Annotated in this window: 54 protein-coding genes and 1 tRNA gene (2 of these 55 cut by a window edge); 24 read left to right on the forward strand and 31 right to left on the reverse strand. The window is 51.1% G+C overall.

Going from position 1 to position 57671, the window contains the following annotated elements; all coding sequences use genetic code 11:
• The 11 genes from ACT53D_RS05980 to ACT53D_RS06030 form a co-directional block, all read left to right on the forward strand.
• On the forward strand, positions 1–925 hold the 3' portion of the coding sequence (locus ACT53D_RS05980) for an SfnB family sulfur acquisition oxidoreductase (RefSeq protein WP_476155039.1). Its footprint begins 305 nt before the window's first position; only the last 925 of its 1230 coding nucleotides appear in the window; its start codon lies beyond the left edge, outside the window; it ends in the stop codon at positions 923–925.
• 94 nt (positions 926–1019) lie between these two features.
• Entirely contained in the window at positions 1020–2291 is a 1272-nt protein-coding gene (locus ACT53D_RS05985; RefSeq protein WP_476155041.1) for a bifunctional O-acetylhomoserine aminocarboxypropyltransferase/cysteine synthase, read from the forward strand.
• A 409-nt stretch (positions 2292–2700) separates the two neighbouring features.
• A complete protein-coding gene (locus tag ACT53D_RS05990; protein ID WP_476155043.1) occupies positions 2701–3150 on the forward strand; it encodes a hypothetical protein in 450 nt (149 codons plus the stop codon).
• A gap of 7 nt (positions 3151–3157) precedes the next feature.
• Positions 3158–3625: a hypothetical protein gene (locus ACT53D_RS05995; RefSeq protein WP_476155045.1), complete on the forward strand. Its 468-nt coding sequence runs from the start codon at positions 3158–3160 to the stop codon at positions 3623–3625.
• Positions 3626–3714: 89 nt separating this feature from the next.
• On the forward strand, positions 3715–4572 hold the full coding sequence (locus ACT53D_RS06000; RefSeq protein ID WP_476155047.1) for a hypothetical protein: 858 nt from the start codon (positions 3715–3717) through the stop codon (positions 4570–4572).
• A gap of 105 nt (positions 4573–4677) precedes the next feature.
• Positions 4678–4986: a hypothetical protein gene (locus tag ACT53D_RS06005; protein ID WP_476155049.1), complete on the forward strand. Its 309-nt coding sequence runs from the start codon at positions 4678–4680 to the stop codon at positions 4984–4986.
• Positions 4987–5452: 466 nt separating this feature from the next.
• Positions 5453–5719: a hypothetical protein gene (locus ACT53D_RS06010; protein ID WP_476155051.1), complete on the forward strand. Its 267-nt coding sequence runs from the start codon at positions 5453–5455 to the stop codon at positions 5717–5719.
• Positions 5720–5789: 70 nt separating this feature from the next.
• Complete coding sequence (locus ACT53D_RS06015; protein WP_476146112.1) at positions 5790–6086, forward strand: hypothetical protein; 297 nt, start codon at positions 5790–5792, stop codon at positions 6084–6086.
• 335 nt (positions 6087–6421) lie between these two features.
• Positions 6422–6790, forward strand: a complete 369-nt coding sequence (locus ACT53D_RS06020) for a phenolic acid decarboxylase (protein ID WP_194747039.1) — start codon at positions 6422–6424, stop codon at positions 6788–6790.
• Positions 6791–7143: 353 nt separating this feature from the next.
• The gene (locus ACT53D_RS06025) at positions 7144–7383 is read left to right on the forward strand and encodes a FitA-like ribbon-helix-helix domain-containing protein (RefSeq protein ID WP_194747040.1); all 240 of its coding nucleotides are present in this window, start codon (positions 7144–7146) and stop codon (positions 7381–7383) included.
• On the forward strand, positions 7380–7799 hold the full coding sequence (locus ACT53D_RS06030) for a type II toxin-antitoxin system VapC family toxin (protein ID WP_194747041.1): 420 nt from the start codon (positions 7380–7382) through the stop codon (positions 7797–7799). Before ACT53D_RS06025 ends, ACT53D_RS06030 begins: the two co-directional genes overlap by 4 nt.
• A gap of 95 nt (positions 7800–7894) precedes the next feature.
• Here the strand turns inward: ACT53D_RS06030 and ACT53D_RS06035 are convergent, their stop codons facing one another.
• The 6 genes from ACT53D_RS06035 to cysK all read right to left on the reverse strand — a co-directional run bounded on the left by ACT53D_RS06035 (position 7895) and on the right by cysK (position 13826).
• Positions 7895–8872 (reverse strand): sulfate/molybdate ABC transporter ATP-binding protein, encoded by a 978-nt coding sequence (locus ACT53D_RS06035; protein WP_476155054.1) that lies wholly within the window; start codon positions 8870–8872, stop codon positions 7895–7897.
• Position 8873: 1 nt separating this feature from the next.
• Positions 8874–9764, reverse strand: coding sequence for a sulfate ABC transporter permease subunit CysW (cysW, locus tag ACT53D_RS06040; RefSeq protein ID WP_476155056.1), 891 nt, complete (start codon positions 9762–9764; stop codon positions 8874–8876).
• A gap of 57 nt (positions 9765–9821) precedes the next feature.
• Positions 9822–10655 (reverse strand): sulfate ABC transporter permease subunit CysT, encoded by an 834-nt coding sequence (gene cysT / locus ACT53D_RS06045; RefSeq protein WP_194747044.1) that lies wholly within the window; start codon positions 10653–10655, stop codon positions 9822–9824.
• 109 nt (positions 10656–10764) lie between these two features.
• On the reverse strand, positions 10765–11634 hold the full coding sequence (locus tag ACT53D_RS06050) for an EAL domain-containing protein (RefSeq protein WP_275357218.1): 870 nt from the start codon (positions 11632–11634) through the stop codon (positions 10765–10767).
• Positions 11635–11685: 51 nt separating this feature from the next.
• Positions 11686–12666 (reverse strand): sulfate ABC transporter substrate-binding protein, encoded by a 981-nt coding sequence (locus tag ACT53D_RS06055; RefSeq protein WP_476155058.1) that lies wholly within the window; start codon positions 12664–12666, stop codon positions 11686–11688.
• Positions 12667–12839: 173 nt separating this feature from the next.
• A complete protein-coding gene (gene cysK, locus ACT53D_RS06060; protein WP_476155060.1) occupies positions 12840–13826 on the reverse strand; it encodes a cysteine synthase A in 987 nt (328 codons plus the stop codon).
• A gap of 321 nt (positions 13827–14147) precedes the next feature.
• On the opposite strand from cysK, the gene epsC reads away from it, so the two are divergent.
• The 4 genes from epsC to ACT53D_RS06080 all read left to right on the forward strand — a co-directional run bounded on the left by epsC (position 14148) and on the right by ACT53D_RS06080 (position 19404).
• Positions 14148–15050: a serine O-acetyltransferase EpsC gene (epsC, locus tag ACT53D_RS06065; RefSeq protein ID WP_476155062.1), complete on the forward strand. Its 903-nt coding sequence runs from the start codon at positions 14148–14150 to the stop codon at positions 15048–15050.
• Between the two features lie 47 nt (positions 15051–15097).
• Complete coding sequence (locus ACT53D_RS06070) at positions 15098–16012, forward strand: family 2A encapsulin nanocompartment shell protein (protein WP_194747048.1); 915 nt, start codon at positions 15098–15100, stop codon at positions 16010–16012.
• Positions 15999–17912, forward strand: a complete 1914-nt coding sequence (locus ACT53D_RS06075) for a family 2A encapsulin nanocompartment cargo protein cysteine desulfurase (RefSeq protein WP_476155065.1) — start codon at positions 15999–16001, stop codon at positions 17910–17912. The genes ACT53D_RS06070 and ACT53D_RS06075 overlap by 14 nt, the downstream gene beginning before the upstream one ends.
• 172 nt (positions 17913–18084) lie before the next feature.
• Positions 18085–19404 carry a TAXI family TRAP transporter solute-binding subunit gene (locus tag ACT53D_RS06080; RefSeq protein ID WP_476155067.1) on the forward strand — a complete coding sequence of 440 codons (1320 nt, stop codon included), beginning with the start codon at positions 18085–18087 and terminating at the stop codon, positions 19402–19404.
• A 24-nt stretch (positions 19405–19428) separates the two neighbouring features.
• Here the strand turns inward: ACT53D_RS06080 and ACT53D_RS06085 are convergent, their stop codons facing one another.
• The 12 genes from ACT53D_RS06085 to ACT53D_RS06140 form a co-directional block, all read right to left on the reverse strand.
• The gene (locus ACT53D_RS06085) at positions 19429–21060 is read right to left on the reverse strand and encodes an EAL domain-containing protein (protein WP_476155069.1); all 1632 of its coding nucleotides are present in this window, start codon (positions 21058–21060) and stop codon (positions 19429–19431) included.
• A gap of 246 nt (positions 21061–21306) precedes the next feature.
• Positions 21307–22959 carry a putative bifunctional diguanylate cyclase/phosphodiesterase gene (locus tag ACT53D_RS06090; RefSeq protein WP_476155071.1) on the reverse strand — a complete coding sequence of 551 codons (1653 nt, stop codon included), beginning with the start codon at positions 22957–22959 and terminating at the stop codon, positions 21307–21309.
• Positions 22960–23130: 171 nt separating this feature from the next.
• Positions 23131–23409 carry a DUF2325 domain-containing protein gene (locus ACT53D_RS06095; RefSeq protein WP_476155073.1) on the reverse strand — a complete coding sequence of 93 codons (279 nt, stop codon included), beginning with the start codon at positions 23407–23409 and terminating at the stop codon, positions 23131–23133.
• An 80-nt stretch (positions 23410–23489) separates the two neighbouring features.
• Positions 23490–24497, reverse strand: a complete 1008-nt coding sequence (locus ACT53D_RS06100) for a sulfate ABC transporter substrate-binding protein (RefSeq protein WP_379077774.1) — start codon at positions 24495–24497, stop codon at positions 23490–23492.
• A gap of 14 nt (positions 24498–24511) precedes the next feature.
• Positions 24512–26242, reverse strand: coding sequence for an alginate export family protein (locus ACT53D_RS06105; protein ID WP_379077771.1), 1731 nt, complete (start codon positions 26240–26242; stop codon positions 24512–24514).
• A 60-nt stretch (positions 26243–26302) separates the two neighbouring features.
• The gene (locus tag ACT53D_RS06110; protein ID WP_476155075.1) at positions 26303–26497 is read right to left on the reverse strand and encodes a YezD family protein; all 195 of its coding nucleotides are present in this window, start codon (positions 26495–26497) and stop codon (positions 26303–26305) included.
• A 157-nt stretch (positions 26498–26654) separates the two neighbouring features.
• The gene (locus ACT53D_RS06115; RefSeq protein ID WP_476155076.1) at positions 26655–28115 is read right to left on the reverse strand and encodes a porin; all 1461 of its coding nucleotides are present in this window, start codon (positions 28113–28115) and stop codon (positions 26655–26657) included.
• A 151-nt stretch (positions 28116–28266) separates the two neighbouring features.
• Positions 28267–29805 (reverse strand): lysine--tRNA ligase, encoded by a 1539-nt coding sequence (gene lysS, locus ACT53D_RS06120; protein WP_476155077.1) that lies wholly within the window; start codon positions 29803–29805, stop codon positions 28267–28269.
• A gap of 76 nt (positions 29806–29881) precedes the next feature.
• Positions 29882–31012 (reverse strand): HAMP domain-containing sensor histidine kinase, encoded by a 1131-nt coding sequence (locus tag ACT53D_RS06125; RefSeq protein WP_379077761.1) that lies wholly within the window; start codon positions 31010–31012, stop codon positions 29882–29884.
• An 18-nt stretch (positions 31013–31030) separates the two neighbouring features.
• Complete coding sequence (locus tag ACT53D_RS06130; protein WP_194747059.1) at positions 31031–31711, reverse strand: response regulator transcription factor; 681 nt, start codon at positions 31709–31711, stop codon at positions 31031–31033.
• A gap of 171 nt (positions 31712–31882) precedes the next feature.
• The gene (locus ACT53D_RS06135; RefSeq protein ID WP_194747060.1) at positions 31883–32455 is read right to left on the reverse strand and encodes a hypothetical protein; all 573 of its coding nucleotides are present in this window, start codon (positions 32453–32455) and stop codon (positions 31883–31885) included.
• A 47-nt stretch (positions 32456–32502) separates the two neighbouring features.
• Positions 32503–34404 carry an ATP-binding cassette domain-containing protein gene (locus ACT53D_RS06140; RefSeq protein WP_476155078.1) on the reverse strand — a complete coding sequence of 634 codons (1902 nt, stop codon included), beginning with the start codon at positions 34402–34404 and terminating at the stop codon, positions 32503–32505.
• A gap of 217 nt (positions 34405–34621) precedes the next feature.
• On the opposite strand from ACT53D_RS06140, the gene ACT53D_RS06145 reads away from it, so the two are divergent.
• From ACT53D_RS06145 to ACT53D_RS06170, 6 genes are all read left to right on the forward strand, one after another.
• On the forward strand, positions 34622–38473 hold the full coding sequence (locus ACT53D_RS06145) for a YhdP family protein (protein WP_476155079.1): 3852 nt from the start codon (positions 34622–34624) through the stop codon (positions 38471–38473).
• Positions 38474–38507: 34 nt separating this feature from the next.
• On the forward strand, positions 38508–39362 hold the full coding sequence (locus ACT53D_RS06150; protein ID WP_313984073.1) for a carbon-nitrogen hydrolase family protein: 855 nt from the start codon (positions 38508–38510) through the stop codon (positions 39360–39362).
• A 96-nt stretch (positions 39363–39458) separates the two neighbouring features.
• Entirely contained in the window at positions 39459–40898 is a 1440-nt protein-coding gene (gene tldD, locus ACT53D_RS06155) for a metalloprotease TldD (protein ID WP_476155080.1), read from the forward strand.
• Positions 40899–41739: 841 nt separating this feature from the next.
• A complete protein-coding gene (locus tag ACT53D_RS06160; RefSeq protein ID WP_476155081.1) occupies positions 41740–42306 on the forward strand; it encodes a hypothetical protein in 567 nt (188 codons plus the stop codon).
• A gap of 119 nt (positions 42307–42425) precedes the next feature.
• Positions 42426–42493 (forward strand) — tRNA-OTHER (locus tag ACT53D_RS06165).
• A 63-nt stretch (positions 42494–42556) separates the two neighbouring features.
• Positions 42557–42793 carry a hypothetical protein gene (locus ACT53D_RS06170; RefSeq protein WP_476155083.1) on the forward strand — a complete coding sequence of 79 codons (237 nt, stop codon included), beginning with the start codon at positions 42557–42559 and terminating at the stop codon, positions 42791–42793.
• 174 nt (positions 42794–42967) lie between these two features.
• Here ACT53D_RS06170 and ACT53D_RS06175 read toward each other — a convergent pair whose 3' ends face one another.
• Positions 42968–44131, reverse strand: coding sequence for a sugar MFS transporter (locus ACT53D_RS06175; RefSeq protein ID WP_476155085.1), 1164 nt, complete (start codon positions 44129–44131; stop codon positions 42968–42970).
• A gap of 255 nt (positions 44132–44386) precedes the next feature.
• On the opposite strand from ACT53D_RS06175, the gene ACT53D_RS06180 reads away from it, so the two are divergent.
• Complete coding sequence (locus tag ACT53D_RS06180) at positions 44387–44647, forward strand: DUF2934 domain-containing protein (RefSeq protein ID WP_476155087.1); 261 nt, start codon at positions 44387–44389, stop codon at positions 44645–44647.
• Positions 44648–44650: 3 nt separating this feature from the next.
• On the opposite strand, the gene ACT53D_RS06185 is transcribed toward ACT53D_RS06180, so the two are convergent.
• The 8 genes from ACT53D_RS06185 to ACT53D_RS06220 all read right to left on the reverse strand — a co-directional run bounded on the left by ACT53D_RS06185 (position 44651) and on the right by ACT53D_RS06220 (position 50503).
• Positions 44651–45688: a trypsin-like serine peptidase gene (locus tag ACT53D_RS06185; protein WP_476155089.1), complete on the reverse strand. Its 1038-nt coding sequence runs from the start codon at positions 45686–45688 to the stop codon at positions 44651–44653.
• A 14-nt stretch (positions 45689–45702) separates the two neighbouring features.
• Positions 45703–46191 carry a hypothetical protein gene (locus ACT53D_RS06190; protein ID WP_476155091.1) on the reverse strand — a complete coding sequence of 163 codons (489 nt, stop codon included), beginning with the start codon at positions 46189–46191 and terminating at the stop codon, positions 45703–45705.
• Positions 46192–46394: 203 nt separating this feature from the next.
• On the reverse strand, positions 46395–46955 hold the full coding sequence (gene efp, locus ACT53D_RS06195) for an elongation factor P (RefSeq protein ID WP_018986563.1): 561 nt from the start codon (positions 46953–46955) through the stop codon (positions 46395–46397).
• 198 nt (positions 46956–47153) lie between these two features.
• The gene (earP, locus tag ACT53D_RS06200; RefSeq protein WP_476155093.1) at positions 47154–48290 is read right to left on the reverse strand and encodes an elongation factor P maturation arginine rhamnosyltransferase EarP; all 1137 of its coding nucleotides are present in this window, start codon (positions 48288–48290) and stop codon (positions 47154–47156) included.
• 85 nt (positions 48291–48375) lie between these two features.
• On the reverse strand, positions 48376–48879 hold the full coding sequence (locus ACT53D_RS06205; protein WP_313984050.1) for a 3'-5' exoribonuclease: 504 nt from the start codon (positions 48877–48879) through the stop codon (positions 48376–48378).
• Between the two features lie 195 nt (positions 48880–49074).
• Complete coding sequence (locus ACT53D_RS06210; RefSeq protein ID WP_275357220.1) at positions 49075–49467, reverse strand: hypothetical protein; 393 nt, start codon at positions 49465–49467, stop codon at positions 49075–49077.
• Positions 49467–49811 carry a heavy-metal-associated domain-containing protein gene (locus ACT53D_RS06215; protein ID WP_313984047.1) on the reverse strand — a complete coding sequence of 115 codons (345 nt, stop codon included), beginning with the start codon at positions 49809–49811 and terminating at the stop codon, positions 49467–49469. Before ACT53D_RS06215 ends, ACT53D_RS06210 begins: the two co-directional genes overlap by 1 nt.
• A 35-nt stretch (positions 49812–49846) precedes the next feature.
• Positions 49847–50503: a hypothetical protein gene (locus ACT53D_RS06220; RefSeq protein WP_476155095.1), complete on the reverse strand. Its 657-nt coding sequence runs from the start codon at positions 50501–50503 to the stop codon at positions 49847–49849.
• Between the two features lie 150 nt (positions 50504–50653).
• Here ACT53D_RS06220 and ACT53D_RS06225 point away from each other — a divergent pair, with 150 nt between their 5' ends.
• The gene (locus ACT53D_RS06225) at positions 50654–50917 is read left to right on the forward strand and encodes a hypothetical protein (protein ID WP_476155097.1); all 264 of its coding nucleotides are present in this window, start codon (positions 50654–50656) and stop codon (positions 50915–50917) included.
• A 162-nt stretch (positions 50918–51079) separates the two neighbouring features.
• Here ACT53D_RS06225 and greB read toward each other — a convergent pair whose 3' ends face one another.
• On the reverse strand, positions 51080–51562 hold the full coding sequence (gene greB / locus ACT53D_RS06230) for a transcription elongation factor GreB (RefSeq protein WP_194747074.1): 483 nt from the start codon (positions 51560–51562) through the stop codon (positions 51080–51082).
• Positions 51563–51830: 268 nt separating this feature from the next.
• Here greB and ACT53D_RS06235 point away from each other — a divergent pair, with 268 nt between their 5' ends.
• Positions 51831–54368 (forward strand): methyl-accepting chemotaxis protein, encoded by a 2538-nt coding sequence (locus ACT53D_RS06235; protein WP_476155099.1) that lies wholly within the window; start codon positions 51831–51833, stop codon positions 54366–54368.
• Between the two features lie 64 nt (positions 54369–54432).
• Here ACT53D_RS06235 and ACT53D_RS06240 read toward each other — a convergent pair whose 3' ends face one another.
• The 3 genes from ACT53D_RS06240 to ACT53D_RS06250 form a co-directional block, all read right to left on the reverse strand.
• On the reverse strand, positions 54433–54801 hold the full coding sequence (locus tag ACT53D_RS06240) for a hypothetical protein (RefSeq protein WP_194747076.1): 369 nt from the start codon (positions 54799–54801) through the stop codon (positions 54433–54435).
• Positions 54802–54925: 124 nt separating this feature from the next.
• The gene (gene pbpC / locus ACT53D_RS06245) at positions 54926–57121 is read right to left on the reverse strand and encodes a penicillin-binding protein 1C (protein WP_476155101.1); all 2196 of its coding nucleotides are present in this window, start codon (positions 57119–57121) and stop codon (positions 54926–54928) included.
• A 5-nt stretch (positions 57122–57126) separates the two neighbouring features.
• Positions 57127–57671, reverse strand: the final stretch of a protein-coding gene (locus ACT53D_RS06250; RefSeq protein WP_476155103.1) for an alpha-2-macroglobulin family protein. The gene runs 5446 nt beyond the window's last position; only the last 545 of its 5991 coding nucleotides appear in the window; the start codon falls outside the window, past its right edge — the gene reads right to left on this strand; it ends in the stop codon at positions 57127–57129.

Consider the following 57671-nt stretch of genomic DNA (forward strand, 5'->3'; position numbering starts at 1 on the left):
AAACCATTTTGTCATTATCGAGCATCTGATCCTGGATGCCAGCGAGAGCCAGAAGCAGTTCTTTTTTGAGCTTGTGCTCAAAGGCGTCCGCTTTGGCAATGCCTTCTCAGAAAAAGGCAGCCGCACGGTGGTCGAGTTTGCCACCCGCATCACCCCGCATGGAGAAGGTTTTGTCGTCAATGGCACCAAGTTTTTTGCCACTGGCGCCTTGCTGGCGCACTGGATTCCGATAGTCGCCGCCACAGAAGAAGGCCTGCCGTACTTGGCGCTAGCCAAACAAGGTACCCCTGGGCTGACAGTGATCAATGACTGGTCCAGCTTTGGTCAACGCACCACCGCCAGCGGAACCGTGGTGATTGAAGCCGTACAAGTGCCTGCAGAACATGTGGTGCCGATTTACCAAGCCTTTGCCCGCCCGACCATCGCCGGACCCAGCTCGCAGTTTATTCAGGCAGCGGTCGATGCAGGCATTGCCGCAGGCACCATAGCCGCGACGCTGGACTACGTAAAACAGTCCGCGCGGCCATGGATAGATGCCAAGGATATCCAGCATGCCAGCGATGACCCCTACACCATCCAGCAAATTGGCGACCTGGAATTGCGCTTGCACGCAGCAGAAGCCTTGCTGGACCGCGCCGCCGATGCCTTGACCCAGGCAGCGAAAGAAGCCAACGAAACCACGGTGGCAGCGGCCTCCATTGCAGTGGCAGAAGCCAAAGTATTGACCACCGAAATCGCGCTATTAGCCGGCAACAAACTGTTTGAGCTCAGCGGTACGCGTTCTACGCTCGAAGAACTCAATCTCGACCGTCACTGGCGCAATGCACGCACGCATACCCTGCATGATCCGGTCCGCTGGAAGTTTCACGCCATTGGCAACTACTACCTCAACAAAGTGAATCCGCCGCGTCACCCGTGGTTATAAGCATGTAAGCAAATGATATAACCCCGGCCGCGCACCGGGGTTATACTTTAATACCAATATAATAAATTCAAATAATTAATAAAGGAGTTGAGCGATGAAACAAGAAACCCTTTCCATTCACGGCGGCTATCAACCGGACCCCACTACCAAGGCGGTTGCGGTGCCCATTTACCAAACCACCTCTTACGCCTTTGACAATACCCAACATGGTGCGGACCTGTTTGACCTCAAGGTACAAGGCAATATTTATACGCGTATCATGAACCCGACTACCGCCGTGCTAGAAGAGCGCCTGGCACAACTGGAAGGCGGCATAGGCGCGCTGGCACTGGCTTCTGGCATGGCCGCAATTACCTACGCGATTCAAACCATTGCCGAAGCAGGCGATAATATTGTGTCCGTCTCGACGCTGTATGGCGGCACCTATAACTTCTTTGCGCACACCTTGCCCAAACAAGGTATAGAAGTCCGGTTTTTTGATTACCGCGATCCGGCGTCACTGGAAAAACTCATCGACAGCCGCACCAAACTGGTATTTGCCGAAACCATAGGCAACCCGTTAGGCAATGTGGTGGACCTCGCGGCCATTAGCGCGGCAGCCCATAAACACGGCGTGCCGGTGATCGTCGATAACACCGTCGCCACGCCCATTCTGTCGCGACCATTTGAGCATGGCGTAGATATTGTGGTGCACTCGCTAACCAAATACATCGGCGGCCACGGCAACTCGATTGGTGGCGTCATTGTCGATAGCGGCAAGTTTCCGTGGGCAGAACATGCCGCCCGCTTCCCCAGCCTCAACACCCCCGACCCCAGCTACCATGGCGTCAACTACGTCGAAGCCTTAGGCGCCGCTGCCTACATCGCCCGCGCCCGCGTCGTGCCCTTGCGCAACACCGGCGCCGCCATCAGCCCATTTAATAGCTTTTTGATTCTGCAAGGCCTGGAAACACTGGCGCTGAGAATCGAGCGCCACAGCAACAACGCCCTCGCGCTCGCTCAATACCTCAAACAACACCCCAAAGTAAAATGGGTCAGATACGCCGGGCTTGCAGACCACCCAGACCATGCACTGGTGAAAAAATACCTCAACGGCCACGCCTCAGGCATTTTGTCTTTTGGCGTGCAAGACGGCCGCGAAGGCGGCACCCGCTTTATTGACGCACTGCAACTATTCACGCGCCTGGTCAACATTGGCGATGCCAAAAGCCTCGCCTGCCACCCTGCCACCACCACGCATAGGCAACTCAATGCCGAAGAGCTGGCCCGTGCAGGCGTGAGTGAAGATATGGTCAGGTTATCAGTAGGCATTGAGCATATCGATGATTTGATTGCGGATTTGGAGCAGGCATTGGCAAAGGTTTAAAGCTGATCAAAAACTGGCCATGTCGGTTTTTGATATTGCGAAAAATAATGAAAGTGCAGCAGCGATGCTGCGCTTTTTTCTTAAATTAACAGTACATGGTTGCTTTCCAACACTCAGTTAGCTTGATCAGAAATGAACAGCAACCCCTTGAGGGTTAATAGTCGCGACTGCTTTTACCAGCATATATTTAATATTGCATTTTTGTAAAAGCTTGAAGATAATGAGTTTGACTTTAGTAATCATAAAAAGCTTTAAATGGTGCAACCAGCAGGTGTGTTCCATGCATAATATATAAATTAAAATAATCAATAAAAACAAAAAGATATGCTAGATTCTCATAGAAACAATCGAATATAGAGAATAAGTTACATCCTGATTTCTGTGTATAACTTACGTTGGGCATCAAATCATGAGCATTGATGACGTATTCAAACTATTCGGCGAAGCTTCTTGCTGGGCAAGCATATTGGAGGAACAACTCTGCAACATATGCATGTTGAACGAGAGAGTCATCAATCAACATAAGTACACCCCAGAAAACGCTAAACAGATATTGAAGAAATTTTCTAAGCTAACAACAGGTCAGCTACTTGCAGAAATTAAGAAGACGCTTGGAAAAGATTTTGAATCCCAAGTTGATGAAATATTCAAACCCGCTCTAGAAAAGAGAAATCTGTTGATACATGATTTCTTCATAGAATATCGTGACATTCTTACAAATGCCGAACGAATCCCATTAGCAATAAGTGAGCTAAATGAAATCAATGCCGCAATCTTTCCTGCTGCCGAATTCGCCACAAAAACCTGCAACACTCTGTATAAACTGTTCCAATCGGGTCCCCCTGAGCTCAAACATTAGGCCTCTTATGCGCATATTCTTCGCTTGGTTTTTTGGAGTCGCCGTATTCCTAGTTGTCGCAGTTGGTGTTGGAATTATTGGCGATCTTGTTGGCGTGCCCGCTTACATCTATCACGCCACGCCTTTAGGTTATTGGGTTGATGGTGAATATACCGAAACAGATAGTACGACCACGGCATTTGGTATGGGCATCATGCTACTGGCCATAGTGCTTGGCGTTTGGTCTGGCCGGGCCACATTCTTTCTCTCAGTTAGAGCAGGCTTCTCGGCAAAGGGAAAATTCACCTTCTTTGCTTGGCTCATGGCAGCCATAGTTCTCTGCGTGGCAGGTGCCTTAGTGGATCTCGCCTTCCGTTCTGTGCGTTCGTCTCTTGCGGGTTATCTTCTCTGGTTCGTTGCGGTTACAATTGCGGCTGGTGTTGGTTGGTCCTGCCATCAATGGTGGAAAAATCGTGTTGCGCATATCGGCGAGTAGCAAGAGGGCTAACCCTGCGGTGCATGGGACTTGGCAGATAAAGCAGCGCCAGGCCCCTGAACCTGAACGTTCGGCGTCAAGGAGGAATCGTGCAGCACGCAGGTAGAACTTGGGCGTACTCATACCGAAAGCTCTTTGACCTGTGCTCAGAGAAAAAACTGGCGAAGGTCGCTGGCAGCATTTCATTGCAATACGCAAAATTGACGAAGGATTGGACAACCGAAAGGAACTCCGAATGGTCGTGCCGCACGTACTTCACGACCAAGATGATCCTCAATGCAACCGTTCTTCTCAATAGCCTCGAATTTGCGCGTACCTCCGGGCTTCGCGCGGCCAATCCATACTTTGAGTACTACGCCGCACTGTCCCTATTACGTGGCCTCGTCTATACGATTCCTACAGAGGACTGGAATTCTGGCAAGTTGATGGCAATCTCGCACACTCGTGCCATCAATGTGGCATTTGATTGGGTGGCAAAGTTCAATAAGTCGCTAGCGGTCGAGATGAAGAAAACTGCTTTGCAGCTCAAAGCACAGCGCGAGCTGATCGCATATAAGGCACCCGCCAGCGGTGACAAGAACCTTGGGGCGAATTACGATCTGACTGACTTTTTGACCATCCTTGCAGAAGTCGCCGAATTCAACTCGGAACTACTGGAGAGTTCAATAACCAAGAACGCTGACCCAGTGTCCTTCGAAGTGCTTGACGAATACATTCATCAGATCGCAACGGTTGAGGTTGAAAGATTTACCTTCTCAGATGACGAAGACTACAGGCGCCTCGGTTATGTGCAACGTAAGACACGAAGGCCATATCACTTAGGGTTGTTCATGCACCCCGGCCAGTCTGAGGACTTCATTGGCGCCTGGGACGGAGACGAAGATGCTGGCGAAGCGTTCTCTAATGGCTCCCCATCCAACTGGCAAGCAATCTTTGATGTGCCATGAGGTCGAACACATCATTCCACCTGCCTTGCGCACAAAGCCGCGCAAGGCAGGTGAATTCAAACGTTGTCTATTACTTTTCCGCAATACATTTAGGGAGTTTAGAAAATGGCTATTCCGCAGCACGAGCTAAAAGAAATGAACCGTCTACTCGAAGGCGGTATGAACATCTCCGACATCTGGGCTAGGTATTCCCAATATCCATACTGGGAAATCTATTGGAGTGTTAGCGATTACAGCTTGCTTGGGAAAAAGCGAAAGATTACAAACCGAATCAATTCGGCCCGACGCGCCACCTCACAAGCTGAGAGAAATAGGTTGTTGGCCGAAGTTAACTCGCTCGTTACCGAGATGTACGAACTGACCAAAAAAAACGGAAAGAAGTTGGTAGATATTGGCAGAGTAATCAATCGCTGAGACTTGTCCTTGTTTACAAAACCTCACCCCTGCGTGGGCCGCATCGCCCAACCCGCCAGCCCTGTAGCGTGGGCAACTTGTTGCCCACGCGTTCAATCCCAGGCAAATTGATTAAATATCGTATCACCGCCGTGCCACCCCTCCTAAAGCAAGCTACCTTTTACGGTAGTCATTTCCGTAAGTAATGGTTTTTATGTGATGAAGCTGTGCGCTTTGCGCTGGGGGTAGCTACCTACTGCTACACCATTAATCCGATCATCTAATCCGCATTGCGTCTAGAAAATAGCTGTTATCAGCCCTGATTTTCTTATCCTTAAAGCAATCCAAGTATGCCGATTGGTATATACCAACCTACCTATATCTATAGACGATTTATGGAAAAAGTCCGCGCATAATGCAAACCATCGTGATTGAGCAACGTTTTAACAGATTGCCATCACATTGACTAACAGATAGGAGAACAAACATGCGTAACGTGATTTCTGCAATTGCTTTAGTAAGTGGTTTTATTGTTGCTGCCCCAGTGGTAGCGGTTGAACAAAATGGTGGGATTGAAAAAGTACAAACTGCTCAACACTTTTTGAGCAAGCGTCCATATGCTCAACCAGTGGTTGCCAAAGCTGACGGTGAGCAACCCTGGGTAGGCGCGACACTGGTGGTGGATGGTAACAGCGGACGTGCGAACGTTCATGAAGTGCAAAAACTGCACATGCTTGGTAAACGCGCTTTTTAATCCACGGCATAGGGTCCACGCGAAAAGTGAAGCGCCCCAATTGCTTTAGGACAAATTTAGGAGATTACAAATGAAAAAATTATTTTTAACCATATTGGCTTTAGGCTTTGTGGCGCAAGTAAATGCAGCTGACTTACCAGATAACGAGCAAAGTGTAGGCCAGTCACATCACAATCACTTTATCGGGAAACGTCCCTACAACAAAATTCTTGATAAACCAGCCAAGGGGGCTGATCAAGCCTGGGAAGGCACTGGTTTAGTGGCTGAAGACCCTGAACAAGCTGAAAAGAAATTGATGAAACATAATCAACATCAAATGAATTTTATTGGTAAACGGCCATATGTTGCACCGCATAACCCTGACTAACGCCTGATTTACCAAACGATTTTAAATCTCTCTCTGATGCCGCCTGTTTTTTGGGCGGTTTTTTTATTCATTCGCACGCTAGAAAATCAAGAGGCTGGGTAATACCCACGATTTGGCAAGGGCACTGAGGGTGGCCTTACTCCACTTTTCATCGCGACTCAAAGGTGGGTTTGTTTGCTGAAAATTGGGAAAGTTGCTTAGCGTTTCAAGAGAGTGGGTTGGGGATAGTTAGAGCGTTTTGGTATTGTGACGCGTGGGCAACTAGTTGCGTACCCTACTATACTTACATTTTTAACCGATGACACTTACAGAAAACACACTTTAGGAAAGTACGCATGAAATCGCTATCTCTCTTGTTCAGCTCTTTACTCTTTGCAACTTGGATACCTGCAGCGCATGCCGCTGAGGCATTTATTGGGCAGTTTCTTTACAAATATGATGGCGGAAGCATTTACCGGGTGGAGGTCAAAGACCCGCAACTCATGACATGGACCTGCGTAGAAGGGTCAGAGAAAGGTGCCAGCGGCAAGGAGCACCCTGATCGCTTTAAAATAGCCGATAAGATTTACTTTGCTAGCTGGGTTGAGAAAACTGGAATCACCGTCACTCAGGTAGTCAACCTGAACACCATGAAGGTGTATTCGACCATTATTGATGGCAAGGAACGCTATGTGATTTCAGGGGCTATCGTACGCGAGAAGTGAGATTTACCTGCATGGCGAACGATGATGTCCATTCGCCATGCAACCCTGTAGGGTGGCCTAACTCCACTTTTCATCGTGCCGTGAAGTTGGGGATTTATAGTGAGCGCCGGGGAAGCGGGTGAAGTCCAGATAGTGAATTTGGGGATAGTTAGAGCGTAACGGGTATTGTGACGCGAGGGCAACTAGTTGCCCTACTACTCTCTTGGGTAAGGTAAATGGGGAGAGTCGGGGTGGTCTATCATAAAGGCTACGCACTTATTATTTTAGTTGCAAAAGTGACTCCAAAACATCAATTTGACATCATTTTTTTATAGTGATAGCATTTTTATGTTTTTATCATGGAGTGCATATGTATGTCTGTTGTCACTGTCAGAAATTTACCCGAGGAAACACACCGCGCACTCAAGGCGCGGGCGGCCCAGAACCATCGCAGTACCGAAGCGGAAATACGTTTTATTTTAGAAAATGCAGTGAGGCCTAAGCATAGAGTCCTGCTTGGTACATTGTTAACGGAAATTGGTCGTGAGGTTGATGGCGTGGATATTGAGATTGGGCGAGACCAAACAGCCTCAGAGCCTATGGATTTTGAATGATTTTATTAGATACCAATGTCATTTCTGAGCCGTTAAAAGCCACAGGCGACCCCAAAATAGCCGATTGGATCAATGCACAAAACATTGAAACTTTGTACCTCTCTACCATCGGCATCGCTGAACTGCGTTTTGGGATTGCAGTGTTACCAGCGGGTAAGCGAAAAGAGGTGTTACATGCCAGCCTTGAGCAACGCGTGTTACCTTTATTTGAAGGTCGTATTTTGTCATTTGATCTCGTAGCATCCCAGGCTTATGCCACGTTGCGGGCTAAAGCGCGTGCGGCTGGTCAAGTGATCGCGCCCGCAGATGGTTACATAGCCGCGATTGCGATGACACATGAGCTGACCGTTGCGACTAGAGACACACAACCTTTTATCGCGGCAGGATTGAGCGTGATTAATCCGTTTGATCTGTAATAAAAGCGCTTTGCATCAAGCTTTAAAAATAGATTTTTCTAAACAGAAAAAAGGCGCAATGATGGATGTTGCGCCTTTTTGTTCAGAGCGTTAGTTTAAAACACCCGCAATTGCGTCGGTTTCAAATACACCGTCTCGCCCTGCTTAAAACTCAACTGATTAAACTGCTCCCGACCCAGCTCCACATCGACATATTGCTCATTGTCTGCACGTTTGATCTCCAGACGCACCAGTGAGCCCACAGAGTGCACATAGGTGAGCGCACCGGCGATACTTTGCGCGTCTGCTTCTCGGCTAACGGCAATCTCATATGGACGCACAAAGCCTTTGCCTTGCGGGGTTTCAAAGGCATTTACATTGCCTAAAAACTCATACACAAACGGCGTGGCTGGGTTATCGTAAACAGCTTGTGGTGAGCCCACCTGCTCTACCTGGCCATGGTTCATGACGACGATGGTATCAGCGACTTCGAGGGCTTCTTCCTGGTCATGCGTCACAAATACACTCGTCACGTGCAGTTCGTCGTGCAGGCGGCGCAGCCAGCGGCGCAGGTCTTTACGCACTTTGGCGTCTAGCGCGCCAAATGGCTCGTCCAGCAACAGTACTTTTGGCTCGACGGCCAAGGCACGTGCCAAGGCAATCCGTTGGCGCTGGCCGCCAGACAATTGCGGTGGATAGCGGTCAGCCAGCCAGTCGAGTTGCACCAGTTTGAGCAAGTCATGCACGCGTTTTTTGATCTCGGCTTCTGACGGCCGCGTTTCTTTGGGGCGCACGCGCAGGCCAAAGGCGACGTTTTCAAACACGGTCATATGGCGGAACAGCGCATAATGCTGGAACACAAAACCAACCTGGCGCTCGCGCACATCACGGTGGGTGGTGTCTACGCCATCAAACAGCACCTGGCCGCTGTCCGGAGTCTCCAGGCCAGCGATAATGCGTAACAGCGTGGTTTTGCCGCAGCCTGAAGGCCCAAGTAAAGCCACCAGCTCGCCTGAGGGGACTTGCAGATTGATATCGCGCAGGGCACTAAACTGGCCAAACCCTTTATTGATCTGTTGTATGGTAATGCTCATCTTAAGCCGTCACTTCCTTTTCAATCGCGGCGGCATCGCGGGATGCCTGCCATTCAACATAGGTTTTCAAAATCAGGGTTACCAGGGCCAGCAGCGTCAATAATGAGGCCACTGCAAAGGCCGCCGCGTAGTTATATTCGTTATACAAAATCTCGACATGCAAAGGCATGGTGTTGGTCAGGCCGCGGATATGGCCGGAGACCACTGACACGGCGCCGAACTCGCCCATGGCCCGTGCGTTGGTCAAAATCACGCCGTAAATCAGGCCCCACTTCACATTGGGCAGGGTCACATGCCACAGCATTTTCCAGCCAGAGGCGCCCAGCACCAGTGCAGCCTCTTCCTCTTCTTTGCCTTGCGCCTGCATGAGCGGAATCAACTCGCGCGCCACAAACGGGAAGGTCACAAAAATCGTCGCCAGCACAATGCCAGGCACGGCAAATACCACTTTCAGGTCGTGATCAATCAACCATTCGCCAAACCAGCCTTGCAGGCCAAAAATCAGCACAAAGATCAACCCGGCGATTACAGGCGAGACGGCAAACGGCAGGTCAATCAGGGTGATCAAAAAGCTTTTGCCTCTAAAGTCGAACTTGGTAATTGCCCAGGCGGCGGCCACGCCAAATACCAGATTCAGTGGCACCGAGATCAGCGAGGCGATCAGAGTCAGCTTCATCGCGGACAAGGCATCAGCTTCGGTGATCGCAGCTAGGTAGACGTCCCAGCCTTTGCGCAAAGCCTCGGTAAAAACGGCCGCAAGCGGCACCAGCAAAAACAGCCCTAAAAACGTCAGTGCCAGGCCAATCAAGCCCCAGCGGACCCAGGTGGGTTCAGAGGTGGCGCGTTTGTAGGCCACTTTGCCCTGATATTGTTGAAATTGTGTGGTTTGCATCATCCTACCTATGGTTTATCAAAATATACGCAACGCTATGCTTTCAGCGGCCGCCCACTATTTAGCGCCATGGCGGTGACTGCTCCACCATTGCAGCAAGTTGATCAACAGCAGCAACACAAACGAAATCACCAGCATCACAACGGCAATGGCCGTGGCGCCCGCATAATCATATTGTTCAAGTTTGGTGATGATCATGAGCGGCGTAATCTCGGAAATCATCGGCATATTGCCGGCGATAAAGATTACAGAACCATACTCACCCACCGCGCGGGCAAATGCCAGCGAGAAACCGGTAAGTAGCGCCGGCCAGATGGCGGGCAGAATAATTTTGTAAAAGGTTTGCCAGCGGTTGGCGCCCAAGCTGGCCGCTGCTTCTTCGGCCTCGGCACTAAAGTCTTCGAGCACCGGTTGTACGGTACGCACCACAAACGGCAAGCCAATAAAGGTAAGCGCCACCACCACGCCGAGAGGGGTAAACGCGACTTTGATGCCATGCGGCTCCAGCCAATGGCCTAACCAGCCATTCGGCGCATAAATCGCGGTGAGTGAAATCCCGGCCACCGCCGTCGGCAAGGCAAACGGCAAGTCGACCAGTGCATCGAACACTTTTTTGCCAAAAAACTGATACCTGACAAAGACCCAGGCAGTGAGCAGGCCAAATACCAGATTGATCAGCGCTGCAATCAATGAGGCGCCAAAGGTTAGTTTATAGGTAGCAACCACGCGTGGCGTGGTGACCACCGCCCAAAACTCATGCCAGCTGAGCTCGGTGGTGCGCAGAAAAACAGCGGCTAAAGGGATGAGAACGATTAGGCTTAGGTAGACCAGCGTGTAGCCGAGTGACAAGCCAAAGCCGGGGAGTAAATGTTTCTTTTTTTGTGATGCCATGGTGTATGGTGATCCGTTAAACAGGCGCTAATATAGCTGCATTCTTTTAAATCATTAAAGAATGAATAATCATTAATTTATAAGCGCCTGTTATATAAAGCGTGATGGATTAGGCAACTTTTGGCGTGCGGTGCTGGTATTGGTCATTAATGACCTTGGCCACCACCGGTGCGGCCAGCAAGTTGCCCTGCAACACGGTCGCCCCGGCTGAGATCGCAATATCCAGTTGCTGCTGGGTTTCAATGCCCACAATCACCGGCGTGCTGCCCAAATCCTGCACGCTGGACACCAGCCCCTTGAGTGCCTTGGCCAAGCCCGGTTGTTGCGCGGCCTGCTGAATCACAGAGATATCAAACTTGATAAAGTCATGCTGCACGCTCCACAAGCGGTACAGCTTGCTTTGGTGGCCGCCGACATGATCAAACGCAATCTGATAGCCCAAAGCGCGATAGTTCTCCACGGCAGCGATCAGGTGCTTGTCCTGCTCGATCAGCGACTCGTTGATCTCGAGCACAACGCGATGCGTAGGCACCGAATACTTATGCAGGATCTGCTCAAACACCTTGCCGTGGGCGCTGACCTCGAGGAGTAATTTTGGATGCACGTTTAAAAACAGCAAGCCATTTTCCTGATGGATGGCCCGGTAATTGAGCACGTGCTGCGAGCGGCATACGCGGTCAAACTGCACCAGCTTGCCGGACTGCTCGGCATAGGTAAACGCAAACTCGGGGGTGCTGCCCAGGGTGCCAAACAATGAGGGACGAATCAGGGCTTCATAGCCATAAATATCCCCTTGTTTGGCATCGTAGATCGGCTGAAAAGCGGTTTTAAGATGAACACCGATAAAGGTGCTTTCATACTCGCCCGAGCTGGCCTCCAGCAGACCAAGCTCTTCTAGGTCCAGCGCAAGCACCTGTTTGAGTTCGGCACGCAATTGCACAATGTGCTCCGGCTCTGGGGATAACTGTTTTTGTGTCATCATGACTCCTTTCTGCGTTTTAAGCATGCGCTAGGCAATGATTTTTAAACGCTACTTTTGATAAATCTGGTCAAAAATGCCACCATCATTAAAATGCGTACTTTCAACGTCACTCCAACTGCCAAATGCCTGTTTGACAGTGAAAGTGTTTAGTTTTTTAAAGCTTGGTTGTGCCACCTCGCTGACTTGCGGACGCAAATAATGCTTGGCAGCAATGGCCTGCCCTTGAGGGGAAAAGTGAAAATCCAGATAGGCTTGTGCTACTTTGCGAGTGCCTTTCTTGTCGACCACTTTATCCACCAAGGCAACAGGGTTTTCCGCCAACACGGTCAGAGATGGGTATACCACTTCGTACTTGTTTTGACCGAATTCCTGCTGGATCAAAAACACTTCATTTTCAAATGTCAGCAATACATCGCCGAGCTCACGCTGCGCAAAAGTCGTCGTCGCCCCGCGCCCACCGGCATCCAGTACTGGGACATGCTTGAATAACTCTGTCACAAACTGCTTGGCTTTACCCGCATCTCCGCCTTTTTGCGTGACTGAACCCCATGCACCCAGATAGCTATATTTGCCATTACCAGAGGTTTTGGGGTTAGGGATAATAACCGCTACACCTGGCTTGATTAAATCTTCCCAGTCCTTGATTTGCTTGGGATTGCCTTTTCTCACCAGAAACACAGTTGGGGACGCGCTGTAAACACTGTTGTTAGGCAAACGACCTTGCCAATTGGCTGGAATAAGCTTGCCTTTGTCTGCCAAGATATCGATGTCTGCCGAGCGATTCATGGTAATGACATCCGCATCCAGACCATCAACTACCGCTCGCGCCTGTTTGGTCGAACCGCCATGCGACTGGTTAATGGTCACCGTTTCACCAGTTTTATCTTTCCAATACTGAGCAAATGCCGGGTTAAGGTCTTTGTAAAACTCCCTGGTGACATCATATGAGGCATTGAGCAATTCTGCTGCTTGCGCAGAAAAAGTACTAAACAAAGCAACGAGCAGCAATTGACGAACGATTGATGACATACAGCACTCCTGAATATAAAACAGGATCGCAGTATAGCGGCCTTTTTATATTTAAAAAAATAATAAAATATAATATGTTTATAACAATAAAGAATATAAAAGTAAAAGTCTAAAAAAACGCCAGTGTAAACACTGGCGTTTAACAAGATAAGCCACCTAAGGCTGGTAACACCTTAGGCAGCCGACGTACTCAGCCCCTGCGCATCAAATATGCCGTCAAACAGCACAGAGCTCAAATAGCGCTCACCTGAATCCGGCAAAATCACCACGATATTTTTACCCGTATGCTCAGGCAATGCTGCATATCTCACCGCTACCGCGACCGCCGCCCCGCAGGAAATGCCGGCCAGAATGCCCTCCTCGCGTGCCAGTCTTCTGGCGAATGCAATCGCTTCTTCATTGGTCACTTGTGCAATGTCATCCACCAGACTTAAATCCAGGATATCCGGCACAAAACCTGCGCCTATGCCTTGAATTTTGTGCGGTGCCGGCGCGAGTGCTTGCCCTGCCCTAAACTGCGTCAACACCGGACTGGCTGCCGGTTCTACCGCAACAGAGAGAATGTTCTTATGCTGCGTCTTTTTGAAATAGCGGGAAACGCCGGTAATGGTGCCGCCGGTGCCCACCCCTGAAACCAGAATATCCACCTCGCCATTGGTATCGCGCCAGATTTCGGGGCCTGTGGTTTGTTCATGAATGGCTGGATTGGCCGGATTTTTGAACTGTTGCAACAACACATAGCGTGCTGGATCCGCGGCGGCAATTTCTTCTGCCTTGGCCACGGCGCCTTTCATGCCTTTGGCGCCCTCGGTCAGTACCAGCTTGGCGCCATAAGCAATCAGCAATTTGCGCCGCTCCAGGCTCATGGTTTCCGGCATGGTTAAGGTAATGGGGATGCCCCGTGCCGCAGCCACAAAGGCCAACGCGATGCCGGTATTGCCGCTGGTAGGCTCTACAATTTCTTTCCCAGGACCCAGCAAGCCCTTTTGTTCGGCATCCCAGATCATAGCCGCACCGATGCGGCACTTGACAGAATAGGCCGGGTTACGGCCTTCTATTTTGGCAAAAATGGTGGCCTGACCAGGGGCGGTCAGGCGGTTCAGGCGCACTAAGGGCGTATTGCCGATGGACTGTGCATTGTCATTAAACCAGTGTGACATAAAGGGCTCTTTAACTAAAAACAGTGACTTTAGTTTAAAAAGCGCAGAAATAAATTAAAAATAACATTTTGTTGGATAAATATATTTAATAGTTATAACCCTACCTTTTCGGTTATTTTAAAACTGCTTTAAATAACAAAAACTGATAATAAAATAATGAATGATTCTAGGCTTTACCCTGTTCAATCACGAAAGAGTGTTTTATAGTGAGCAAAGATTCATGCTGACCAGACAACTGGAAGCCAGTGACCCGCCAGGGCCACTGGCTTTTTTTTCGCCTGTTGTCAGCAATCGCGTACTTTCTATGACAAGGAATCCACGATGCAAGAAATTGCCATCGAGCACATCGTGCAACAACTGGCGGGCATCCGCGAACATGCATTGCAACAACGCCAGCGCTTGACGCAACCACCCAAGCTGCCTTCACGTAAAGTGCTGGCCAAGTGCGTGGAAGGCCTGGCTGCGGCGCTGTTCCCCAACCGGCTGGGTGATTCTGATATTCAGCCACATGCCATTAACTTTTATGTGGGGACCACGCTGGATAAAGCGTTGCGTGAATTACAACAGCAAATCCGGCTGGAACTGGCGTTTAAGGCAGCAGGCACGCCTGCCAGCGAATTTAATGAACAGGCGCATGCCCTGACGTTCACCTTTGCTGAACAACTGCCGGCGGCGCGTTTGCAACTGGATACCGACCTTGAAGCGGCTTACCAAGGCGATCCGGCCGCGGACAGTGTGGATGAAATCCTGGTCAGCTACCCTGGCATTCTGGCTTTGATTCATTACCGGCTGGCGCATGTTTTACATCGCTTGGGCTTGACCATTACGGCACGCCTGATCACCGAAATCGCCCATTCGCAAACCGGCATTGATATCCATCCTGGCGCCCGTATCGGCGATTACTTTTTTATAGATCATGGTACTGGCGTGGTCATTGGAGAGACGGCGATTATTGGTAATCACGTCCGCCTGTACCAGGCGGTGACATTGGGTGCAAAAAATTTCCCCAAAGATGCCAATGGCCACCTGGTGAAGAAATTTGAACGTCACCCTATTCTGGAAGATTACGTGGTGGTGTATGCCGGGGCCACCATTCTTGGCCGCATCACCATCGGCAAACATTCGATTATTGGCGGCAATGTTTGGGTAACGCGCAGCGTGCCCGCCAACAGTCACCTCACACAAGCACATTCGGATGCCAAACCGATTCCGGCTGCGGCTTGATTTTTAACTATTGCAACCTATTCATAGTTGCACTTTAAGGAGACCTTATGTCAGAACAACCTTTTCAGAGCGCTTTGGGCGATGTCGCTGCCCGCACGCTTGCCAATGCTACCAAATCGGTGCCCATGCTCAGCACCATCAGCCCGCGCTGGCTGGTGCATTTGCTCAACTGGGTACCCGTTGAAGCCGGTATTTACCGTGTCAACAAGGCCAAAGACCCCAACGCCATTACTGTCGACTGCTCCAACAAAGATGAAAAAGAACTGCCAGCAACCTTTGTCGATTATGAAGAATGGGGCCGTGAATATGTGCTAAACGCGGTGAATACCGTGGTCGATGTGCATACCCGCGTGTCTGACCTGTATAGCAGCCCGCACAACCAGATCAAAGAGCAACTGCGCCTGACTATTGAAGTAGTCAAAGAGCGCCAGGAAAGCGAACTGATCAACAACAAAGAGTACGGCCTGCTCAACAATGTGGCCAAATCACAAACCATCAAAACCCGTAATGGTTACCCAACACCGGATGACCTGGATGAGCTGCTGACCAAAGTCTGGAAAGAACCTGCGTTTTTCCTGGCGCACCCGAAAGCAATTGCCGCCTTTGGCCGTGAGTGCACCCGCCGTGGCGTGCCACCCCCAACCGTTTCCTTATTCGGCTCACAGTTCTTGACCTGGCGTGGCGTTCCGCTGATTCCTAGCGACAAACTGCCTATCGTCAACGGCAAATCCAAAATCCTGCTGCTGCGTGTAGGCGAGAGCAAGCAAGGCGTGATCGGGTTGTATCAACCGAACTTGCCAGGCCAGCAAACCATGGGCCTGTCAGTACGTTTTATGGGCATCAACCATAAAGCGATTGCTTCTTACCTGGTCTCGCTGTATTGCTCACTGGCCGTGCTGACCGAAGACGCGATTGCCGTCCTGGAAGATGTCGGAGTTGATCATTACTATGACTACAAGTAATTCATTCGGCTTGACTTTAACTGATGGCGCCAGTTTTGAGCCTGAGGCCATCTTGGCCTCATTGCCGGGTGAGCATCCCAAGATGACTGCTGCGCTGGGTGTAGGACGCGAACTGGAAAACACAGGTGTGCTGGATACCGCCACGCTGACGCAACTGGTCAACGATCTCTACGCTGAAGGGTTTCCGGCGACGGCACCGTTTGCGGCAGCAGACCTGGCGCAATCGTTGGCGGCTGCGCATGCCCCACAGCCATCTGTCCCGCCTACTGACTCATTGACCACCAAGCTGGTCAATGTGGGTGGCACAGGTGGTGTGGCCTCACCGAGTTATGCGCAAACGCAGGCGCAACCCGTCACCCAGCAGGCGCAAGCTCAGCAGCTCACGTATGTGCCTGGCATTGAAGCCTTGGGTAGCGACCCGTTACATAACCATCCGGCCCACCTGAATGTATTGCAGCCCGAGGCTGCTTTTCTGACCCCTGGCTCATTTGCCGGGACGGGCATTGATATTCCTTACCAGCAGGAGCTGGATCGCTGGCTGGGGGCGGGTGCAATACAGTCCCCACCGTCTGCGGCCTCCTCCCAAACTGCGGCTAAACCGCCGGTAGCCGGCGCGCAATCGTTTTACTTTTTGCAGGCCGAACCCGGGTTGACGGGCAGCCTGCCGGCTTCTGCGCATCCGGCATTTGATGTGCATGCGGTACGGCGTGACTTTCCCATCCTCAATGAGCGGGTGAATGGCCGCCAGTTGGTCTGGTTTGACAATGCGGCGACTACGCAAAAACCACAAGTGGTCATCGACCGCGTGAGTTATTTTTACCAGCACGAAAACTCCAATATTCACCGGGCCGCCCATGCGCTGGCCGCGCGCGCGACGGATGCGTATGAAGAAGCGCGGGAAACCGTGCGTCGTTTTATCAATGCGCCCTCGGTGAATCAGGTCATTTTTGTACGCGGGACCACGGAAGCGATTAACCTGGTCGCAAAAACCTGGGGCAAAAAACATCTGGGGCAAGGCGATGAAATTGTGGTCTCACATCTGGAACATCACGCCAATATCGTGCCCTGGCAGCAATTGTGTCAGGAAACGGGGGCGGTACTGAAAGTGATCCCGGTGGATGACAGTGGCCAGATTCTGCTGGAGGAATACCAGAAACTGCTGACGGCAAAAACCAAGCTGGTGTCATTTACCCAGGTATCAAATGCGTTGGGGACGGTCACGCCTGCTCAGGAAATGATTGCAATGGCTCACAGGGCGGGCGCAAAAGTGCTACTGGATGGCGCGCAATCGGTGTCACATATGCGGACCGATGTACAAACGCTGGATGCTGACTTTTTTGTGTTCTCCGGGCACAAAATCTTTGGCCCCACCGGCATTGGTGCCTTGTATGGCAAAGCCGATGTGCTGCAAGACATGCCTGCCTGGCAAGGCGGCGGCAACATGATACAAGATGTCACCTTTGAAAAAACGGTGTATCACGCGGCCCCGGCCAAGTTTGAAGCAGGCACGGGTAATATCGCCGATGCGGTAGGGTTAGGTGCCGCCTTGCAGTATGTGGAACGTCTAGGCATCGAAAATATCGCCGCCTATGAGCATGCCCTGCTGGAGTATGCCACAGCAGCCATGTGCCAGATCCCCAATCTGCGTCTGATCGGGACAGCCAAACATAAAGCCAGTGTGCTGTCTTTTGCACTCAAGGGCTATCAAAGCGAAGAGGTAGGCGCAGCGCTTAATGAAGAAGGCATCGCCGTGCGTTCTGGCCATCATTGTGCACAGCCGATTTTGCGTCGCTTTGGCGTTGAAACCACCGTACGGCCTTCACTGGCGTTTTACAACACTTATGATGAAATCGACCGCATGATTGCGGTATTACAGCGCTTGGCGTCCTATCACGCCTAGTCTAGCCGCGTAACATAGCTCATCCCCTGCCAGTGCAGCGTGCGCGTTGCCAAGGCTGGGGATTGTTTTTATGTTGCCCGCCAAGATTGTGACATTCGCGGCAAGCCTCTGTAGAATCGCAATGCACAGCTCGCTGTGAGTGTGATTTCCATAACCAGACGCCAGATAACCGATGAAATTTGATCCGCGCAACAACAAATTTACCGCCATCTTCACCCGCGAAATGCTGGAAGCCACGCTCCCCTCCTTCCTGCTCATTTGCCTGGCACTGTTTTTTGCTTACAAATTCATAGACCCTGCGCCCCCACGCAATATTGTGATTGCCACCGGTGAAGCGGACCTCAATTACAATGCGTTTGCCGCGATTTATGGCGTCTATCTTAAAAAAGAAGGCATTCATCTGCAGATACGCAAAACGGCAGGGGATGATGAAAACCTGCGTTTGCTCAAGGACCCTGACTCCAACGTAGATATTGCATTCATTCAAGATGGCATGGCGCATAGTGAAGGCGCAGGCTCACTGTTGTCATTGGGCAGCCTGTACTACCAGCCGGTGTGGATTTTTTGCCGCGGCAAAACCGAAACCACCCATTTATCGGCCCTCAAAGGCAAACGCATCGGCGTCGGCTATCCAGGCAGTGGCAGTCATTTTCTGGCCAACACGCTGCTTTCGGAAAGTGGCATCAATGCCAGCAACAGCACCTTGGTCACCATAGGTGCCGAAGAAGCAGTGGCGGCCCTGCAGTCAGGCAAGCTCGATGCCGCTTTTTTTGTGGATGTTGCCAACTCCAGCCTGGTCCGCGAGCTCATTGCAGACAAGCATCTGACCATGGTAAGTATGGACACCGCTGAAGCCTTTTCACGCAAGTTTGCGTTTATGCATCACCTGGTGCTGCCAGAAGGCGCCATGGACCTGGCGCGCAATATTCCCAGCCACGATGTGCATCTGGTGGCGCCAACCGCGACGCTGGTGATCAAGGACGGCATGCATCCGGCGCTGATTTACCTGATGATGAAAGTGATTGCCGAAGTGCATGGTGGCCCAAGCATGTTTAACGGCAAGGGAGAATTCCCTTCTGCCAAGGATACGGATTTTCCGATCAGCACGCAGGCGCTGAATTTCTACAAATCCGGCCTGCCGATTATTGATAAATACCTGCCATTTTGGGCAGCCACCTTTGTTAATCGCACGCTGATTGTGATTTTGCCTTTGTTGGCGTTGCTGATCCCGCTCACCAAAATTATCCCGATGGTGTATGTGTGGCTGGTCAAGCGCAAACTGTTCCGTTATTACGGCGAGCTACGCTTTCTGGATACCCAGCTGCAAGAGATCAAATCGGCTGAAGATGTCCGTCAGTGCCTGGATAAACTCAATGAAATTGAAACCAAGGTGGTCAACGTCAAGCTACCGGTGCCTTTTTCACAATATGCCTACGAGTTGCGTGCGCATATTGAGCTGGTTCGCTCCAAACTTAATCAGCGCACGTTTTAGGCACAAGCCTTAAACGTGCAAAGCTCAGGCAAGGTCTGCCCGATTGCGCATCCAGTCTTGCAAGGCCTGTGCGGTCATCGGCTTGGCATATAAAAAGCCCTGCACAAAATCACAGCCCAGCGCCTTCAGATAATCTGCCTGGGCTTCGGTTTCCACCCCCTCGGCCACAATCTGGTAATGCAGGTTTTTGCCCAAGACCACAATGGCACTGATCACCGCCTCTGAGCGCTCTTTGCCCGGAATGTCATTGACAAAAGACCTATCCACTTTCAGGTAATCCCCCGGAATATCACGCAAATAAGCCAGGCAGGAATAACCGGTGCCAAAGTCATCAATCGCCAGTTTAATGCCGTGCTGTTTGAGTTTTTGCAGGCGCTCGTTGCCCGTGCAGTCGGCATGAATAAATGCACTCTCGGTCAGCTCGATTACCAGGCGCTCAGGCGCCAGGCCAGTCTCTTGCAGTACCAGCAACACGTACTCGGCAAAACAGGGAGTATTTAACTGCAAGGGGGAGACGTTGACCGAGACTTTGGCCCGACTCAATTCACCGGTAGTCCAGGAGGCCGCTTGTGCACACGCGGCTTTGAGTACCCAGGCACCCATGGGCACAATCAGCCCGGTCAACTCGGCCACACCGATAAACTGATTCGGCGACACGACCCCACGCTCGGGATGTTGCCAGCGAATCAAGGCTTCAACGCCCACCAGTTTGCCGGTCTCAAAATCCAGCTGCGGTTGATACACCAGATAAAACGCTTCTTGCGCAATCGCAGCCTCCAGTTCACTGGCAAAAGCCAGGTCTTCTGGGGGCAACACCTGCTCATGCATCACCCCTTTGTGATAATAGGTCAAGGTCATCACAATGATGATTAAAATCAGTGCCGCAGTGATAATGATGGGCGTCAGGCGAAGATCGTTATCAAAAAAAACACCCACCCCTCCCAAAACAATCGCAGATGTAATCAAGATGCAGACGATCCATCTCAGATGTTTGCCAGTGTCATCCAGCAATAACAGGTAACTCATGGGGGTAGCGGTGATCTGCCTTGCCAGCAAGGCCGCCGCACACAGCGAGCCACCAATGGTGGTCAACAGTGAGAGCTGACCGTAAGCGTCCGGGATACGATAAGCCCAGGCCAGCAATCCGGTGACCGGCATCAAAACGACAATACTCAGCAAGACCTGGCTGGCGCGATTGAAATGGCGATGATGCAACACCGCTGCCAGCAACACCAACAAGGCCATGCCCAGATCAAAAACCATATTGCCCTGCTGGTCACTGGAGAATGTGACGAGTGTCGCCCAGCCGTTGTTGAATGAGAGGACACTGCTTCTGAGATAGAGCTGGCACAGAAAACCGGCAGCGACAATCAGGATCAGGACGCCAATCACGCGCTTTTCATGCCAGGTCTGGTACACCACCCCCAGGCTGGCGAGCATAAAGATCAGGTACGCACTGCTTTGCACTAAAAACAGGCTTGCCGCAGAGTGTACTGGCAAAAATGGTAGTCCCCACAACACAGTGACAATACTGACAATTGCCAGCCAAGGAGCAAACTTTTGCACCGTTCTTAAAAACCGGTGCCGCATGTATAACTGCTGTGTTGAAGTTGCGTGATGACGCTCAGTAGACCAGTCAATACTGGAAACTGACATAGTGCTCCCCCTAATCTTGATCTATTCTGATCCTGTGCGGGCACAGGCCATGTCATTCACTATAGGCGAAACGAATGGATACCAAAGTAAAATAAAATGGCACATTTCTACTCTTTATATCAAATTAATTGATACTCATGAGTGATTCGCTATAAAACAGATAGTTTTTATAGCAGAATGGAAGCAAGCTAAACGAGGGAAAAAGTCCTGACCATGGGAGGTCAAGTCATGATCAGTCAATGCAAATCAGGTGAGCGTTTCAGGTTGTGCCACAGAGACCCATTGTGGCAGCGCATCGGCTTCAAGGGGTTTGGCATACAAAAAGCCTTGCACAATATCGCAGCCGATTGACTTCAGGAAATCAGCCTGTGCCTGGGTTTCTACCCCTTCGGCAATAATGCGGTAATCCAAGCTTTTGCCCAGGCTGACGATCGCCTGAATCACGGCTTCTGCTTTATTGTGACCAGGCAGCTCCATCACGAATGAACGGTCTACCTTGAGATAATCGCCCGGAATATCACGCAAATAAGAGAGGCAGGAATAGCCAGTCCCAAAATCATCAATCGCCAGTTTGATGCCTGCTTCTTTGAGCTGATGCATCAGACGCGCATTCTCGCCGTCATCCTGTACAAAAGAGCTTTCGGTCAACTCAATCACCAGCCGTTCTGGCGAGAGCCCGGTGTCTTGCAGAATCTGCATGATCTCTTCTACCAAAGTGCCAGACTTAAGTTGCAATGCAGAGACGTTGACAGACACCTCTATCTTGCCGAGCACCGGATGATCCTTCCACTGAGCGGCCTGTGCACAGGCCGTTTGCATGATCCATTTGCCCAACGGCACAATCAACCCGGTCAACTCAGCCACCCGAATGAATTTCTCCGGGGAAATAATGCCTTTTTCAGGATGGCGCCAGCGAACCAATGCTTCCACCCCTTTCAGTTTGCCCGTCTTAAAATCGACCTGCGGCTGATACATCATAAAAAACTGCTGATTATCCAGCGCGGTCTCGACCTGGCTGGCGAAATCCATATCGGTTGCGGGCAGCACCTTTTCGCTGACCTGCCCCTGATGATAGTAAGTCACCGACAGGGTATAGACGATGGCGATCAAGGAAACCAGCACCACAAGTGGCAACCCGCGCATATTGTCACCAAACATCACGCCGGCCCTGGCCAGCAAAATGGCGCAGATACTTAACAACAAGATACTGGAGCGAATCTGCTTACCGGTATCGTCCATCAGCAACAGGTAACTCATGGGCGGGTGCGACGCCTGCTTGGCCAGCAAGCCAAACGCACAGAGCATGCCGCTCAAGGTGGTCAGGGGGGACATCACACCATAAGGATTAGCAATGCCGCAGAGCAACCCTAGCAACGGAATCAAAGGAATCATGACCGCAATACACAGCATGCCCTGACTGGCAGCAACATAATGATGCCGCTGGAAAAGATAGGAGACCGCAATCAGACAGGCCAACACACCACCGGCAATAAACTCCCAACTGTTGGAAGGCGCATGCAGGCCGGTTTGGCCTGAGGCACGCAAGATGCTGGCAGTATCGTTAAAATCGGCGGCGTAAGGTGACAGTTGCACCACGAACAAACTGATGGTCACCAGCGACATGGTCAACATGGCCAGGTTGTTGCGGCCATTTTCGAGCAGCAGATTGTAGCTGACCAGAATAAAGGTCAGGTAAGTCAACAACTGTGCGAGCCAGATATTGTTATCTACATCCAGCAAATAATGGGGAAAACCCAACAAGCCGCACACCATGCTGGTCATCGCCAGAAAATGCGTATTGTCTTGTACCTTTCGGACAAGACGATGCCGCATAAACTGCCGCTGTGTGGTGTTTTCGTTGAGTGGCGCTGCCAGCTCGCCAATCCCGTTCTGACTCATTATCAACCCTTAAAAACCTTGACGACTCAATGTTGCGCACATGTTAAAAAACATGTGTGAGCAATGTCATTAAACCTTAAAACTTACCTGTTTTAACGGTCAATAAAGGGGATATATTTAGAGCAGATTTAAAATAAGCTGGTCTCGCTGCGCGCAATCACCACGCACGAATCAAGCCGCTTCTAATACACGCTGCATGCCATCGGCACTGTTACGGGTATACACGACTTTGAGTCCGCGCTTATGTGCGACATGCTTGATGCGGTACATCATGGAATGATTGAGCCAGTCGGTGACCAGCACAATCACGTTGACGTTAACAGGTAACTCGCGCTTGACGTCGCCGGGTTTTCTGCCCGTCCAGTGATCAATTTTATCAATCCCCTGTGCGTGCAACACCTGTTTGATGCCCTCTATACGGTCACCACCAATGACTAATGCTTTTGACATGCAATATTCTCCTGTTGTAGAGAAAGAGAAAGGCATTGGGTAAATGCCTTTTTCTAAAATGAACTGCTAAATTTCAATGCTTACTTCTGGTAAATCTCGTCGAACACACCACCATCGGCAAAGTGTGTTTTCTGCGCCTTTTGCCAACCGCCAAACGCATCGTCAATCTTGATCAAATTGACTTTAGGGAACTGTTTTTCGTATTTTTTGGCCACAGATTCAAGCGTAGGACGATAGTAGTTTTTGGCTGCAATCTCCTGGCCTTCTTCACTGTACAAGTATTCCAGATACGCTTTGGATACCGCTTCAGTGCCATGACGCTTGGCATTTTTGTCGACTACAGTCACCGGCGGCTCCGCCAAAATAGACAGTGAAGGCACGACCAGATCAAACTTGTCCGGCCCCAGCTCCTTGAGCGCGAGGAAAGCCTCGTTTTCCCAAGCCAGCAACACGTCGCCAATGCCACGCTCCACAAAGGTCGTGGTTGCGCCACGCGCACCGCTATCTAACACCGGCACGTTTTTAAACAGTTTTTTCAAAAACTCTTTGGCTTTTGCCTCGTCGTTATTGTTTTGCTTGAGCGCATAACCGTAGGCCGCCAGGTAATTCCAACGCGCCCCACCAGAAGTTTTGGGGTTAGGGGTAATCACCGAGGTGCCTGGTTTCACCAAGTCACTCCAGTCCTTGATGTTTTTCGGGTTGCCTTTACGCACCAGAAACACAATGGTCGAGGTATAAGGCGAACTGTTGTGCGGCAGACGTTTCTGCCAGTCCGGGCCAAACAAACGGCCTTTGCTGCCAATCTCGTCAATGTCATAAGACAACGCCAGCGTCACCACATCGGCCTGCAGGCCATCAATGACGGAACGTGCCTGCTTGCCAGAGCCTCCATGTGACTGCTTGACGATGACGTTGTCGCCCGTCTTGGCTTTCCAATATTTGGCAAAGGCTTCGTTGTAGTCTTGATACAACTCACGCGTCGGGTCGTAAGACACATTGAGCAGATTCACATCGGCCGCCCAAACTGCCAACGGGGCAACGAAGGTCGCAACGACAAATAGCTGCTTAATTTTTTGATGAAGTTTCATGTATATCCTTTAAGCTAGAAGCCTAGCAGGGTCAATTCTGTGTAGAAAAAGTCTGAGCTCAGTGAGCGCGTAGGGTCATTGTTGTTTGAAGCAATCTTGATTGCATCTTTGACAAAATCACCGGCCCAGAAGTGTGCGTAGCCTAAATTAAGTGAGGCGTACTGATTCAAGGGGAAGCGAATTCTCAAATCAACCTCCTTACCCAAATCTGTCCCAGAGCGACCACTGACATCTTGTAAGTTACTCCCAGCAGACCAGCTGGCGGTTGCATCATCCAATCGATACCAGCTAAAGCCTGTATCAACCTTTACATTCTCCAAAAATGGGACTTTAGGATCGAACTCTGCCCGCACTTTGGTCGCACGAATATTGTTCATTTGAATGTAGTCATTGTTAGACCAGGGACGGGCAAAACCAAACAAGCGATCAAAGCCCTGATTGTCTGAGGTGTCTCTGGAACTACTACCGCCAGAAACATGATCACCAGTCGCTACACCGTAAGAAGCACTAAAACGGGGTTTCCAAAGATGTTTGTTAAAGGTATACCCGACCTCAGCGTTGTAGGCATAAGCATCTTGATCAACAGTAATATACCGGCCATTAGCTAAAGAGAGTGATTGCGCGCTGCTCGTCACAAAGCGTTGTACATGCCCCCACTGCTTGTTATAGCTCACATCAAAGTCCCACTGTGTGCCAGGCAAGATGCCGAAAACGCGAATACCGCCCGTACTAATTTCGCGATCCACTTGTGCCTGTGCCTGTCTTACCGCGTTATACCAGGCACGATTAGCGTACTCCACACCATTGCCGTCATACTTGACCCTGCTACCATCCTGCTTCAAGTAAAAGTAGTATGGCTGAATGGTGACGTACTCAGACCAGCCACGCCAATCACCTACCAAGCCATAAAAGTGCTGGGCATGATCAACTTGATCTAATTGATTAGCAAACCGTTGTACCGGTTGCACTGCGAAGGCTTCCAGTTGCCAGTCATTTTTCTTTTCACCGATATTGGCGCGTATACCCTGGAATGAGTTCGTCGTGTTACGCCACTCGTTGCGCGCAATCAGACGACGATCCAGATCTTCCCAGGCCAAGCGGCCACCGCGCACCCAAAATGGACGGCTATTGCCTAAATCATCTTTGCCAAAAATGCTCTCTTTAAAATAGAGCTCCAAGTAGCCTTGGATGAAGTCCGCATGGTCGATATCTTTGGGGTCATTAGAAATTCGCGGGTCGCTAAAACCGTTGTAATCGCTGTGATTCCGACGGGAGTCCTGCACCTCCACTGCAAAACGGAAAGGATCCAGGATATTCTTCAAGCCCAGGTAAGCCCGTGTACGCAACAGAATGGGTTCATCAATGTTTTCTTGTGCACGACGGAAGTCATTTTGGCGGCTTTCAAAACGCGCACGATGTTCCAAGCCGATATCCAGCCAATCCACATCAGCGAAGGAATCGTAATCCTTGAGCCAGGTTTTATTCAGCTGCCTGACATAGCGAGGTGGCTCTGTTTCTTTTTGTGTGCCATAGCTGCGACGTTCAACGTAATAACCATTTGCAGCTTTGGCAGCGGCCTTTTCCTCAGCTTTAATCTCTGCAAGGCGTGCCTTGATCTTTTTCTGCTGCTCAGTATCCTCTACTTGTGTCTCTGCAAGCGGTGCCTCTTCTGCCAAGGCCACGCCACTACCCAACCACCACAAGCTTGCGGTCGCCAGTGCGAGACTCATTTTTTTTAATTGCATGTAATTCTCCCGAAATTGAATGACTTCCAGCGGCCTGGTCAGTGTTTACTAAACTATTAATTACTTTTTGGATTTGGTTTGATGATCAAAGCGGACTTTTTCGCGTCGCTCGATTTGCGTCACCCGGCCATCGTGTATCGTGATTTCGATGGAACCATAGCCAGTATCCTGCTGTACCGCAGCGATCGCGGAAGCAACCACCGCCAACACTGCGGAATCTGCTGCGCTCTCAGTTTTGAGTTGTTCTGTAGACATGCTGCCTCTCACCACATTGAATGAACAGCATTATTTCAGACTATTTATATTTTAAAAAATAATTATTCGTTATTTTTATATTACTTTTAACTATATAAGGAGTAAAAAAAATCCCGCATCACTGCGGGATTTGAGTTTGAGATTCGTACGGAAAAAGTTAGAAGTTGTACTGCACCTGTACACGCAGAGCATCGGCGGTGAAGCTTTGATAATCCAGAGTATTAGCACGATTACCCGTAACCAGATTGTTACGCTTCATGCGGTGATACTCAGCCATAATTTCAACTTCTGGTGCCAATTGCCACTCAAGACCCAACTCCCAATCGTTAACATGGTTTTGTGGGGCGTTGGTTTCGGCTTTGTTATAACCATCAAAATATTGCCATTTAATAAATGGAATTAAAGTGCCATTTGTTTCCAAGAACTGGAAATTGTCGATTTTGTACATGGCTTGTACATAACCACCTTGTAAATGCTTTTCTTCAATCCTGTTTTGTGCGATATCCAAGCCTGGTGTGGTACCCCAGTTCCATTCAGCTTGTAAACCAAATGGTTGTGGATACATGATAAAGCTGACACCAACGCGCTCGTCTTTAAAACCATTACGATTGGCACCATTCACACCACCATCAATAAACGGAATAGCGGTACCACTGCTTACCCCTCCATTGGAGCTGATATTAGTTGCAGAACTTGCAACCGCGCCACCGGTGAAATTGTAGCGCCCAGTAGTCACTGCATACTGACCATGATAACCCTGAATACCTGCTTCATAAATCTGACCAGACTCGGTTTTCCATGGATAAGTCGCGCGAGCAACTACATGATAATTGTCGTTAACATCGCTTCGGTTAGCTCCCTGGCCATTATAAAAGCCACCACCAAACATACCGTAGTTGCCAGTGTGCTTAAGACCCTTATCATTAATCTCTTTGAACAATGCCTGGATATTTTCAGGTGTGTAGTAGTAGAAAACACCAGTATCACGCTCGTCGCGAACCGCACTGTTCAATGCATCAACACGATCCATCGCCAAACGGTTTGAAGAGGATTGCAAGTTCTCAAAGCCATAAGGCACTTTAGATTGACCGACACGCACGCGGTGTACTTTGGCTTTATCAATATTGATGTCACCGTAAGCATCACGCAATTGTGCAATGTTGTTAGTGCCACTGGCTGATGAAGCAAAGTCTGGTTGAATGTAGTAGCTCAAATGATCGCCATAATCACCAAAAACAATGATACGTGCTCGGCGGATCAAGAAATTCTTATCAGGGTTGATTGATGAATCTGTACCAACTGAGCGGTCCGACCATAAATCAACAGGATTTCTTGGATTATCGCCGTCATCACCAATCATTTTGGTCACACGGTTTTGAACGTAACCACGGATATTCACGCGGCTAGTCCAGTTTTTCTTTTCTTTTTTCTTCTGGACTTCAACTTCGTTATCGCGGCCTTTCATGAGCAAGGCGCCTTCTTCTTCAGTCAATACGCCTTTTGACACGAGTGCTTGCACCAGATCAACGGTAGAGTCTGCCATCGCGGTCAGTGATAAACTTGCAAGCAAGCCACCAGCCAACGCCGCAGATAAAATGCGGTGTAATTTTGAATTCATAAATTTTCCCTGATTGAATATTTCTATAAACAACGGGGCGTATTTTGAAGAACAAATATGACACTTTAATGACAAACCTTACATATTTCTTACAGCGGACTAGTATAAAAAAAGCCACCTTTAAAGGTGGCTTTTTCACATCATCGCTGAGTTAAGTCTCAGCACGCATGTGTGGGAAGAGAATCACATCACGAATGCTGGGGCTATCAGTCATCAGCATGACCAAACGGTCTATGCCAATTCCGCATCCACCTGTCGGCGGCATGCCGTATTCCAGTGCACGAATAAAGTCAGCGTCGTAATACATGGCTTCCTGATCACCAGCTTCTTTGGCTTTTACCTGGGCCTGGAAGCGCGCGGCCTGATCTTCAGCGTCGTTTAATTCGCTGAAGCCATTGGCCATTTCACGCCCGGTAATAAAGAGCTCAAAACGCTCGGTAATTTCAGGATGTTTGTCGGAGGCACGCGCCAGTGGTGACACCTCAACCGGGTAATCAATAATATAAGTAGGTTGCCACAATTGGCTTTCTGCGGTCTCTTCAAACAATGACAGCTGCAATGCGCCCAGTCCTGCATGGTCAAACGCCTTGACGCCAAATTTGAGCAACTCTTTGCGCAAGAACTCGGCGTCATTCAATTGCTCATCGGTGTAGTGCGGCGCATATTTCTGAATGGCACCCAGAATAGTTAAGCGCTCAAACGGTTTGCTTAAATCGACCTCTTTACCCGCATAACTCAATACTGCCGTGCCACGAGCCGCAATCGCAGCTGCGCGTATACATTGTTCGGTAAAATCCATCAGCCACTGGTAGTCGGTGTAGGCGGCGTAGAATTCCATCATGGTGAATTCAGGGTTGTGACGTACGCTTAAGCCTTCATTGCGGAAGTTACGGTTGATTTCAAACACACGCTCAAAGCCGCCGACAATCAGACGCTTCAAATACAACTCAGGCGCAATCCGCATAAACATCTGCATATCAAGTGCGTTGTGATGCGTAATAAATGGTTTGGCTGAGGCGCCCCCTGGAATAGGATGCAGCATCGGGGTTTCCACTTCCAGAAACTCGTTTTCGTTCATGAACTGGCGAATCGCTGCCACCACTTTGGAACGGGCCTTGAATGTTTCACGGGTTTCTTCCGAGGTGATCAAATCGACATAGCGCTGGCGGTATTTGATTTCCTGGTCTTGTAAGCCATGAAATTTTTCCGGCAAGGGACGCAATGACTTGGTCAGCAAGCGCAATTCAGTGACATGCACAGACAACTCGCCGGTACGGGTTTTGAACAACCGGCCTTTCGCGCCAAGGATATCGCCCATGTCCCAGTGCTTGAACTGGTCATACAAGGCTTCACCAATTTCATCCCTGGCAATGTAAAGTTGGATACGTGCTGAGCTATCCTGAATCGTAGCAAAACTGGCTTTACCCATGACGCGCTTGAGCATCATGCGGCCGGCAACCACTACCGGGATTTCTTGAGGGTCCAGGGTTTCCTTATCAGTCTCGGCATATGCGGCCTGCAACGCGGCGGCTTTATGCTCTGGCTTGAAATCGTTAGGGAAAACGGCCGTCTCGCTGGCCTGCGCTTGTTCACGCAGCAAGCGTAGTTTCTCGCGACGTTCTGCAATCACATGATTTTCATCAACCACGCTCTCAGTTGCGTTATCTGGGTGGGAATGTTGTGCTGTCATATTGTATCCGGCATTCGCCTGCGTAATCTTAAACGCGCTATTTTAGCATTGTTAGCGCTGATTTTTAGAGGATCGTCTACGTCGTTTCTTGCTGGATGGGCAAATGAATACGGATCATGAATCCGTCCGGGCTTAGATTGGTGGCGTTGACAAAGCCGCCATGGGCTTCAACGATATGCTTGGTCATAGCGAGGCCGATGCCATGACCTTCGACTTGCGAAGCACGGCGACCTCGCACAAAAGGCTTGAATATCTGCTCAAGCTCTTGGGGCTCTACGCCCTGCCCCTGATCCTGTACTTCGAGAATAATTTCGCCAGTACGCTGACTATGTTGCAACTCAATCGTCACCTCACCATCCACAGGACCATATTTGAGCGCATTGCGGATCACGTTATCAATCGCACGTTGCAACAACTCCAGTTGCCCATCCAGGATGACGGGCTCATCTGGCATCAACAACCGGAGCTTGGCGTCATGCTTTTCAAACAGGACATCCCCAACAATGCCTGTCAGCAGAGCTTGCAAATCCACCTCTACTTTTTGCAGCTTGTGAATATCCGACTCAAAGCGAAAAATTTCGAGTAATTCAGAAATCATGCGTTCCATACGCACAGCTTCAAGCTCAACGCGCTGCAAAGAGCTCTGAATTTTTTGTGGATTTTGCATGGCCAGACCAACAGCCATCTGTATTCTTGCCAATGGGGAACGCAGTTCGTGGGAAACATGATGCATCATGTTTGACTGGCTTTTGATCATATTATTCAAGCGCAGCGCCATCAGATCAAAGGCCTGCCCCAAGCCGGAAAACTCATCATAAGAGGCCTTGATCTTTGGGCTGACACGCACGAGCAGATCGCCCTCTGCTGCACTTTTAAGATGAATCAGCAGCAGCTTGATAGGATGCGCGATGGCCCAGGCAAGCAAACTGGCAAAGACGAGATTGGCGAGAATGCCGAAAACAAACACCCAAACCGGAAGGTTAAACACCATAGGCAGGTGTTCATGTGACAGTGTTTTTGCGATCAGCTCATTAGAGGGTTGCGTCGGGGCTTGTGCTTTAACCTGGTCACTCGCGGCATGCAACGCTTCATGGTAGCCGACCAGCTTGCGATTCAGCTCCCACTCTGCAATGTTTCCAACAATAATATCGGTTGAAATGAGCGCCAGAAAAAGTGCTGCAAATAACTTCCAGAACAGGCGCCCCATAGGCCTCGCAATAACGAATTACTCTCTTACCAGTTGATAGCCAACGCGGTAAATTGTTTGAATCACATTGACCCCGCCGGAAACTTCAGAGATTTTTTGACGGATACTGCTTAAATGAACATCAATGCTACGGTCATACTTGACCAGCGGACGACCCAAGGCCTTGACTGACAGATCCTCTTTGCTAACGATGGTGCCTGCATGTTTGGCAAGAATTTCAATCAAACTGAATTCGGTACTGGTGAAAATGATAGGTTTATCCGCCCAGAACACTTTTCTGCGCTCGCTGGAAACCACCAGTTGACCAACCACAATATCATTCCCTTTGGGACTGTCACTGGTATGGCGGCGCAAGATCGCACGCACGCGGGCAACCAACTCGCGTGGCAAACAGGGTTTTTGAACATAGTCATCCGCGCCAGCTTCCAGCCCTTCAATACGGCCTTCGTTGTCGTCCTTGGCGGTCAACATCAACACAGGAATATCGGAATGCTGACGGATGTTGCGTAATGTTTGCAATCCATCCTGGCCAGGCATCATCACATCCAGAATAGCAAGATCAAACTTGCCAGCCAGAACATATTGCTCACCCGTCAGGCCATCATGTGCAGTTGTCACGGTGTAGCCTTCCTGCGTCAGAAATTCCTTTAGCATGTTGGCTAGTTCAACATCATCGTCAATCAACAGCAGCTTGCTCATTTATGTCCTTTTTGAGATTTGCATTAGGCTCAATGTACTTTAGCCACGGAATCTTAACGAACAAACAAATTCAATAACAAGCGTAAGCGAGACATTTTACCCAAGTTTTCAAACTGAATCGAAAATGTTAAATCAATTTAAAGTATACCGCAAATATGTTCGATGCAAAATTTAATCCGCAGTAAAAGCCTCACACAACTGGCTGAGCAACTGACCAAACAGAGGCAATACATCCTCCGGGCCATGCGGACTGTCATCGTCTGTGCTTGCAATCAGGTAGCTGATGGTCACTTTATCCAGATTTTCGCGGTAGGTCAGCCAGTGCTCGGAATCGGTTTCTGCAATCAATTGAAACTTATGAAACCCGGATTCAATAATCTCTGCCAGCATTTCTGGCGCCAGCCCTGCAAACAAGGTTTTGCCTATCGTCACTTGTGCCCGGGCATAATCTGGCTGGTGCCCATCCTGCGTTAATGGCATGAGCAAAAAGGCGTACAACATCAAGCCAAAACACTGATACACCCCCAGCATATCAAAGTCGCTTTGCAACTCATCGGCCGGATGGCGCTCTGCAGAACGTATGGCCTGAAAAGTTAAAAAACTTGCCAGGTAATGCGCGGCCTCTTCCACATCGGCATTCGCATAGGCAGACTTGGCCGCTTCAGCAGACAGCGGTACTGCATTGGCTTGGGCCTGACAGAGCTGATGTAACCACTTCAGCCGCTCTTCATATGTCATTTCCATAACTATTCCTTTATCAATGATTCCTATATATATGTTTGCTACAACAGTTAATCTACTTCCGGCAAAGCCTCTAGTGCTTCCTGTAGCGACAACCATTCACTCTCAACCGTATCCAGCTGTTTCTGGTTTTGTGCCTGTGCAATCAACAGTGCTTGCAAAGCCTCCCGTTGCGAGGCTTCATAGATACCGCTCTCAGCCAGTTGGCTGTCTAGTGATTGCTTGGTTTGCTCCAGCTCGGCCAGCTGCTTCTCCAGTGCTGTCAGACTTTTGAGCAGCGGTCTGCGCGCTTGCAACCGCGCCTGCCGATCTGCTTTTTGCTGATGATAGGCATTCTGTTTACTGGTAGTGCTGGCCTGCTCGGACATAGCAGACGGCGCAGATTGCAGTAAAGACTGCTTGTAGTCTTCCAAGTCACCATCAAACACGCTGACCTGGCCTTCAGCAACCAGTACAAATTTTTCGCAGCACGTCGCCAGCAGCGTGCGGTCGTGCGAGACCATGACCATCCCCCCTTCATAGGCCTGCAAGGCCATAGACAGGGCATGGCGCATTTCAATATCCAGATGGTTGGTGGGTTCATCCAGCAAAATCAGGTTGGGACGTTGCCAGATGAGCATCGCCAGCGCCAGCCGTGATTTTTCGCCGCCGGAAAACGGGCCACACGGACTTTTTGCCATCTCCCCCCTAAAATCAAAGCCGCCCAAAAAGTCCAGCAGCTCCTGCTCCCTGGCTTTAGGGTCCAGGCGTTGCAAATGCATGAGTGGCGAATCCTCGGCGATCAGTTGCTCCAACTGATGTTGCGCGAAATAGCCGATGCGCAGGTCTTTGCCCTCCACCCGCTCGCCCGCCAACAAGGTTTCAGATTGCGCCAGCGCCTTGATCAGCGTGGATTTACCTGCGCCATTTTTACCAAGCAATCCGATACGCTCACCAGGGCGAATCGCCAGATGCGCCAACTTGACCAGTGTTTGCTGACCATAGCCCAAAGCTGCTTGATTGATGACCAGCAAAGGATCCGGCGCAGCGCCCAGATCACGAAAACCAAAACTAAAGGGCGAATCCACATGTGCAGCACTGATGCGCTCCATGCGCTCAAGCGCCTTGATACGGCTTTGGGCTTGACGCGCCTTGGTGGCCTTGGCACGAAAACGGTCAATATATTGTTGCAAATGGGCGATTTGCTGCTGCTGTTTTTGATAACTGGCTTGTTGCAACACCAGTTTTTCAGCGCGTTGGCGTTCAAAATCGCTATAGCCGCCGCGGTACAGGCTCAGTTGCCGCTGTTCAATATGCAGGATATGGTTAACGGTGTTATCCAGAAACTCGCGGTCATGCGAGATCAGCAACAAAGTGCCGCGATAAGCGCTCAGCCAGCCTTCCAACCAAATCACCGCTTCAATATCCAGGTGGTTGGTCGGTTCATCCAGCAACAGCAGATCAGAACGGCACATCAGCGCGCGTGCCAGATTCAGGCGCATCCGCCAGCCGCCCGAAAAATCACTGACCGCTTGACTCAGTTGTGACTGGGTAAAGCCCAGTCCCGCCAGCAAGGCACTGGCTCTGGCCTCGGCACTGTAACCATCAATATCGGCAAATCGTTGATGCCACTCCGCCACCTGTATGGGATCCTGTGTGCCATTGGCCTCAGCCTGCGCCAGATTTACTTGCAGGGCATGCAACTCTTGATCGCCTTCGAGCGTGTAGGAGAGTGCAGACTGTGCAAGCGCAGGCGTTTCTTGTGCCACATGGGCAATCACCCATTGCTGCGGAATCAGTAACTCACCGGCCTCGGCCACCAGCTCGCCACGCAACAAGGCGAACAGGCTGGATTTGCCTGCGCCGTTCGCCCCGGTTAAACCAACCCGATGGCCGGGATGCAACTGAAAGCTGGCGCCTTCGACCAAGGGCTTGCCTGCCCGCGAAAAAGTCAGCTGCTTAAACTGAATCACTCTTGAATACCTTTAAACGTCATCAAACAGCAAAAGAATCGCATTTTAAACGAATCATGCCCGCTCGGCGGATAAATCCTTGAAGCGCCGCTGAAATAGCGGTGACGCCAGATAAAAGCGCGTAATGTAGTTGTAACGCTGACAGTGACGCAACTGTTTTCGAGTAAAATAGTCACATAAATAAATAATATCTTTTTTGTCCTGCAAAATCCCTCATATGCCCCTGCAAAAAATCAAACGCTGGCTGCTCTCTTTGTTGATCGGCCTCCTCATCCTGCTGGCAGGCATCGTCGGGGTTATCCAGTTTTACGTGTTCCCCCATATCGACGACTATCGCAGCCGGATCGAACACACCTTGAGCGACGCGCTCAAGCAAAATGTCACCATTGCCAGCATAGCCATCCGCTGGCGTGGCCTGGCACCGCAAGTCACACTGGGCAAGGTGACGCTATACGATACGCAACAACGCCCGGCGCTTGAACTGGCCCAGGTCACCACCCGCCTGTCATGGAGCAGTCTGGCGCTACTCTCACCCTCTCTGGTCAGCCTCAATATTGATGCACCCAATCTGGTAGTGAGAAGAACTGCAGAGGGTCAAGTCTTTTTGGCAGGCATTTCCATGTCCGGGCAGGGGAATCCAGCGTTTGCCAACTGGCTGCTGTCGCAACGACGCATCAAAATATCCAATGCCACGGTGACCTGGCTTGATGAACAACGCCATGCTCCGCCTTTGCTGCTTAAGGATTTGAATATCCAGATATTGACACCGGTCTGGCAACGCCTGTTGCACCGTCACAGCATTCATGTTGATAGCCTGGTTTCAACAGGGACCCAGCAACGTATTCATCTTGAAGCCGTCGCGGTTGGCGATGATGTATCCAAGCCAGAAGCATGGCATGGCGAACTCTCGCTCCGTTTGCCTGAAACCGATTTGGCGGCCTGGAGCCCCTGGATTGACCTGCCTGTCGCACTGACGGCTGGCAAAGGCAACCTGACCGCGACGCTGGCCTTTGACAAGCTGCAGCTACAGCGACTGGCGGCACAGGTTGCGCTCAATCATGTTGCAGTCTCGCCCGCCCGGACATCACAAACTTTTATCGCAAAAACGGTCAGTGGTGAAGTGCGCTGGCAACGCGTAGAACAACGGCAAATGCTGACACTCAAGCACTTTTCTGCCGACATTGAGCCTGGCCTCATGCTCAGCGATGCCAACGGTGAGGTGCAATGGGACCAGCACGGTCATGAAGGCACCCTGAGCCTCAAACAGCTGGGTCTGACGCACAGCAACCTGCTGGCACAATGGCTGCCTGCCGACGCCGCCCTCACCCGTTATCTGGAAAACATGGTCCCCACGGGCAACGCCAGCAAAGTCAAGACTCGCTGGCTATACCACGACAAGCAGTGGCAGGATTACGCCATCACAGCCAGCTTTGATCATATACAAACCAAGGCGTATGAAAAACTCCCTGGCTTGCAAAACTGGGCTGGGCAGCTGTCTGTCAAGCCCAACGCAGGCAACCTGGAGCTGGATACAAAAGAGGCCACACTTGAATTGGCAGGTCTATTGCGCTGGCCGCTACCAATTGATCAGCTACAAGGCGAAATAGAGTGGCGCAATAACGGCCAAAAAATGTTGATCAGCACACACAATCTGCATTTTGCCAACCCGCATCTGGCGTTACGCACCAACATGGAATACCAATTGGGTGCCACCGGTGGCGATACCATACAGCTTCAAAGCCAGATTGAACGTGGCGATGCCAAATTTGCGTCGTTCTATTATCCCCTGGTGCTTGATCAGGCCACCCTGCACTGGCTGGATACCTCGATTCTGGGTGGCCAGATCCGACACGGCGAAGTGATTGTCAAAGGCCGGGTCAAAGACTTCCCCTATGTGAATGCAGCGTTTCATTCAGATCCGTCACTGGGTTTATTCAGGGTCACAGCCCAGCTTGACCGTGCCAGCCTGGAATACGGGACCGATTGGCCGCAATTGCAAGACATCGACGCCTTCCTCAAATTTGAAGGCAAGCGCATGGATATTGCCGTTAAAAATGCCACCACGGTCGGCCAGCACATTACGCAAGCACAAGTAGAGATTCCGAGACTGGATGCAGATGACCCCATTCTGAGTGTCAAGGCCGTCGCAACTGGCAACCTGGAGCAAGGCATTAAATTCATCAACATCAGCCCGGTCAAGCAAGTCACTATGGGCTTTACTGATACGCTCAAAGCCACCGGCGCGGCAGACCTCAAGCTGGCGTTACAAATTCCGCTCAATAACGTGGATGCCAGCCAGTTTCAGGGCGACTATGCGATCAAAAATGGCCATATCGCCGCCAATACGCAAATGGCCATGCCCGAAATGGGCAACATCAACGGGCATCTCAAATTTAACGAGAAGGGCTTGCAGGCGCAAGGCATACAACTCAGCCTGTTCGACAATCCGGCCACCCTGAGCTTGAGTACCCGCCCGGACAAATCTGTGATGATCCAGGGCAGTGGCCGCATCACGGATGCCGCCCTCAGAAAACTGGATAACAACCTGTTAACGCGTGCCTTGCATGGCACCACCGACTGGAAAAGCAATGTGCTGATTCAGGCACCAAATCTCAGGCTGGATATCCGCTCGCAGCTGATAGGCATGACGATTGATTTACCCGAGCCCGCCAAAAAAACGGCAGACGCGCCTGCCAACCTGATCATCCGTGTGCGTCAGGAAAACAACCAACCGGATAAAATTGCGATTGACTACAATGATTGGCTACACGCCAACCTGTTCCGCCAGGTCAATGGCGAAACGGCAACCATTACCGCAGGGGAAATTGCCATCAACACCCCAGCCCGCTTGCCCACAGGCAATGGCATCAATTTAAGGGCAGACTTTCAAAAGCTCAACATTGATGAATGGCTGCCCTATCTTAATCAGTCAGGCACGCCCCAAAACTCGGCCACTTCTTCACTGGTGCTCAATCAGGTAGAACTGACCGCGGGCACTTTGCATGTGTTTGACCGCAATCTGCATCAGATCAAACTGAATATCACGCCCGAAAGTGAACGCCTCAAACTGCTGATTCAAAGCCAGGAGCTAGCCGGCGAGGCGGACTGGCTGGCGGGCAAACCCAATAAACTGGTGGCCCGTTTAAATTATCTGCGTGTGCCACGCACCCCGGATAATGACAATACGCCAGCCCCCGCCGAGGCGCGCAGATTGGACATGACCTACCCGGAGCTGGATATCACTGCGCAGGACTTCCAGTTTGGCGACAAGCAATTAGGCAGCCTGGACTTAAAAGCTTTTAACAGCGGCGAGAGCTGGGTCATCCAGCGCATGAGCATCACCAATCCTGATAGCCAGCTCACCGCAGACGGCACCTGGCGCAACTCGGTGCGCAGCCCGCAAACCCAGCTCAAATTCAACCTGAACTCCAGCAACCTGGGCAAAACCTTGCAGCGTTTTCAACCGGGAGGGGAAATGGTCAAGGGCGGCACAGGCAACATGAATGGCCAACTAAGCTGGCCAGGTAGCCCGCACGAGTTTGCGGTTGAACGCCTGGATGGCAGCTTCACCATGCAGCTTGAAAAAGGCCAGATCCTGAAAGTGCAACCCGGCGTAGGACGCTTGCTCGGCCTGTTGAGCTTGCAGAGCTTGCCACGGCGCTTGACGCTGGATTTCCACGACTTGTTTAGCGAAGGCTTTGCCTTTGACAAAATCAACTCTACCGCCAATATTCGCGACGGGATTTTACGCAGCGATGATCTGTTTATGACCGGCCCTGCCGCTGAGGCCAGAATCAAGGGGGAAACCAACCTCAAGGCCGAAACGCAGCGCCTCAAAGTGCGGGTCGTCCCACATATTTCCGACTCGGTATCGCTTGCAGCGCTGGCTGGCGGGCCAATTGTCGGGGTGGCTGCCTTTGTCGCGCAAAAGCTGCTCAAAGATCCACTTAACAAAATCAGTGCCAGTGAGTATATGATTACAGGCACCTGGGATAACCCGCAGGAAGCCGACGCCGATAAAAAAGCCCCGGCCACCCCTGCTGTTCAACCTTTAAAAAATCTGCATTAATGTCAATATCAAGCATTTAAACCGGAAACTTGCCATGGCCGACAATAAAACCAAAAAACTCAAATCCTCAGCCAATGATGACATCGTCAAAGTTGCGGCGATCCAGATGGCGTCAAGCCCCAGTGTTTCGGCCAACCTGGTCGAGTCCAAGCGGCTCATCGAAATGGCAGCCAAGGCTGGCGCCAAGCTGGTGGTGCTGCCCGAGTACTTTTGCATCATGGGGCTTAAAGATTTTGACAAGGTCACCATCCGCGAAAAGCCCAATACCGGGCCTATCCAGCAGTTTTTGAGCAAAACCGCCAAAGCCTACAAAATCTGGATTGTCGCTGGCACAGTGCCGCTGGAAAGCAATTACGCCAATAAAGTGCGTAACAGCTGCCTGGTGTATAACGACAAAGGCGAACAAGTCGCCCGTTATGACAAGATTCACCTGTTTGGCATGGATATGGGCACCGAGCATTACCACGAAGAAAAAACCATTGAACCTGGCGATACCGTGGTCACCGTAGACACCCCGTTTGGCCGCATTGGCCTCTCGATTTGCTACGACTTACGCTTCCCCGAGCTGTTCCGCGCCATGGGTGATGTGGATATGATCGTGGTGCCCTCAGCCTTTACCGAAACCACAGGCAAAGCCCATTGGGAAACTCTGGTACGCGCCCGTGCGGTAGAAAACCTGTGCTATGTGGTTGCGTCTGCGCAGGGGGGTTACCATCTCTCTGGCCGCGAAACCCATGGTAACAGCATGATTGTCGATCCGTGGGGCGTCGTGCTTGACCGCTTGCCACGTGGCTCCGGGATTGTCATCGCCAATGTTAACCGCAACTATATTAAAAACCTGCGCGAAAGCTTGCCTGCGCTTAAACACAAAACCATTAAAGCCATTTAATGAAAACCCTGAGCACGCAAGCGGCACTCCTTGGTGAAAAGTCACTCAAACCAAAACAACCCGCTCACCAGACGCTGAAAGTAAAGTAGACCCACTATGCAAACACACCTGACCACTGCCAACGATTTACTGCTGCGCCCTGCTGGACTGGATCAAGAAGCGCTGACCAATGTGCTCTCCGGCATGATGACGCACAATATCGACTATGCCGACCTGTATTTTCAATACAGCCGCAGCGAATCCTGGGGCCTGGAAGAAGGTCAGGTCAAATCCGGCAGCTTCAATATCGACCAAGGTGTTGGCGTGCGCGCCGTGAGCGGCGAAAAAACGGCTTTTGCCTATTCGGATGACATCCACCTCGACGCCCTGCAACAAGCCGCCAGTGCCACCCGCGCCATCGCCAGCCTGGGGCAAGAAAAAACCGGCCATAGCATCGTCACCCGCAGCCACCTGCCGCTCTATCTGCCGCAAGACCCGATTGCCAGCCTCAGTGCAGATGCCAAGGTCAAGCTGCTCGAAAAACTCGAACGTTACGCCAAGGCCCAAGACCCGCGCGTCACGCAAGTGATGGCCTCCATGGCTGCCGAATACGAAGTCGTCATGGTCGCCCGTAGTGACGGCGTCATGGCAGGCGATGTGCGCCCGCTGGTGCGCGTCTCCCTGCAAGTCATCGCCGAACACAATGGCCGTCGCGAACAAGGCTCCAGCGGTGGCGGTGGCCGCTTTGATTACAGCTACTTCACCGATGAAGTGCTGCAAGACTACGCACAAAAAGCCGTGCATCAAGCCCTGGTTAATCTGGATGCCCGCCCTGCCCCTGCGGGCAGCATGACTGTCGTCCTCGGCAGCGGCTGGCCAGGCATTTTGCTGCACGAAGCCATCGGCCACGGCCTCGAAGGCGACTTTAACCGCAAAGGCAGCAGCGCTTTTAGCAATATGATCGGCCAGCAAGTCGCCGCCAAAGGCATCACCATCGTCGACGACGGCACTATTAAAGACCGTCGCGGCTCACTGACCATGGACGACGAAGGCAACGCCCCGGAAAAAACCGTCTTGATTGAAGATGGCATCCTGCGCGGCTACATCCAGGATACGCTCAACGCCCGCCTGATGGGCATGAGCCTCACTGGCAACGCCCGCCGCGAAAGCTATGCGCACATCCCCATGCCACGCATGACCAACACCTATATGCTCAACGGCGACAAAGACCCGCAAGAGATTATCAAGTCAGTCAAAAAAGGCCTCTACGCAGCCAACTTTGGCGGAGGTCAGGTAGATATCACCAGCGGCAAATTCGTTTTCAGCGCCGCCGAAGCGTACATGATTGAAGATGGCCAAATCACCTACCCGGTGAAAGGTGCGACACTGATTGGTAACGGCCCTGACGTACTGAAACGTGTGAGCATGATAGGCAATGATATGGCGCTGGATAGCGGCGTAGGGACTTGTGGCAAGGAAGGTCAGAGTGTGCCAGTGGGGGTTGGGCAGCCTACGTTGAAGATTGATGGACTCACTGTCGGAGGGACATCTGCCTAACAAGGCATATTTTCCTGTCCAATCAAATCATCAGCGGGTTTCGCATCCCCGTGGGGACGCATGATTATAAGTAAGTAATTGATCTAAAAAAACATCTCCAAACGATTCTGAATATTAAGTGACCCCGCAAGTGCACCTTACGCACTTTATGCACCTATGCGCTTATATTCATATTTATACAAAAATCGTTTCGGCATTTATTTCTACATTCAAAAAAACGGCGTTGATCGCAGGATTTCCCTTAGAACTCGTGATCCTGATCTTGCGCATCTATATTCATATAAGCTCGGTGCCAAAATCTCGCCTATGAACAACAATGACAGAATCTCCTTGTCAAAGCATATAATTTTATTATAAAAAAATGCGATGGATGAAGAGAATTAAATGACTAAGAAGATGACGAAGAAGAGGAATAAGAAAAGATAAAGAAGTTATAAAACCATCAAAACCATTGAAAACACTACTAAATTTACCATCATAAATAACAAAAACATGAATGAAGTGATCTTTATTTACCACACAAACAATTGAAACTTGATCAAAATCAACAGAAATATAACAAACTCCATTGCTGGACGTTTTGTAAGTTATTGTTTTATAAGTAAATTATATTCTCATTTTTTTCTCATCATCTAGATCACTCATAAGACAATAAGAAAAAAATAACTTATTGACATCTTTATTAAATCCGGGCTATACTACCCACAAATAGGAAAAGGCCGCAATCCCAGTTAAGAATTAGCGACCCTTTTTCTTGCAATTTATATATGTTTAAACTTGGATTTTAAGTATCACTAAATGGATACACCAAGCTTTTTTACTTACTTTTTGAGGGTAAGCGATGAGTATTTTACTGGATCACATACCGTTTGTCAAGGAACAGATTGCCTACTATGACCGCATGGTTATTAAGCTTCGCTCGAATCCTGACAAACAAAAACTATACACAGATGTAGGCAATAAGCTCCGTGCCCTCCTCTCAGCCATTGAAGAAGTGGAATCTGACCAACCTTCCATCAAAACCAGCCCTAAAGACTACAGTGCCTTATCTGGGAAGCTACCTGCTGACTTCTTTTCCAATCCCCTTACGTTGGCGCCAAAAGATTATGACGGCTTGGAAAACGACCTTCTGAGCGAATTAAACATCACTGAAGGCGATAAGCTTGACTCAGTCATTATCGATCTCATAAATGCCGCTGGAGGCATGCTCGTTTTAGACAAAATCATTATTGGTGTCTTTCATTTAACGGGCGAAAAGCATCAGCGCGTTTCAATGACAGCCAGACTATATCGAATGGCTAAGAAAAAGCTCGTCCGTAGCGTGCAAGGGAAAAAAGGAGTTTACACGACCCTCAACGCAAATAAAGAAGAAGTCGATGAAGATAATCAGGAGGAAAGTCAATCATGAGGTGACTCTGAGGCTAGGATTATCTTTGTCACCGATACCTAGCCCAAATAGAGAAGCCCTACATTAAGTTAAAAGGTCTTGGCGGACATACTTAATGTAGGGCGGTGTGACTCAATTACGGGGCGGGTTTGGTACGGGAGATGGCTTCCTATCCGCTCACCCAAGGGTTCGAATCCCTTCCGCTCCACAACTGAACCTATTTGCATATTAGCATTTAACGGCTGATTTGCAAAAAAACTAAAGGATTTATATGGCGCTCTACAAAGATGCTAAATTTTTGCAACATAATACTCATAGTGCTTTCGATACAATTCACAAGCCAGGAGAAACACCTCCGAACTCAGGTATTTATAGATGCACGGGATGTGGTAAAGAAATTGTAGCGGAAGAATCTAAGATTTTTCCTCCGCAAAATCATCATCAACATAATGCCAATCAAGGCCTGATTAGATGGCAACTTATTGTTTATGCTGACCACAATAAGTAACCAGGCTTATTAACGATTGTGTTCCCTGCCATCGGGTTAGGGAGCACAATTTAATTTTTTGCACAATTTTGTCGCGTTGGCAATTGATTGCCCACGCGTCCAGAAATCCCTCAATAGTTCTGTACCAAACCATATCGATCGCACTTGAAGTTGCGCACCTAACAGCCTTACAGGCTATGACTTTAAATTACACATGCCAAACCAAGCGATATACGCATAACAAATCACCGGCAACACAAAGGCATGATGTATTCCCAAGCGGTCAGCCAGCAATCCGGTCAAAAGTGGGATCACTGCGCCGCCCACAATTGCTGTTGCGAGCAAACCTGACCCTTTTTTCTCCTGGCCGGCTTTTAGGCCTTTGATGCCCAATGTAAAAATGGTGGGGAACATGATGGAGTTGCACAAGCCCACCAGCACCATGGTGGCAATCGCCAGATTGCCTGTGCTTTGCATGGAGACCAGGATAAACATGACCGAGAGCAATGCGTGGGTGATTAGCACCTTGGCGGGGGCGAATGCCTTAAGGGTGAAGATGCCGATAAAGCGGCCTATCATGGCGCCACCCCAGTACAAAGCCACCAACGGTGCGGCCTGGGTTTCTGCAACATGGCTGATGTCCATCACATAGTTGACCAGAAAACTGCCTATCGAGACTTCAGCGCCAACGTAGGCAAAAATACCGATTACGCCCAGTAACAGGCCTTTTTCTTGCAATACTTCAGACCAGCTGCTCTCGTCTGCTTCTGCGCTTTCGATCCCTGACAGGTTGATGCGTGAAAGCACGACTGCGATCACGATCAATACGCTAGCGATCAGGAAATAAGGATAGACCACGCCTTCGGCATAGCTGGAGTTGGTCAAACCAGAGAGAATGAAATAGGCGCCAAAAAACGGGGCGACAAAGGTGCCGAGAGAGTTAAAGGCTTGAGCCATGGTCAGTCTGGAAGACGCAGTTTCTTTGGGCCCGATGATGGACACGCATGGGTTTGCGGCGACTTGCAGTAGCACGATGCCAGACGCGAGCACGAACAGGGCCGCCAAAAACAAGCCATAGGTGTGCAATAGCACGGCCGGATAAAACAGCAGGCAGCCCAGGGCGGCTAAGGCAAAGCCGATCACCATGCCTTTTTGGTAGCCGACTTGCTCAATCAGTTTGCTAAAAGGGATAGAAGTCAGGCCATAAGCCGCAAAAAAACAGAACTGGATCAAGGCCGCCTGGGCATAGTTCAAGGCAAAAATAGCTTTCAGATAGGGCACCAGAATATCGTTCAGGCAGGTGATAAAGCCCATCATAAAGAACAGGATGGTCAGTGAAGTGAGCGCTTTTTTATACATATTTATTTTTAAAAATGATGAATTGCTGTCACTACACCATATCTGCAGAGACTTTGGAAGGGCCACCCTGCATTTGCAAAGCGAGTGAACTTGATCGTGAAAAATGCTTCAAACAGCAAAAATAGCTGACACATATCAAATTCCCTGCATATTCAGGAAGTTAGCCGCTTGACGATGACGGGTTACCGTTTGTAATATGAGTATGACAAGGCCACAAGCTTTATTTTCATTCATCTCTAGACCAAGGAGTTATGTATGGCAACCAGCAAGACCACTGATGTATCAACAAAAAAAACCAGCGCCAAAAAAGCGGCCCCTAAAACTGACACCCCAAAAACCAAATCTGCCAGCCCCCGTAAAAAGTCTGTAAAACCTTCTATTATCACCAGCGAAGAGCGTTACAAGATGATTGAAGTTGCGGCCTACTATATCGCAGAGAAAAATGGGTTTGGCGATAGCCACATGGATTACTGGCTACAGGCTGAAAAAGAAATTGATCACAAGCTGAATGCCTGACTCTCAACGGCCTGGGTTTGCAGGCCGCTTACCGTAATGATTTAGCGGTGCCGACGTGAACTGAATATCGGCACCGCTATGTTGTGCATATTGCAAAAATCCCAAGACTTCAGGGTGGCTCAACTTGAGTCCATAAGCCACATAGGGGTACTCTGAGAGCGGCACCTGTTTCTGGAAGAACGGCCAGTTAGCGCTGGGATTGTAAAAGCGTTCAACCAGGCTGGTAATCGCCAGTAACTCGTATTGTCCTTGTGCGTTTAACACCAACCACGGCCCGCCAGAATCGCCCACCGTAGGCATGGGAATCGTATGGTCGTACTGGTCGAGGTCGTTTAATCGGTTTACCGCCAGCAGCGCCTTTTCGGCATGCACCAGTTCTTGCGTATAGGCAAACTGGGTCTGTGCTTGCAAGTGCAACATCTCGTCCATGTCGCGATAGGGCTTGGGCAATATCTGATAAAAATCCGACAGGTCATGCACAGGCTTGCGTTCGCCGCAGCGCGGATGCCGCGTATCCGCCTCGCCATAGCCGCGCCCATAGCCGCAAATCATAATGACATCTGGCACATGGTCGTCGATGCGAATGCGCAGCGGTTGGATCAGGCTTTGTACTTTGGCATCAAATACCAGCACCGCGACATCTTGAGTCAAATCTTCAGCCACACGGTCAAAGGGCCGGTAGAAGGCTTGTGTTAAGCGCACGTCCTCCAGCCCCAGCAGTTCAGGTTGTGCAATGCCTACCACAGGCAAATCTTTGGGGCCGGTCAGCCGCACCTCTTTCATGCAATGCGCAGCGGTAATCAGCGTCAATGGTTTGAGGCCCACAATCGCTGCACTGCAAATCGAGTCGTAATACTCCCACTTTTCAACAGACTGTAAAAAGTGTGCATGCTGTATGCTGAGCTTGACCGTGGAAATCGTCATGCCCGGAAACGTGAGTCCATGAATAATGGCTTGCGTGGGATAGCCCATGGTCAATCCCAGACACACCACGAGCACAGGCGCAATCCACCTGAGCAAACCTTGCTTGATGTACCACATCAGGATTAAACCGCTTAGTGCAAGCTTCTGGCAGCGTTATTTTTTAACTCTATGGGGCCAAAACAGCTTTCAAGCGAAGGATCATCGTCATCACAGGAAATAAAACTGCTGCCATCAGGTTTAAACAGCACAAAACTGGTTTGCTCGGTATTAATTTCAGAATGTTGTTTGGTGCAATCCAGGGCCTTGTTACTTAAGGTCACGCGATGATTCAACTTGAAAAAACCATGTTCATCCGGTTGCGGGGTGACTTCATAACGCGCTTCAAGTTGCTCGTCGCCGCTAGTAAAAACCGCTGTGCCGTCTTCTTTAAACCAGTAGGTTTCGAGGCAACCACTCTCGGGCAATCTGGATTCCCAATAACCGATCAGGGGATGTTTGAGTGATCTGGGGTCTGCTTTGCCCTCTCCTTCTGCATGGACAGACAAACTGCTGAACAGCGCCGCCCCCAACACCACGGACAACAGGAAGAAGCTTGTTTTTTTGACTCGCTGATCACGCATTGCACACCCCCAAGATTGAAATGATGTAAAGCTGTCAGCGATTGTCATGGAAAAATTTTAAGCGCAGATAGTGAATGATTCACTTGAACGGTTGCATTATTTCCTAGAATGACGCACTACCCGGCATCATCGCAGGGTCATCTCCAGCGGCAGACAATAAAAAACCCCGGAAAATCCGGGGTTGATCATCGCAAGCAGAGGAATTATTTCATCACGCGGTTGCGGTATTCACCTGTACGGGTATCGATCTCGATTTTGTCGCCCTGGTTCACAAACAAAGGCACTGGAATCTCAAAACCGGAAGCGATTTTCGCTGGTTTCATGACTTTACCTGAAGTATCGCCTTTGACTGCAGGCTCGGTATAAGTGATCTCACGCACCACAGTGGTTGGCAGTTCGATAGAAATCGCTTTGCCTTCGTAGAAACGCACTTCACAGGGCATGCCGTCTTCGAGGTATGGCAGCGCGTCTTCCATAAACTCAGCGTCCACATCATATTGGTTGTATTCAGCATCCATAAATACGTAGGTAGGATCAGCAAAGTAAGAGTAAGTCACTTCTTTCTTTTCGAGCACGATCACATCAAACTTGTCCTGTGCGTTGTAGACGTTTTCGCTAGGCGCTTCAGTCAACAAGTTTTTCATTTTCATTTTCACCACAGCCGCGTTACGGCCGGATTTGTTGTATTCAGTCTTTACAACCACCATCGGGTCGTTGCCAATCATCACTACGTTGCCAACGCGGAGTTCTTGAGCGATTTTCATAATAAGCCTTAATTTGTATGCGGGATTTTAAAACGCCGGATTATACCCGATATGCGTGACATATCTCAAGAAAACAAGGGATTAAGTGACCATGCTTGTAAATTGCTGTGTTGCGCGGGACCCATGCGCAAGTCGTATCTCATCGACTGCCTTGCTTGCTGCGTTGTTAGCGCCTTGCGCTTTATGCTCATCGCTCACTTAACGCCGGATTTTCTCAATAAAACGCACCAAGTTGGTGGCGAGATCTGGCTGCTGCGATTGTTGCGCTTTAAACGCTTGCGCATGGCTGGCAAGCGCGGGTAATGCAGTGACCAGCAATTGCCACAAGTCAGGACGCCAGTGCCCGCGTGCCCAGGCCAGCATGGTTTCACGCACGGTTTCGGCAACCGAGGCTTCGGCTTGTGCCAGATAGTGATCGAGAAAGGCATTGAGTTTAACCAGATGCGTTTCTTCGCTTTGCTGATACGGCAACCAGACCATGGGTTTGCCTGCCCACAATGCCCGTATCCAGCTATCCTCCCCACGGACAAAATTCACATCGCACAAGTAAAGCAGGCGGTCGTAATCCGCTTGCGATAAAAACGGAATAACGAGAAACGTACACTGCTGGCGCTGGATCTGCTCACCCACCCGCAATGGGCTGCTGCCTAGCACCTCGGCCAGCATGGGCGCGACTGTTTCTGGCACCAGCACACGCACTGGTTGGAGAGACTGCTCAAGCGACGCCACCAATGCGGCCAGCGGGGCATGCGCGTAGCAAAACAAGGAGAGCGTGAGTGTGTGAGGGGATGCGGCTATCGGCGAAGCAAATTCAAAGCTTGACCACTCTGCCGTTGCCTGCCATGCGGGCAAGCTGGCCTCACGCAGCAGGCCACCGGTCTGCGGCGTAAACCCGGGGTAAAAGAAATAACGGATCAAACCATTGGCTTGTGGTGAGGGTTGTGCATGAAACCCCTCTACCCAGGGTTCTGCAGATAAGTAATCAACATTGACCCAAGTGGCAGTGCCGCGCAACATGGCTTGCTGATAAGTCTCAGGCAAACCACAGCCAAAGGTTTCAATGACGACATCGGCCGCTGGTGAAAAATCTGCGTCTGCAGTCCAGTGCCGTATCTCAATGCGGGCATGCCCAGCACCCGCAAAACGTTCGGCCAACGCAAGATCATCCACCCACAGGCGCAGTGCAATATCGTACTCATCGGCCAATTGCATGGCCAGGCGCCAGCACACGCCAATATCGCCAAAGTTGTCCACCACTTTGCAAAAAATATCCCAGCGGACGCCAGACACAGCTTGGGAAAGTGACGCAACAGGGTGTATATGAGTCGCACACATAGGAGGAATAAAACGGGGGAATGCCCTTGAAACTCAGGAAGCGCTAGTCTACCCGATCTTGCCAGTGGTCGGCAGCCTGGCGCGTTTATGCCGCTGAGGCGGTAGTCATTTCAGCGGTTTCCAGCCAGGTCAATTGCAACAGCTTGGCATCGGTCGACGCGCGATGGGGCTCCAAAGCCATTTGCTCACGCAGGCGCTGCTTGGTCTCATGCCAGACGGCTTTCTGGTCAAGCGTGAGCGTCAGGCTCAAATCCTCAAGCTTGAAGTTGGGGCTCAAGCCAGCGGCCTCATACAAGCCGTGTAACCAGACAAAGTCTTGATACCAGCCATCGGTATACACCGTTTTGCCATTGAGCATATGATTCAAATGCAAGGCAATCTCGCGTGCCGTCGCGCCATAAGTTTCCAGCGACTGGCGGGATTGATGGTGTAGTTTTTCCGCTTCATCATCCCAATGCAGCCAGTCCGCATGCGGCTGTACTTGCGCACTCCAGGTCTGCCCGCTTTTATCCACATAGCCAATTTCGACCGGATAACTGCCAGCGCCAAAGCCAGAGGCTTCAATGTCGATGATGATAGGTGGATTCATGGCAACTCTCTGCATTGTTTTTCTAATTAAGTCATCGTCAAAAAGACGGACTTCTTTAATGAAACAGAATTATACGCAGGAATATGACGTGCAAATGAATTAAAAGCATTTGTTTTCAACCGCTTATTGACATTCAGCCGCATAAACGCGGCTGAATGTCCTACCCCTGATTCATCCAACACCAGGGGATGCAACTCAAGCGATCAATAAGGGGGCAATAAAAGCAAAGAAGCTGCCGACCAAAAAGATGACCACAGAAAACCCGTAAATCCACAGGCTTTGCCGCCGAGTTTGCTGGCATAGCTTGGCCAATTGTGGATCCACCGGGCAAGGCAAATTGCGCGCACGCCACTGCATGATGCCGGCCAGCAGCAACATGCTGCCGGCCAGGCCAAACACCAGCGGCTTATGCTCGCTGATCCAGATCAGTTGCGGAAAATGGCTGATCAGGCTGGTCAGGGTTGCCACCGAGCCGATCGCCACCAGCGTAGCTGGCAAGGCGCAGCAAATCAGCGTCGAGCCACTGGTGAATAGCGACAACAGATTCAACCGCTTGCTCGCCTGCAAATGATTGATTTCAGCGGCCATCATTTGCTACCTGCCTGGTGATCCGCCTTGACCACTTCGGCCTGAATCGCTTCAACAGTCTGGTTCACCCGGGCCAGCTTGGCCACCGTATAGCCAGCATCTTCAATCACTTTGCTAAAGGCCGCATCGGAGACTTCCTGGCCATCTTTGAGTTGCAAGGCAACCACCCGGCTTTTCAGGTCAACAAATGCGGCCTGTTTCTGTGGCAAGGCATTGAGTTTTTTCTCGATGCCTTTGGCACAAAATGCGCAGACCATGCCGTTGACTTCGGCCTTGATCGTGGTCACGGCAAAAGCCGCAGGGGTCATTGCAGACAGCATCAATGTGATCAGTAATTTTTTCATGATTCAGATTCCTTTTATTCAATATTCAATCAGGGTTAAAACACAAACATGGCATTCAGGCGCGGCGCAAAGCCCTCGCCTTGCCAGGGGTTGGTCACCCCAAACTCAAGAAAGTAGTTTTTGTTGATGAGCCTTAGTGCAGGCGTCACCTGCACGGACGGATCGTTGTTGCGCATGGTTTTAACCTCCATCACAAACCATGGCTGGGTCTCGTTAAAGCCGGTTTCATAAAATGAAAACCCAGATTGCACGGCGGCGGTGTCATAGTTCATGTGAGGGGCGCGGATCATGCGCGCCTTGGCGAGAAAATACAGCCGGGTAGACTCCACATCAAATTGCAGGCTGGGCGTATAGGCAAAGCCATCATAGTGACCGCTTGCCTCGCCGACGCTGCCGTTAAACCAGACATTGGCCTGGGCAGACGGCAGGTTCCAGCGTTTGATGATGCCGGTGTAATTGATCCCGGAAATGGTGGTGGCTTGCTCGCCTTTCCCCGACATGCGCATTTGCTCGACGCCAATGGCATGCCCAAAGGTGGGCGAGTAATTCAACATCCATTCCTGGTTGTAGCGACCGATCTCGGTCATGAGCATGGCGCTGTCCTCAAACCCCATCAGCGCCGCCGCGTGGGCGGTCAAACTAATCTGGCTGAGCAAGAAGGCGCCACAGGCAACATAACGTTGCTTAAACATATAGCCTCCATATTCAAAATGCAAAAACGCATTGTGCAAAAACGCTAGGTACGGACGGATTTGTCCTGGGCGTTAAGCGAATATGGGTGGCTTGATCGCGGGAGGGTAAGTTTGTGAGTGCACAGGATCTGCCTCAAACAAGGGGGCAGCATGAGACTGTGCGAAGAAGACAACAGCTGGAAAAGCTTGCAGATCGGCCACACCGGTGCTGACCATGCAAAAACCGCAGACACTGCACTGATGACCGGGCGCGACTTCACTATCCCCTTCAGGCATGGCATGTTCATGCGCGTCTGCCATATGGTGGCAAGGCATGGCCTCGGCCTGCGATTGCACTTGAGCAGAGCGTTCATGAGAAGACACAGCATGCGCGGCCAGATTGAAGGCCTGGTCAGCCAAGGTCATCTGCAATGACATGACGTTGGCAGCCATGACAAAGCATGGCAACCAGCAAATCAGGAACAAGCAGAGACGTTTACGCATGTCTTTAGGATAAGGCCTGGCGATGATTAGTTCAAGTCTTTGTCGATACTTTTACATGACGCTGCCAGCAGCGGGAGCGGCGCGATGCTTCCATCAGGCATAACGGATATCAATAATTTCATACTCGGTGTCGGCCCCTGGCGTCACCACATGTACGGTATCGCCCAGATTTTTGCCCAGCAGCGCTCTCGCCATCGGCGATACCCACGAAATATAGCCTTGTGAAGGATCCAACTCATCCTGGCCGACGATGCGTATGGTTTTCTCGCTGTCATCGCCAAGGTTAAACAAGGTCACCCAGGCGCCAAAAAACACCTTTTCAGTATTGGTTTGCGTATGGCTGTAAACAATCTCGGCGGCTTCCATGCGTTTGGTTAAAAAGCGGATACGCGAATCAATCTGCCGCAAGCGTCGTTTGCCGTAGATGTAATCCCCATTTTCGCTGCGGTCACCGTTGCCTGCCGCCCAGCTCACCACGCGGACCACCTCTGGCCGGTCGACTTTAATCAGGTATTGAAACTCTTTCTCCAGGGCAGCATAGCCCTCGGGCGTAATATAGTTTTTTTGTTCAGCCATTCAATTCCAAATCCATTTTTTGTGCCCCGCACACTGACTTCAGAGGCAAGCCCATGCTTGCCGAGCATATCATACAACATCATGCGTCTAGTACCCGCCAAGCAGTCACTCGCCTGTTGCATCCTCCCTTTGTGAACTTTTTGTGAAAGTTTGATGAAAACGCTTTAGTTCAGGCCTTGTTTTACGTAAATAGGTTGAGCGTTGCAATCTGCACGCCCACGCCAGCCTGATGACTGGCCGTTGTTCAAGTTTGTCCCTGAGGAATTGCATGAAAAAGTCTCTCGCCCATCTCAATGTCGGCACCCGTTTGTTTTTAAGTTATGGATTGCTGATTTTATTTACCACCTTTATTTTTGTGATTGCCTGGCGCGGGTTTAATCATGTCCACCAGACCTGGCAACAGTTTGAAACCATACAACTGACCAAACGAACCCAGATCGAAAACGCCAGCAAAGGCCTGGGAGATGCGGTACATCACTTTAAAAATTACATCCTCAGAGGCGGCCGCGAAGCCCGCAAATTTGAACAAGGCCTCACCGATATTGAACAAGCCATGCAAGCCTATGCCGCGACCGGCGCGCTCAATGCCCAGGAAAAAGAGATTTTAGGTAATATCACCCTTGCCCTGACCACTTATCGTGACGCCATGAAACGCTGCGAAGCGCTCAAAAACGAAGGCATGGGCGTGACTGAGATTGATGCGACAGTCAAAGGCGCAGACAAGCCATTAAATCATTCCCTCAGGCTGCTGATGGATATGAATACTGCAGGCGTGTCCGATGCTTCTGCGCAGTTTGCATCCACCATTGCCAGCGCGAACAAACAGATCGAAATCGCATTACTGGTGGCGATAGTGATGGCCATGCTCATCGCCTGGAATATGACCCACTCCATCACCAGACCGCTTGATCAGGCACTGACCATGTCGCAGCATATCGCCAATGGTCAGTTTATTGTGCAGGCAGCGGCACAAGGGAGCGACGAAACTACCCGGCTGTTGAACGAAATGCAGCGCATGCAAGCCAATATTCAGAACATCGTGCAATCCCTGAATGAAATGTCCAGCCAGCACCGGGCCGGCATGATTGATTACCGCATAGACAGCAGCCAATTTGCAGGCGCCTATCAGCAACTGACTTCAGGCATTAACCAGATGGTCGAGGAGCATATTGAGGCGCAGAGCCAGTCTTTGCAGGTGGTCACAGCCTTTGGCGAAGGGGATTTCAACCAGCCACTGGCCACTTTTCCCGGTCAACGCAGCTACATCAACCAGAGCATTGAGCAGGTGCGCCTGAACTTCAAGCGCCTGATGGAAGATGTGCATACGCTGTCAGCCGCCGCGGAACAGGGCCAACTCTCCACACGCGTGGATGAATCACGTCATCAGGGTGAATTCAGGCAGATTGTGGCCGGCTTTAACCAGACACTGGATGCCGTGGTCACGCCCTTGCAGACCACGGCGCATTATCTGGATCAAATGGCGGCAGGCAATATTCCGACCCGGATTGACACCCAGTTTGCCGGTGACTTTAACCTGATGCAAACCAGCCTGCAGCACTGCGCACAGGCGATTCACCAGCTGATCAGCGATGTTCATCACCTGGCGTCTGACGCGCAACAGGGCAAACTGGATACACGGGTAGACGTTGAAGCACACGCCGGGGATTTCCGTCAGATTATCCAGGGCATCAACCAGACCCTGGACGCGGTGGTCTCGCCACTGCATGTGGCGGCAGACTGCGTGAAACGCATTGCGGCAGGAGATCTGCCCGCCCCTATCCATAACCAGTACCACGGGGACTTCAAGGTGCTGATCAACAATCTGAACACCTGCATCCTGTCCGTGAAGCGATTGGTAGCCGATACGCGCCAGATTGCCGATGAAGCCCAGCAAGGCCAACTGTATAGCCTGGTGGATGTGACGGCGCATGCCGGTGATTTCAGGCTGGCCTTGCAAGGCTCACAAGAGATTCTGCAACGCATGGTGGCGCCGATAGAAACCGTCAAGCAAGCGGCAGAAACCATACAGGTGGCTGCCGCAGAAATTGAAAAAGGTAATAACGACCTGTCACGTCGCACCGAGACGCAAGCCAATGCCCTGCAAGAAACATCAGCCAGTCTGGAAACCCTGACCAGCCATATCAAGCAAACGGCCGACCATGCACGTCAGGCCCGCCAGCAAGCCAGTCAGGCCAACCAGATGGCCTTGCAAGGCGGCGATGCCTTTAAAGCACTGTCGACCACCATGCAAGGCATCAATGAGACCTCGGACCAGATCGCCCAAATCACCAGCGTGATTGACAGCATTGCCTTCCAGACCAATATACTGGCGCTGAATGCCGCGGTAGAAGCTGCGCGTGCCGGTGAAGCTGGCCGTGGCTTTGCCGTGGTGGCAGGCGAAGTGCGCAACCTGGCCACCCGCTCGGCCGCTTCAGCCAAAGAGATCAAGGAATTGATTGCCGCCTCGGTCAGCCAAACCAATGTCAGTGCCAAACAAGTGGGGCAAGCCGGTCGCACCATGCAGGACATTGTGCTGGCCGTGCAACAGGTCTCCACTAGCATAGGCGCTATCTCCGAGGCAGCCGGTCAGCAAAGTGACGGCATGCAGCAGATTTATGCCTCCATGACCGCCATCGACGAGACCACGCAGCAAAATGCCGCCTTGGTAGAAGAAGCTGCCGCGGCCGCAGAAAGCATGCTGGAACAGGTGCACACCCTGGTGGCCTCCGTCAATCAGTTCAAACTGGAGGCAACACCAGAAGAAACACTCGCCCTGCCACAACAGACGTGGCGCTTAAGTGCCTGAAGCTTGCCTAACCCCAGGCATAAAAAAATGCGCCCGGCCTGGGCGCATTTTTTGTGCTTCACGGTTAATTGTAATCGTCATTCACCTTTAACACGTTATAAACGTAGTAGCTGGTCTCACCAAAGCAGCTTGACGGCACGCCCTTATGCTCTGCATATTGCAACCGGACGCGCTCACCAGACAAGGCATTGATTTTGGGAATCACGGCCGGATCGCGCACGGTAAAGTAAAACTTCTCGGCCTGGGTGCCGGGCACGGTGACCAGCACCAACTCACCCTCCCAGGTTTTGCACAACCAGCCTTTATTCGAGAGTTTTTGCACATAGCCGACCCGGTCCCCCGATGAATACACCCAACTCAAGCTGGCCCAGGTATAGAGTGCAAACAAGGCCACCGGCAACAATAACCATAACAGCCACTTTAATACACGCATGTTTAAAATCCTGCTCTTCCGTAAATGATGAATTGTATGGCTGAATCATAAGGGATAAATCACTTGTACAGCCATATTTATTGTCATGGCGAACAGTTTGCCTTGTGGCCGCCTGGCCCTAGACTTAAGCCGGGGCTTTAAGGGCTATCGCCCGCACTTCAAACGGGTGCTGATCCAATAGCTGGCCGTGCTTGTCCCGCAGGCTTAAGACATGTTTGCCTGGGGGCGGCAAAGGAATCGTCAGTTGTGGCAAACGGCATTGGTTGATCAAGTGCTGATCCAGATACATACAAGCCTGCCCGCTCCAGGCGGCTTGCACCAGCAAGGCTTGTTTGCGGTCGGGAATATCCGGATCTGGCGCAATCACCGCCCCCGCCGGTGGCGCAATCAGCTGTGCTTGTAGCGGTGCCAGACGAAGGGTGGTTGTGGCTGGCAGTGGCGCATTGCCTAGCACCCATTCTTGCCTGGGGGCCTCGATGGCTGGCACATAATGCACGGTTTGCGCCACGACACCTGCTGGCGGCACAGGCGGCGTGGACGCGCTGTCCCGGTGCAGATATTCCATGATGTCACGCCACACCGGCGCTGCGCCTGTCACGCCTGACACATCCCACATTGGCTCGCCAGAAAAGTTACCGACCCAAACCCCTACCGTATAGCGCTGGCTGTAGCCGATCGCCCAGTTGTCACGCATGCCTTTGCTGGTGCCGGTTTTCACCGCCGCCCATCCCCGCGTCGATAATGGGCTGGACAAGCCAAAAGTCATACTGCGCGCCACCGGGTCAGACAAAATATCACCGATGATAAAGCTGGTTTGTGGAGTCAACACCTGGCGTGATGGCAACAAAGGCTTGGTGCCTGTGTGAAAGCTGACTGGCTGCCACTGGCCCCCATTGGCCAGTGCCCGGTAAGCATTGGTGAGCTGGAGCAAGCTGGTTTCGGCACCACCCAGAGCAAGGCCAAAACCGTAAAAATCGGCGTCCTGCTTCAAATCCTGCAAGCCCAGCTGTTGCAGGGCGTGTAAAAAGCGGTCCACACCCACCAGCGTTAACGCGCGCACGGCAGGTACATTTAACGATGAGGCGAGCGCCGTGCGCACACTAACCGCGCCATGAAAATGGCGGTCATAGTCTTGTGGAATATACAAGCCGCTGGGCGTGGTCAGTGCCAGCGGCGAGTCATCCAGCACCGAGGCGGCTTGCAACCAGCCCTGATCTATCGCCAGTGCATACAAAAATGGCTTGAGCGTAGACCCTGGCTGCCGCAACGCGGCCACGCCATCCACCGCCGCAGCCCCGGATAAATCGCCGCTGGAGCCAACATAGGCCAGTACCTCGCCACTGGTATTGTCAAGCACCAGCACCGCGCCGTCGGTCACATGCTGGCTGGCCAGTTGAGCCAGATGGGTTTGCAATGTTTGCCGGGCAAAACGTTGCACACTGGCATCCAAGCTGCTGCGGTCACGCTGTCCGGCCTGCGTGAGCAACCGCCTGGCCACATGAGGCGCATCATCCTGCCCGGCCATGGGGAAAGGCCGTTTCGGTAACAAGGCGGCGCGTATCCACAAGCGCTCGCAGTCTTTGCGTGCATCCTGCGTGTGCGTATGCGCCAGCACATCGCAAGCGCGCCTGGCCAGACGCGAAGCACCGGCGGCTGGCGCCCGCACCAGCGCTGCCAGCAAGGCCGCATCCAGACGATCCAGTGCCGCCGGGCCTTTGGCCAGCAAGCCACGCGCGGCCGCATCGATGCCCACCAGTTCGCCACGAAACGTCACCCGATTTAAATACGCCTCCAGAATCTGGTTTTTCTGCCAATCATGATCAATGGCCAGTGCCAGGCGAATTTGTGCCAGCTTGAAGCGCCATGGTGAGGTGTTTGAAAAGCCGGGCTGGGTGTCTTGCAGCCATAGCTTGGCTAACTGCATGGTCAATGTACTGCCGCCGCGTCGATGTGGGCGATGCAGGTTATCCCAGATGGCAGACAACAGGGCCCACGGATCCACTCCCGCATGCTGATAAAAACGCTTGTCCTCGGCCACCAGCATGGCCTGCTGCAAGCGAGGGGAAATCAGTGCCAGCGGCACCCAGTCCAGCCTGCGGTAATCATGATTCAGGCGCAAGCGTTGCAGCGGTGCGCCATGTCGATCCAACAGCCAGGCCTCTGAACTCTGGCTGTGTTGCTTAAACTGGCCGAAGTCTGGCACCTTCACTGTCGCCACCCACAGGATCAGCAAGCAGATTCCGGCCAGCAGGGCCAGCACTGCGCAAAGCCACGGACGACTGCGCAGGCTGAACCACAATGGCAGGAGGAAACGTCGCATCAATCTCACTGTACCTGCATGGCAGGCACCGGCAACTCGGCAAACACTTCTGGCGCATACATAGCCTCCACCCGGCTGCCAGGCAGGCTGAACTGGCCGGGCTGATTGAGTCTGACCGTATATTCGACCGTGAATTTACCCTTGGGCACGTAGGCATAATAAGCCCTGAAACCATCCAGTGCGCGCTCTTCATAGGCCGGGCGTTGCCAGCCCAGGCGTTGCTCGTGTTGCGTCAGTTGCTGGCTGTCTCCGCCCAGGCCACTGCCGAGGATGGTCGCGCCACTGGGCACCGGATCATTGATGACCACCCAGGTCATATCGGCTTGCGCCTCAACCGTAAGGCGGACGCGGTAGACATCGCCCCGTTGCCAGCGGCCAGCCGTTTTTTGCGACACCGGTGTGACCTCACGTTGCAAGCGATAGCCGGCAAACAGCGGGGCTTGCAACGGTAAGGACGCTTTGGCGGTGACAAATGCCCAAGGCTTGCCTTCACCCTGTTGCTGGATTTGCAGCGGAGCTGCCGCCTGCGGCCAGGCATACTGCGTCAGCA

The organism is Methylophilus sp. DMC16 (genome assembly GCF_056314045.1).

Bases quoted from the DNA above. Each gene is read 5' to 3' on its own strand.
- ACT53D_RS05985 (WP_476155041.1), top strand. From the start codon at position 1,020: ATGAAACAAGAAACCCTTTCCATTCACGGCGGCTATCAACCGGACCCC.
- ACT53D_RS05990 (WP_476155043.1), top strand. From the start codon at position 2,701: ATGAGCATTGATGACGTATTCAAACTATTCGGCGAAGCTTCTTGCTGG.
- ACT53D_RS05995 (WP_476155045.1), top strand. From the start codon at position 3,158: ATGCGCATATTCTTCGCTTGGTTTTTTGGAGTCGCCGTATTCCTAGTT.
- ACT53D_RS06005 (WP_476155049.1), top strand. From the start codon at position 4,678: ATGGCTATTCCGCAGCACGAGCTAAAAGAAATGAACCGTCTACTCGAA.
- ACT53D_RS06010 (WP_476155051.1), top strand. From the start codon at position 5,453: ATGCGTAACGTGATTTCTGCAATTGCTTTAGTAAGTGGTTTTATTGTT.
- ACT53D_RS06015 (WP_476146112.1), top strand. From the start codon at position 5,790: ATGAAAAAATTATTTTTAACCATATTGGCTTTAGGCTTTGTGGCGCAA.
- ACT53D_RS06020 (WP_194747039.1), top strand. From the start codon at position 6,422: ATGAAATCGCTATCTCTCTTGTTCAGCTCTTTACTCTTTGCAACTTGG.
- ACT53D_RS06025 (WP_194747040.1), top strand. From the start codon at position 7,144: ATGTCTGTTGTCACTGTCAGAAATTTACCCGAGGAAACACACCGCGCA.
- ACT53D_RS06030 (WP_194747041.1), top strand. From the start codon at position 7,380: ATGATTTTATTAGATACCAATGTCATTTCTGAGCCGTTAAAAGCCACA.
- ACT53D_RS06035 (WP_476155054.1), bottom strand. From the start codon at position 8,872: ATGAGCATTACCATACAACAGATCAATAAAGGGTTTGGCCAGTTTAGT.
- cysW (WP_476155056.1), bottom strand. From the start codon at position 9,764: ATGCAAACCACACAATTTCAACAATATCAGGGCAAAGTGGCCTACAAA.
- cysT (WP_194747044.1), bottom strand. From the start codon at position 10,655: ATGGCATCACAAAAAAAGAAACATTTACTCCCCGGCTTTGGCTTGTCA.
- ACT53D_RS06050 (WP_275357218.1), bottom strand. From the start codon at position 11,634: ATGACACAAAAACAGTTATCCCCAGAGCCGGAGCACATTGTGCAATTG.
- ACT53D_RS06055 (WP_476155058.1), bottom strand. From the start codon at position 12,666: ATGTCATCAATCGTTCGTCAATTGCTGCTCGTTGCTTTGTTTAGTACT.
- cysK (WP_476155060.1), bottom strand. From the start codon at position 13,826: ATGTCACACTGGTTTAATGACAATGCACAGTCCATCGGCAATACGCCC.
- epsC (WP_476155062.1), top strand. From the start codon at position 14,148: ATGCAAGAAATTGCCATCGAGCACATCGTGCAACAACTGGCGGGCATC.
- ACT53D_RS06070 (WP_194747048.1), top strand. From the start codon at position 15,098: ATGTCAGAACAACCTTTTCAGAGCGCTTTGGGCGATGTCGCTGCCCGC.
- ACT53D_RS06075 (WP_476155065.1), top strand. From the start codon at position 15,999: ATGACTACAAGTAATTCATTCGGCTTGACTTTAACTGATGGCGCCAGT.
- ACT53D_RS06080 (WP_476155067.1), top strand. From the start codon at position 18,085: ATGAAATTTGATCCGCGCAACAACAAATTTACCGCCATCTTCACCCGC.
- ACT53D_RS06085 (WP_476155069.1), bottom strand. From the start codon at position 21,060: ATGTCAGTTTCCAGTATTGACTGGTCTACTGAGCGTCATCACGCAACT.
- ACT53D_RS06090 (WP_476155071.1), bottom strand. From the start codon at position 22,959: ATGAGTCAGAACGGGATTGGCGAGCTGGCAGCGCCACTCAACGAAAAC.
- ACT53D_RS06095 (WP_476155073.1), bottom strand. From the start codon at position 23,409: ATGTCAAAAGCATTAGTCATTGGTGGTGACCGTATAGAGGGCATCAAA.
- ACT53D_RS06100 (WP_379077774.1), bottom strand. From the start codon at position 24,497: ATGAAACTTCATCAAAAAATTAAGCAGCTATTTGTCGTTGCGACCTTC.
- ACT53D_RS06105 (WP_379077771.1), bottom strand. From the start codon at position 26,242: ATGCAATTAAAAAAAATGAGTCTCGCACTGGCGACCGCAAGCTTGTGG.
- ACT53D_RS06110 (WP_476155075.1), bottom strand. From the start codon at position 26,497: ATGTCTACAGAACAACTCAAAACTGAGAGCGCAGCAGATTCCGCAGTG.
- ACT53D_RS06115 (WP_476155076.1), bottom strand. From the start codon at position 28,115: ATGAATTCAAAATTACACCGCATTTTATCTGCGGCGTTGGCTGGTGGC.
- lysS (WP_476155077.1), bottom strand. From the start codon at position 29,805: ATGACAGCACAACATTCCCACCCAGATAACGCAACTGAGAGCGTGGTT.
- ACT53D_RS06125 (WP_379077761.1), bottom strand. From the start codon at position 31,012: ATGGGGCGCCTGTTCTGGAAGTTATTTGCAGCACTTTTTCTGGCGCTC.
- ACT53D_RS06130 (WP_194747059.1), bottom strand. From the start codon at position 31,711: ATGAGCAAGCTGCTGTTGATTGACGATGATGTTGAACTAGCCAACATG.
- ACT53D_RS06135 (WP_194747060.1), bottom strand. From the start codon at position 32,455: ATGGAAATGACATATGAAGAGCGGCTGAAGTGGTTACATCAGCTCTGT.
- ACT53D_RS06145 (WP_476155079.1), top strand. From the start codon at position 34,622: ATGCCCCTGCAAAAAATCAAACGCTGGCTGCTCTCTTTGTTGATCGGC.
- ACT53D_RS06150 (WP_313984073.1), top strand. From the start codon at position 38,508: ATGGCCGACAATAAAACCAAAAAACTCAAATCCTCAGCCAATGATGAC.
- tldD (WP_476155080.1), top strand. From the start codon at position 39,459: ATGCAAACACACCTGACCACTGCCAACGATTTACTGCTGCGCCCTGCT.
- ACT53D_RS06160 (WP_476155081.1), top strand. From the start codon at position 41,740: ATGAGTATTTTACTGGATCACATACCGTTTGTCAAGGAACAGATTGCC.
- ACT53D_RS06170 (WP_476155083.1), top strand. From the start codon at position 42,557: ATGGCGCTCTACAAAGATGCTAAATTTTTGCAACATAATACTCATAGT.
- ACT53D_RS06175 (WP_476155085.1), bottom strand. From the start codon at position 44,131: ATGTATAAAAAAGCGCTCACTTCACTGACCATCCTGTTCTTTATGATG.
- ACT53D_RS06180 (WP_476155087.1), top strand. From the start codon at position 44,387: ATGGCAACCAGCAAGACCACTGATGTATCAACAAAAAAAACCAGCGCC.
- ACT53D_RS06185 (WP_476155089.1), bottom strand. From the start codon at position 45,688: ATGTGGTACATCAAGCAAGGTTTGCTCAGGTGGATTGCGCCTGTGCTC.
- ACT53D_RS06190 (WP_476155091.1), bottom strand. From the start codon at position 46,191: ATGCGTGATCAGCGAGTCAAAAAAACAAGCTTCTTCCTGTTGTCCGTG.
- efp (WP_018986563.1), bottom strand. From the start codon at position 46,955: ATGAAAATCGCTCAAGAACTCCGCGTTGGCAACGTAGTGATGATTGGC.
- earP (WP_476155093.1), bottom strand. From the start codon at position 48,290: ATGTGTGCGACTCATATACACCCTGTTGCGTCACTTTCCCAAGCTGTG.
- ACT53D_RS06205 (WP_313984050.1), bottom strand. From the start codon at position 48,879: ATGAATCCACCTATCATCATCGACATTGAAGCCTCTGGCTTTGGCGCT.
- ACT53D_RS06210 (WP_275357220.1), bottom strand. From the start codon at position 49,467: ATGGCCGCTGAAATCAATCATTTGCAGGCGAGCAAGCGGTTGAATCTG.
- ACT53D_RS06215 (WP_313984047.1), bottom strand. From the start codon at position 49,811: ATGAAAAAATTACTGATCACATTGATGCTGTCTGCAATGACCCCTGCG.
- ACT53D_RS06220 (WP_476155095.1), bottom strand. From the start codon at position 50,503: ATGTTTAAGCAACGTTATGTTGCCTGTGGCGCCTTCTTGCTCAGCCAG.
- ACT53D_RS06225 (WP_476155097.1), top strand. From the start codon at position 50,654: ATGAGACTGTGCGAAGAAGACAACAGCTGGAAAAGCTTGCAGATCGGC.
- greB (WP_194747074.1), bottom strand. From the start codon at position 51,562: ATGGCTGAACAAAAAAACTATATTACGCCCGAGGGCTATGCTGCCCTG.
- ACT53D_RS06235 (WP_476155099.1), top strand. From the start codon at position 51,831: ATGAAAAAGTCTCTCGCCCATCTCAATGTCGGCACCCGTTTGTTTTTA.
- ACT53D_RS06240 (WP_194747076.1), bottom strand. From the start codon at position 54,801: ATGCGTGTATTAAAGTGGCTGTTATGGTTATTGTTGCCGGTGGCCTTG.
- pbpC (WP_476155101.1), bottom strand. From the start codon at position 57,121: ATGCGACGTTTCCTCCTGCCATTGTGGTTCAGCCTGCGCAGTCGTCCG.